Genomic DNA, 57,671 nt, shown 5'->3' on the forward strand with positions numbered 1-57,671 from the left:
GAAACCGGCACAAAAGCCAATCACGTCATCCATCACAGAGCCAAACCGTAACCCGGCCCCATCAGCATTCCAGCCAACTTCTCAGTGATTTTGCAGGAGCAAATCTCGCGATTTCTCCAGAACGAGGAACTTCGTCGCCAGCAGCGCCGCCGCCCTCGTCAGTGACACGGCTTATAGAGGCTACCACAATATCAAGTCAACAGGGGTTTTTAAAAAAATGTCATTTTTCTTCCGAAGGGCCTCCCGCCCCTCCGTTCCCGGACAGAAAATGGGCAGAGATTAACGAAAAGGCAGTGCCCGAGGGCCAAAGCCGCCCTGAATTGCCCGGATTGCGATCGGGGACATCAGAACCTACTGTGACGGCGATTTTTCGCCGACGGGGAGCATGACATGCTGGTATTGAACGAGGAACAGACGCGCGCGGCATTGCCCTTCCCGGAACTGATCGAAGCTATCGGGACAATGTTCCGAAGCAACTGCGTCATGCCGGTGCGCCATCATCACGAGATGGAGGTGCCGGGAGAGGCCCATGCCGTGATGCTTCTGATGCCGGCCTGGGTGCCTGGCGACCACATCGGCGTCAAGATCCTCAACCTGTTCCCGGACAACCATCTGCGTTCGCTTCCGACAATTATCGGAAGCTACCTGCTCTCCTCCGGCAAGACCGGGGAAATGCTGGCAATCGTCGAAGGCGGTGAACTCACTGCACGGCGCACGGCAGCAACCTCGGCGCTCGCGGCGAAATATCTTGCGCGCGCCGACGCGGAAACGATGCTGATGGTCGGAGCGGGCCGTCTTTCGCTCAACCTGATGCAAGCCCATGCGCTTGCCAGGCCGCTCAAACGTTTTCTCATCTGGGGACGCAACAGCGCGAAAGCGGAAGAGGCTGCGAGGGAAGCAAGGGCGGTCGGGCTCAACGCCATGGCGGCCGGCAATCTCGCCGACGCGGCACGCGAGGCGGATATCATCTCCTGCGCGACACTGTCGAGCGAGCCGCTGATCCGCGGCGAATGGCTGAAACCCGGCGCCCATCTCGACCTCGTCGGCGCCTTCAAGCCGGACATGCGGGAGAGCGACGACGAGGCGGTGCGGCGCTCCTCAGTGTTCGTCGATACCCGCGCAGGGGCCATGAAGGAAGGGGGCGATATCGTCCAGCCGCTCGCAAACGGGGTGCTTACGCAAAATGACATCAAGGCCGAGCTGGCGGACCTGGCGCGTGGGCGGTATCCCGGCCGCACCAGCGACGACGAGATCACATTCTTCAAGTCAGTCGGCGCCGCGCTCGAGGACCTTGCCGGCGCGATCCTCGCCTACCGCCATGCCAGCGGACAGGGTTCGCATTGATGGCCATTGCGCATCCGTCAGGCCCGATCACCCGAAGCCTGCCCAAACTGCCCGTCACGGAGGTCCTGGGTGAAATCACCGGTGCGCTGGCCGAAGGAACGCGGGTCGTGCTTTCCGCACCGCCCGGCGCCGGCAAGACCACGCTTGTGCCGCTCGCGCTGCTCGATCAGGAATGGTGTACCGGCAAGATCATCCTGCTCGAACCACGGCGACTGGCGGCCCGTGCGGCCGCTTCGCGCATGGCCTCGCTTCTGGACGAGGCTGTCGGGGACAGGGTCGGTTACCGCATGCGGCTCGACAACCGCGTCTCGGCGAGAACCCGGATCGAAGTGGTGACGGAGGGCGTCTTCGCCCGGATGATCCTCGACGATCCGGAACTCGCCGGCATCTCGGCCGTCATTTTCGACGAATTCCACGAACGCTCGCTGGACGCGGATTTCGGGCTGGCGCTGGCACTCGACGTGCAATCGGCCCTGCGTGACGATCTCAGGATTCTTGTCATGTCGGCGACGCTCGATGTCGAGCGGGTGGCGGGGTTGCTGCACGATCCACCAGTCATCAAGAGCGAAGGCCGGACATTTCCGGTCGACATCCGGCATAGCGACCGGGCATCGAACGAGCGCATCGAGGATGCCGTGACGCGCGCGATCATCGACGCGCATGCAAGCGAGGCGGGCTCCATCCTCGCCTTCCTTCCGGGACAGGCGGAAATCCTGCGCACCGCAGAACGGCTGGAAGGCCGGTCCGGGCAGGAGACGGTGGTGGTGCCGCTTTACGGAAACCTTTCGCAGAAGGAACAGGATCTGGCGATCAGGCCGGCTCAGGCAGGCACCCGCAAGATCGTGCTCGCCACCTCGATCGCCGAGACCTCGATCACCATCGATGGAGTCCGGATCGTCATCGACAGCGGCCTGCAACGGCTGCCGGTGTTCGAACCGTCGACGGGGATCACGCGACTCGAAACGGTGCGGGTGTCCCGCGCCTCCGCTGACCAGCGCGCCGGCCGGGCCGGCCGTACCGAGCCGGGTGTCGCGATCCGGCTCTGGCATCCGGGGCAGACGGCGGCCCTTCCCGCCTTCACGCCGCCGCAGATTCTCGCAAGCGACCTTTCCGGCCTCATGCTCGATCTCGCCCATTGGGGCGTGCAGGACCCGAAGGTGCTCGCCTTCCTCGACCTGCCGCCCGCGCCGGCATTCAACGAGGCAAAGGTGCTGCTCACCCAGCTCGGCGCGCTCGACGTCCAGGGCGGCCTCACGGAAAAAGGCCGGCTGATGCGCGAACTGGCCCTCCCGCCGCGGCTTTCGGCCATGGCCATTTCGGCTTCGCAGGAGGGATTCGGGCGCCAGGCCTGCCTGCTCGCAGTCCTTTTGACCGAACAGGGCCTTGGTGGCGGCGATGTCGATCTCGATGAGCGGCTGCGGCGTTTCCGCAACGAGCGGGGCGAACGCGCGGAATCGGCACGAAAGCTTGCAGACCGGATCGCCTCCAACCTGCCGAAAGTCCGCCAATCGAACGGGATCATACCAGCCGGGCGGCTCCTGCTGCATGCCTATCCGGACCGGATCGCGCTACAGCGCGGCGGCCGCGGGCGTTTCGTCATGGCGAACGGACGCGGCGCCGAACTGCCGGAAACGGAACGGCTGGCGGCAGCGCAGATGCTGGTCGTCGCCGATCTCACCGGCCGTGCGGCGCAGGCCCGCATCCTGGCGGCGGCGGAAATCAGCCGGGCGGACATCGAGGCGGAACTTTCCGGAGCGATCCTGCAGAACGACGAATGTTTCTTCGACCGGACAAGCCGGCAGGTGCGCGCCCGCAAGGTGACCCGTCTCGGCGCCATCGTCTTCGAAGAAAAACCGCTTCCGCGGCCGACGGGCGAACAGGCTGCCCTGGCCCTGGCCGGAGGCGTGCGGGAAATCGGATTGCAGATCCTGCCATTCTCGAAGGATGGCGGGCAATTGCGGGAACGGATCGGCTTCCTGCATCGGTCGATCGGCGAACCCTGGCCGGATGTCGGCGACGAAGCATTGCTGGCCCGGCTGGAGGACTGGTTCGTACCTTTCCAAGGTCATGCATCCGGCATCGACTCCATCGATCCCGGCAGCCTTTCGGAAGGTTTGCGGTCCCTCATTCCGCACGACGCGGCCCAGGACCTCAACAAGCTCGCCCCCACCCATTTCGAAGCGCCGACCGGCCAGCGGCATCCGATCCGTTATGACGGCGAGGAACCGGTGCTGGCTATCCGGGTCCAGGAACTGTACGGCCTAAAAAGGCATCCGGCCATTGCGGGCGGAAAGCTGCCGCTTCTGCTCGAACTGACTTCGCCGGCGCACCGGCCGATCCAGACGACCCGGGACCTGCCGGGCTTCTGGGCCGGATCGTGGAAGGATGTGCGCGCCGAGATGCGGGGACGGTATCCAAGGCATCCCTGGCCGGATGATCCGGCCGAAGCACTTCCCACGACCCGTGCCAAACCGCGAGGGACGTGACAGAATGCCGCCTGCGGCATGAGGCCAGGCCGGTTTATGAAGCCGGCTCCGGTCACTGGCAGATCCGGAAAGGCAAAGGCAGGCGTTGGGCGTGGACAATCCTTCATTACGTTATGCGCAATTCGGTCCATCGAGCCGTCGTATCCGGCTGCAGACCCTGGTTCGGCTGCGCTGGCTGGCGGTCGCGGGCCAGACGATCACCGTCCTGATCGTCGGATTGCTGCTGAAATTTCCGCTTCCGCTGCAGGAGGCGGCGATCCTGGTCGGTGCGCTGGCGGTCGCCAACCTCATGCTGTCGATCTGGTTTCCGCCCACGCACCGGCTCGGACCCAAATCGGCGCTGGCGCTTCTCGGCTTCGACCTGCTGCAGATGGCGGCGCTGCTCTTCATCACCGGCGGACTGGCCAATCCCTTCGCCCCGCTGATCTGCGTACCGGTCATCATCGCCTTCGCATCGCAGCCGCTGCGCCATTCGCTGGCGCTGATCGTTTTCGCGCTGGCCTGCACCACGGTGCTCGCCTTTTCACCCTATGCGGTGCCCTGGTATGAAGGCGAGACATTACGCATCCAGCCGATCATGCAGCTCGGCGTCTGGTGCTCGATCGCCTCGATGATGATGTTCGCGGCCTTTTACGCCTATCGCGTATCGCACGAAGCGACGCTGCTCGCCGATGCGCTTGCCGCGACAGAATTGGTCCTGGAGCGGGAAAAACATCTTTCCCAGCTCGATGGGCTTGCCGCCGCCGCCGCGCATGAACTCGGCACGCCGCTTGCGACGATCAGCGTCGTCGCCAAGGAAATGGAGCGGGAACTCGCCGGCGATGACCGCTTTTGTGAGGATGTCCAGCTCCTCAGAAGCCAGAGCGAGCGCTGCCGCGATATCCTTCGCCGGCTTACCTCGCTCTCCGCCGAAGGCGAGGAGCATATGCGGCGCCTGCCGCTCTCCTCGATGATCGAAGAAGTCGTGGCACCCCACCGGCAGTTCGGGATCGAGATCACGCTGATCGAAAAGAACGACCGCGCGACCGAGCCCGTGGGCAACCGCAACGCGGCCATTCTCTACGGCCTCGGCAACCTGATCGAAAATGCCGTCGACTACGCCGGGAGCAAGGTGGCGGTGACCGTGGAGCACGACGCCGAGCGGGTGGCGATCACCATCGAGGACGATGGCCAGGGTTACGCGCCGGATATTCTTTCCCGGATCGGCGAACCCTATATGACGAAACGGCCGCGGGAAGACGAACGGGCGGGAGGGCTCGGCCTCGGGCTCTTCATCGCCAAGACGCTGCTCGAACGATCCGGGGCCTCGATCCGCTTCGGCAATCGCGACAACGGCGAAGCGGGCGCCCGCATCCATATCGAATGGCCGCGTTCGGTGATGGAGGCCCGGGATGCGAAATGATTTTACGACGGCGGATCGACAGGACATAATGAAATGGAAAGGCGGGCCTTCGCAGAAACCGAAAACCCGCGGAGAAGACGAAGAGATGGAAACACACCTGGAAAAGACCAAGGATCATGTCGACTACGGACTTGGCCCCGACCCTTCGCTGCTGATCGTCGACGATGACGGTCCGTTCCTGCGCCGCCTGGCGCGTGCCATGGAAAGTCGGGGCTTTGCCGTCGACACTGCAGAATCGGTGGCCGAAGGCATTGCCAAGTCGAAGGCACGACCGCCGAAATATGCCGTGGTCGATCTTCGGCTGGGGGACGGCAACGGTCTCGACGTGATCGAAGCTATCCGCCAGAGCCGCGAAGATACGAAGGCGATCGTGCTGACGGGTTACGGCAACATCGCCACTGCCGTGACGGCCGTGAAGCTCGGAGCCCTCGACTATCTCGCCAAGCCGGCGGATGCGGACGACATATTCAATGCGCTCACCCAGCGCCCCGGTGAGAAGGCCGACGTGCCGGAAAATCCCATGTCCGCCGACCGTGTTCGCTGGGAACATATCCAGCGCGTCTATGAGATGTGCGAGCGCAACGTTTCCGAGACGGCACGTCGCCTCAACATGCATCGTCGCACGCTGCAGCGCATCCTCGCCAAACGCGCGCCGAAATAGCTACATCTCCCCGAAGCTCTTGCCGTTCGCCCATTCGGCCAGCATCAGTCGCTGGGCGGCGGTGCGGGAGAAGTTGAGCGTGATCGCCTTGCGGGTCGCGGGCGGCAGCTTGTGTTCCGGCGCGTCGCGCAGCAGATGCCCGCCATAGCCATCGGAAAGGAAAAGGCCGCAGTCCTCCGGGAAGATATCGAGCGGCACGTCGTTGTGAGTGGCGAAGAACAAGCGGTCGCAATAGGCACGATATTCGGGCCATTTGCGGTCGACGCGAAAATCCTCGATCGACGTCTTGATCTCGACGATCCAGATTTCGCCCCTTTCCGAGATCGTCACCAGATCGGCCCGTCTTCCGTTCGCAAGGACGAGTTCCGGCAGAAGCGCGTGGCGCATGTCGTGCAGCAGAATCTGTACACCCTTGCGCACCATCATCGCGCGCGCCGACTGACGTCCATCTATTAACGGATTGTTACTGACGACATTGAGTATAGTCATGAATTCCCGCTGTGGCCGCCGGTAATGTTGCAAAAACGCAATGGCACTTTTCAATCATGCATCAGCGCCCTCTCAGGGCATCGCGGCGGCTTGCCAAGCTGAATGTAATGGAAAATAACAAATCATCAAAGGTGGTCATACACCTGCCCCAATCGATTCGTTCTTCCAAGAGACCTCCATGCGCTTCCGCAATAGCATGCTTGCACTCGGCCTGTTGGCAACCGCTGCCCTGGCCGGCTGCTCCACGACGGCCCCCGGCACCCAGGTGGCCAGCACCAGCTACACCGAACAGATCTTCACCGATTCCTACGGCTCGGTCAAAGATGCCGGCTATACCCTGCCGGCCATCCCGATCAGTCGCGTAGACAAGAGGTTTCATCGGCAGGTCGTCAACTATTCGACGACGGAAAAGCCGGGCACGGTCATCGTCAACACGCGCGAGCGCTTCCTCTATTATATCCTGCCGAACGGCAGGGCCATGCGCTACGGCATCGGCGTCGGCAAGCAGGGGTTTGCCTGGTCCGGCACCGCCTATGTCGCCTGGAAACAGGAATGGCCGACCTGGCACCCGCCAAAGGAAATGGCCCAGCGCCGTCCGGACGTCGCTAAATATGTCGAGGACGGCATGGGTCCGGGTCTCAGCAATCCGCTTGGCGCCCGCGCCATGTATCTCTTCAACGAAAAGGGCCAGGATACCCTCTTCCGCCTGCACGGCACGCCGGAATGGGCTTCCATCGGCACCGCGGCCTCGTCCGGCTGCATTCGCCTGATGAACCAGGACATCATCGACCTTTACAGCCGCGTCCGTCCGGGCCGCCAGACCAAGGTCGTCGTGATCCAGTAATCACACGGAATTCGGCAACAATGCGAAAGGCCGCCGGGAGACATCTCCGGCGGCCTTTTTCATTGGGCAATCGGCTGAACCCGCCCGCCGATCAGCCGGCGAGCCTGGCCTTCAGCTCCAGCCGGCGACGATGCAGGACCGGCTCGGTATAACCGTTCGGCTGTTCGCGCCCCTTCAGCACCAGATCGAGCGCAGCCTGGAAGGCGATGGAATTCTCGAAATCCCCGGCCATCGGCGTGTAGAGAGGATCACCGGCATTCTGCCCGTCGACGACAGCAGCCATACGCTTCATGGTTTCGATGATCTGCTCCCTGCCCACCAGCCTGTGATGGAGCCAGTTCGCCATATGCTGGGCGGAAATCCGCAGCGTCGCGCGGTCTTCCATAAGCGCCACGTTGTTGATGTCCGGCACCTTGGAGCAGCCGACGCCCTGATCGACCCAGCGAACGACGTAACCCAGGATGCCCTGCGCATTGTTGTCGAGCTCGCGCTGGATCTCCTCCGGCGTCCAGTTCGGCCGCTGCGCGACCGGCACGGACAGGATATCGGAGAGCTTTGCGCGAGGGCGGCTTTTCAAGCCTGCCTGCACGGCTGCGACATCGACCTTGTGGTAATGGGTCGCATGCAGCGTGGCCGCCGTCGGCGACGGCACCCAGGCGGTGTTGGCGCCGGCCTTCGGATGAGCGATCTTCTGCTCCAGCATCGCAGCCATCAGGTCCGGCATCGCCCACATGCCCTTGCCGATCTGGGCGTGGCCGGAAAGGCCGCATTCGAGACCGACATCCACGTTCCAGTTCTCGTAGGCGCCGATCCAGGCGGCCTGCTTCATGTCCCCCTTGCGAATCATCGGGCCGGCTTCCATCGACGTGTGGATTTCGTCGCCGGTCCGGTCGAGGAAACCCGTATTGATGAAGACGACACGCTCGCGCGCTTCCCGGATGCACTCCTTGAGATTGATGGTCGTACGGCGCTCCTCGTCCATGATGCCCATCTTCATGGTATTCGCCGGCAGGCCCAGCGCCTGTTCGACGCGCGAGAAAATCTCGCAGGAGAAGGCAACTTCCTCAGGCCCGTGCATCTTCGGCTTCACGACATACATGGAGCCGGCGCGTGAATTCTGCCGGCGGCTGTTCGGGCCGATGTCGTTGATCGCGATCAGCGCCGTCACCATCGCATCCATGATGCCTTCCGGCACTTCGCCGCCATTACTGTCGAGGATGGCCGGATTGGTCATCAGATGGCCGACATTGCGGACCAGCATCAGCGACCGGCGCTTCAGGGCAAAATTCGAACCATCCGGGGCTTTGTAATCCGTATCCGGGTTGAGGCGGCGGATGAAGGTCTTACCGCCCTTGACGACTTCCTCCGTCAGATCGCCTTTCATCAGGCCGAGCCAGTTGCCGTAGACGACGGCCTTGTCCTCGGCATCGACGGCGGCGACGGAATCCTCGCAGTCCATGATCGTGGTGATGGCCGATTCCAGCCAGACATCGGAAATCCTCGCCGGATCGTCCTTGCCGATCGGCGTGGTCGCATCGATCAGGATTTCGATGTGGAGCCTGTTCTTCCTCAGCAGGAGATGAGTGGGGGCTGCGGGTTCACCCAGATAACCGGCGAACTGCGTGGGCTCGGCAAGATTGACGGTTCCGCCGCCCTCGATCGAAACCGCCAGCTTGCCGCCGGTCACGGCGAAAGAGGTCACATTACTCCAGTTCGCGCCGGAAAGAGGCACCGACTGGTCGAGAAAATCACGAACCCAGGCGATAACCCGGGCGCCGCGGACGGGATTGTACCCCTTGCCCTTTTCGGCTCCGTCCGTCTCGGGAACGGCGTCCGTGCCGTAGAGCGCATCATAGAGCGAGCCCCAGCGGGCGTTGGCCGCGTTCAGCGCATAACGGGCGTTCATGACTGGTACGACGAGTTGCGGGCCGGCAATCTCGGCGATCTCCGGATCGACATTTTCCGTTGAAACCTTGAAATCCGGGCCTTCGGGAAGGAGATAGCCGATCTCGCGCAGAAAGGCTTCATAGGCGGCGAGATCGACGGGAGCACCGTTCTTCCGATACCAGTCGTCGAGCTTTTCCTGGAAGGCGTCACGCTTGGCAAGCAATGCGCGGTTCTTCGGCGCAAGATCGTGAACGATCTTCGAAAACTCCGAGAAGAACCGGTCGGCATCGATGCCAGTGCCCGGCAGTGCTTCCTTCACCAGGAAATCGTGAAGTCTCCCGTCGATTGCGAGACCGTTTCTTTCGATACGAGCCATCGGCTCCTCCAATTCAAAATCCGGCAAAGTCTCATTTGTGCTGAAGGAAATTGCAATCGCACAAATTTCAAATGACTTATGCCCTTTCGGAAATAATGGATTGCTTGTGGGAGGGGCGCTCCCAATAGGGCACCGGCCCGTATAATTCTCCGAGATATTCGATGAATGCCCTCACCTTGGAGGGAAGATGCCGCCGGCTCGGATAGACAGCCGAAACCGAAACATTCCTGGAGCCCTCGTATTCGGGCATCACCCTCACCAGGCGCCCTTCTTTCAACTCGCTCCCGATATCCCATGTCGATCGCAGCGCGATGCCAAGGCCCGCGATCACCGCCTCCCGGACAACTTCGCTCGAATTCGTGTTCAGCCTGCCTGCCGGCCGGTAGACCAGCGGACCTCGCGGGCCTTCCAACCGCCAGGGCTCGCCGTTGTGGGCCGTCAGACAATGGTGCTTCGCCAGATCTTCCATCCCCTCCGGAGCGCCGTGTCGCGCAATGTAGGAAGGAGACGCGCACAGGATGCGCCTGACTTGCACGAGCTTGCGTGCGACAAGGCTCGAATCCTTCAGTTCGGATATGCGAATGGCGACATCGTAGCCTTCGGCGATGATGTCCGTAAAATCATCCGATAGCATCAGGTCGATCGACAGATGCGGGTGCGCCTGCATGAAGGCCGTAAGATGAGGGGCGATATGCATCCGCCCGAAGGAGGTCGGAGCGGAGATTCGCAGATTTCCGACGATTTCGGTCGATCTTCCCGAGACGAACTGCTCGGCCTCCTCGATGCCTGTCAGGACATTGGCGATCCGATCGTAAAACCCTTTTCCGGCGTCCGTCATGCCTATCTGGCGCGTGGTGCGCTGAAGGAGACGGGTCCCGAGCTGTTCCTCCAGCCGCTTGATGCGCTTGGAGACGACCGCCGGAGAGATGCCAAGACTTTTCGCGGCGGCCGACATGCTGCCGGTCACCGCCACTTTGACGAAAATCTCCAGATCGCCCAGATTCGTGATCACGCTGATCTGTTCCCAATCGGAATAAATATCTGCCGACTATAGCCATATCCCAAACATGCCTCGGGCGATATCGGCAATAACGGCGCAGCCTGTTTTCAATAGTCCCGCGATCAGAGAGCGGCGATCCCTGGCCGGCCGGTTGCCGTTGCAACGATACGCGCCTCCATCATCTTCCGGGAACCTTCGATCTCCGGCGCATCCACTTCCTCCGAAAGCGTAACGACCGCATCATCCGCGCCAGCGGCCTTTGCCTGCTCCAGCGCCATGGTCTCCGCACGCATCCGGGCTGCAGCCAGGGCTTCGGCCTCGCCCAGGATCGAAAGCCGTTCGCCACCGCCGGACAGGATGAAACGGCCGTCTTCCGGTGACGTGACAATGACGGTGACGCTTGCCCGGATCTGGCCGACGACCGCACCGATCGCATTGGCGACGTCGGCATCCTGCGGAATGACCGGTTCCGCGCCGAGCATATCGGCGACAGCCGGATAATAAACAGGGGCCGAAGCACCGAGCCCGATCAGCGGCCGATCCAGCGAAACGGAGAACCGGACAATGCCCGGCACCTTCCTGAGCGCGCGGTCCATGACCGGCGAGACCGGTGGATCAATGGCCTCCGCGCCATCTTCGGCAAGGCATGAAGCAAGTACGGCCTCACAGGACTGCCGTGTCAGCCGGCTCACGATTTCCTCGGCAAGCGCCTCCGGCGAGGCAGCGATCTCCCGGCCTGCGCCGTCCTTGCGCCGTGCCGCAAGCGCCAATCCAAGCCGGGCCGCCGATGCATCCCATTGGTCCTGCCGTCCGAGCACATGCAGGGCATCGGAAGGGGTGATGCCGGAAAGATGCACCAGACCGCGGGTAATCAGGCGGTCGAGCATGGCCTTCTGGGAGTTCATCGTGAGCAGGTCGCCGAGCGCGACCGGAACAATGCCAATTCGTGCGTAAAGCGCCTGCTCCTGCGGCAACAGGCTTTGCCCCACCTCTTCTAAGACACCGGCACGGACCGCAAAACGGCCATCGTGACGGCCGGCATGGCCGGCGCGAAACTGCCTTTCGAGGATCGAAACCACCGTCCCGCCGTGCATGACAGCCAGGAGGCTGAGCGGCAGCAAGCGCCGCGGCCCGAGTGTGATGCGCGCCTCCAGTCCACGATCGTCGATATGCACTTCGGAATCGCCGCCGAGCCCACAGGTTCGAAGCGCCACGGCCTCCACCATGGTGCGGTGCCCTCCGACCACCGCGCCCTCCGCGGCGAGCTTCGGCCGACCGCCTTCCAGCACGGCCACATCCGTCGTGGTGCCGCCGATATCGGAAACCACCGCCCGGTCCAGCCCGGTCAGAAAACGCGCACCGACGAGGCTTGCCGCCGGACCTGACAAGATCGTCTCGATCGGCCTCAATCGCGCCTCCGCGGCAGAGACCAGGGCGCCATCGCCACGCACGACCATTAGCGACGCCGAGATTTCCCTGTCCGCGAGAAAGCGTTCGCAAGAGCCGATTAGCCGGTCGATGATCGAGACCAGCCGGGCATTCAACAATGTGGTGAGCGCCCGGCGAGGCCCGCCGAGTTTCGAGGAAAGCTCATGGCTGCAGGTGACAGGCAGGTGCGAGAGCTGCCGGATGCGATCCCGCACCCGGATCTCGTGAGCCGGATTCCGGACGGCGAAATAACCGGCCACGGCGAAGGACGAAATCGTTCCCGCGAGCGACGGCAGGGCCTCGTCCAGTGGCGTCAGGTCGAGCGGCGTTTCATTGCCATGGATGTCATGACCGCCGGGCAGGAAGATCACCGGATCGCTGCCCAGGGCTGCGGAAAGTCCTCCGCGGGCGAGATCGTCCGGGCCGAAGCCGACCATGATCAGCGCCGCTCGGCCGCCCTGCCCTTCGACCAGTGCATTGGTGGCAAGCGTGGTCGACAGGGAGACAAGGCCGACCCGGGATTCGGCAAGGGCGCGCTTCGCCAGCACCGCGTCGACGGCGCCCGCGATTCCCACAGCCAGATCGTGCCGCGTCGTCAGCGATTTCGCCTTGGCGACGACACCCTCCCCCTCATGGAACAGGACAGCATCCGTGTAGGTGCCGCCGGTATCGATGCCGAGAAAAAAGGGGAAAGCCACGCCAAGATCCTGAAAATTGCCCTGAAGCGCCGTGCGTCCGAATGGAGGGACAAAGAACGCTCCAGCCTATTGAATCCACACATCGTGCTTTCCGAAAATCGATTCCGGTTTTCGGGCCGATGCTGGCGGCAACCAATAGCGCATGGCGGATGAAGATCAATTCGCCAGCGAAGACACGCCACGTCGCAGGCTGACGCGCATCGGCATGCCGTCACGGGGCTGGGTCGTCAGTTTCTGCACCGGCCAGACTTTCGTTTCCGGAACGGCATCGAAACGGCAGTGGCGCATCAGCACGGCCAATGCGATGACCGCCTCCTGCATCGCAAAGGTTGCCCCTATGCAGATGCGCGGCCCTGCGCCGAAGGGAAGATACTGGAAACGGCCGATGGCGCCGCGATTTTCGGGCAGGAACCGTTCCGGAACGAAGGCCCGCGGTTTTTCCCAGTAAAGCTCGTGGCGATGCAGCGTCCAGGGCATGACAAGCACGGTGACGCCGGCGTCGATCCTGACGGTCTCGCCATTTGGGCTGGTCCATGCGTCGTCGGCAATCGCCGCGCGATTGATGGACGGCGCCGGCGGATAGAGCCTCAGCGCCTCCTCGAAGGCCGCGCGCACCCAGGGCATCAGGTCCAGCCATTCGACCGGCTCGGCGCCGGTTGCCAGAACCCGGTCGATTTCCTCTTCCATGCGCCCCCGCACATGCGGCGATTGAGCGACGCAATAGAGCGTCCAGGCCAGCGCCCGCGCCGTCGTTTCATGGCCCGCGCCGATGAAGGTGAGGATATTGTCCTCGATCTCGTCCATGGTCAGGCCATCGGGGCCTTCAAGCTGCAGCAGCAGCGTGAGGAAATCCTGCGGTGTGTTCTCCGGGTTCTCGGCCATCCGCTGCCGCCTCAAAGCCATCGTATTTGCGACGACTTCGCGAAATTTGCCCAGCACACGCCTGCCGCCGATGCGCGTCAACCTCGGCACCCAGGGCGGGGCACGCATGAGGTCCATGGGATCGACCCTCCCCATGCGATGCAGCAGCCTGTCGACATCGTCGGAGAAACTCTCGCTCGACGTGACGATCTCTCCGGAGAAAAGCGTTTCGGAGAGAATGGCGAAGGTCAGCTCCGTCATGTCCACCGATATGTCGAAAACCTCGCCTTCAGCCGTCACATCCGCATATTTGGCGACATATTCCTCCGTCTTCGCCAGCATCTGTCCCGCAAAGCCCTTGGCGTGTTTCGGCGTGAAGACGGGCGCCATCGCTTTCCGGGACCGTTTCCACACCGGTCCCTCCGCCGTCAGCAGCCCGTCACGCAGGATCGGCCTGAGGATCAACTGGCGAATCTCCGACATCTCGTAGTTGGCCGCATTGTCCACGAGCACATGGCGGATCAGCCCGGGATCGTTGACGATCAGCGTCCGCTCCTTGAAAAACTTCGTTTCGATCCAGGGAAGGGTGAAGGAAGGCTTGCCCCACAGTTCAAGCGGATTGCGCATGACCGTGCGGATGATCTCGAAGCGCGTCGGCGGCACGGTCCGCGGCAGGGGAGCCGGCGGAACGAAGGGTTCGGGGCGCATGTCCATCGACAGCCCTCCTGTGGCGATTTCCCAGGAAAGGAATATCAGCTTTCAGAGAAGGGATTTCAACTCGGCGAGCTTGTCGTTGACGAGCCAGCCGTAATAATTTTCCTCCGGCAGGCCGCCTTTCGCCTTGAGGGCGGCCGCACGCTGGGCCGAACCGCCGGTGTTGTAGAGTGTCGCTGTGATGCCGGGGTTACGGGAAATATCGACGCCCGCAATCGTCTTGTAGTCGTCGATCGCCCGGCGGATATTGGCGGCCATGTAGGCAAGCGACTTGTCCGGGTCCATGATCGCGTCATAGACGTCGGCGGCCTTGTTCTCATCGAGCTTCGGATAGCTGGAGGTTCTCGCCACCATGTCGGACAGCATCAGCGCCGTCAGCGGATTGACCTGACCAAGGCCAAAGGTCTGGCCGGCGTAGAAGGGCTGGAAGAAGACCGCGCTGAACCGGTTGTCCGGAAACGACTTGCCTCCGGCCGTACGCCCCCTGAAACTCCTTTCCCAGACATTCTCGCGGCAGGTCCAGAGCCTGTAGGAATCGGAGCGACCATCACATTCGTTGAATTCCGGCCGCGCCAGAAAATCCCCGATGGTCTCGTCGCCATATCCGAACCGGAAACTGTTGCCCGCATAGGCCGCCGCCTTGACGTAATAGGTCTGCAGCCGGTCGTAGGCATCGACATTGTAGGTATGCTCGCCGACGATGGCTCCGATCATGTGGATCGGATCGATGCCGTAGTCGGCCGCGGTAGCCTTGATCTTGGCAACCAGCTTCCGGTCCGTCTGAAGCAGATCCCGGATCTTCTCATACTTCTCGTCGAACGTCGTCTTGCCTGCACGGGTCCGGCGCACCGAAGCGCCCGGCACCTTTGGCTGTTCCGCATGCCGGTTTCCTTCCGGCACCATGACAAGGCCGCCCGCGGATACCGCGGCGCCTGCGGATGTCGCAACGACAAGGAACAATGCCAGAAGGGTACGTTTCAAGATCTGCGTGTCCAGGAGTTCCTATGCCATCAACGGCAGGGGATGCTTGAAGCCATTCAGCCGACTCGCTTCGGAAGACGGCCATTCCATGAAAACGCGCCTCCCTTACGTGAAGCATAAGCGCCATGTCGAGACGCGGATGTTCAAAATCCCGTCAGATGCTGATAAAGGCAGCCGGACGTTGCCCGGCTGCCACGCCGTCCACCTAGAGAATGTAGCGCGACAGGTCCGTATCGGCGGCCAGGTCGCCCACATGCTTGCGGACATAATCCGCATCGATCATAACGGAGGAACCGCCGCGATCCGGAGCGTTGAACGAGATTTCGTCCAGCACCCGTTCCATCACCGTCTGCAGGCGGCGCGCGCCGATATTCTCCACCGAGGAATTGAGGTGGACCGCCACGTCCGCAAGCGCGTCGATGGCATCCTCGGTGAAGTCGAGCGACAGGTCTTCCGTACCCATCAGCGCCTTGTACTGCCGGATCAGGCTTGCTTCCGTCTCGGTCAGGATGCGGCGGAAGTCCTCCTTGGTCAACGGCTTCAGTTCGACGCGGATCGGCAGCCGGCCCTGAAGTTCCGGCAGAAGATCCGAGGGCTTGGCCACATGGAAGGCGCCGGACGCGATGAAGAGGACGTGGTCCGTCTTCACCGGCCCGTATTTGGTCGAGACCGTCGTACCTTCGACAAGCGGCAGAAGGTCGCGCTGGACGCCCTCGCGGGAGACGCCCGCGCCGAGCCCGCCATCGCGGGCGGCGATCTTGTCGATCTCGTCCAGGAAGACGATACCGTCGTTCTCGACGGCGCGAACCGCCTCGCGCTGGATGACCTCGTTGTCGATCAGCTTGTCGGATTCGTCACGGATGAGTTCGCCGTAGGATTTCGCGACCGTGGTGCGGACCTTCTTGGTGCGGCCGCCCATGGCCTTGCCGAACATTTCCGACAGGTTCAGCACGCCGATATTGGCGCCCGGCATGCCGGGAATTTCGAAGCCCGGCATGCCCGAGCCGGTATCGGCGATCTCGATCTCGATCTCCTTGTCGTCCAGCTCGCCGCTCCGGAGCTTCTTGCGGAAGCTGTCGCGCGTGGCCGGGGACGCGGTCGAGCCCACCAGCGCATCGAGCACACGCTCCTCGGCGCTCATGTGGGCCTTCGCCTGCACTTCGGCGCGCTTCTTTTCCCGGACGAGGCCGATGCCGACCTCGACGAGATCGCGGACAATCTGCTCGACGTCGCGGCCGACATAACCGACCTCGGTGAACTTGGTGGCCTCGACCTTGATGAAGGGAGCGCCGGCGAGCTTGGCGAGGCGGCGGGAAATCTCCGTCTTGCCCACACCCGTCGGGCCGATCATCAGGATGTTCTTGGGCATCACTTCGTCGCGCAGGCTCTCGTCGAGCTGCTGGCGGCGCCAGCGGTTGCGAAGCGCGATCGCAACGGCGCGCTTGGCCTCGTGCTGGCCGATGATGTAGCGGTCGAGCTCCGAGACGATTTCCCTGGGTGAAAAAGTAGTCATTTCAAATCCGTTTCTTCTGGTGCGTCCAGCGCCATGAAATGGGCGGGACCATAGATGGATGTCCTGGTGTCGATGTAACGGAAGCCCGCCTTTTCATAGGCGCGGATCGCGGCAAGGTTTTCCGGATCGGGATCGATGACGATCCTTCTGGCGCCGGAGGCAAAAAGCGCATCCACGAACTGGCGGACGATCGCGCTGCCGTGGCCCCTGCCCACAAGTTCCGGAATGCCGATCGAGATGTCGATGCCGAGCGTCCCCTTCGGCTGATCCTGATAGGGATGCCCCTCCTCAAGATGCGGATCGTAGGATTGCAGATAGGCGATCGGCCTTCCCTGCCATTCCACGATCATCGGCCGGGTTTCCACGCTCGTCATCGCATCTTCGATGCCGGCAAGCTCCTCGCCGGCCTCGCCCCACCATTTCGCGATGTGCGGCTCGGCGAGCCACTGTGCCAGCAGGGGAAAATCCTGGTGGGCGACATCACGGAAATGGTAGCGGGGTTTCTCGTCAACCATCGGCGTCCAGCGTTTCCACGATGATGTTGTGGTTGGTGTAGACGCAGATATCGGCAGCGATATCGAGCGCCTGTTTCGCGATCTCCTCGGCAGACTTGTCCGTGTCCATCATGGCCCGGGCCGCGGCATAGGCGAAATTGCCGCCGGAGCCGATCGCCATCACACCATGCTCCGGCTCCAGCACGTCGCCGTTGCCGGTCACGGCCAGCGTCACCGACTTGTCGGCCACCAGCATCATGGCTTCGAGATTGCGGAGATATTTGTCCGTCCGCCAGTCCTTGGCGAGTTCCACAGCGGCCCGCATGAGCTGGCCGGGATATTGCTCAAGCTTCTTCTCAAGCCGGTCGAGCAGGGTGAAGGCGTCCGCCGTCGCACCGGCGAAACCGGCGATCACCTCGCCCTTGCCGATACGGCGCACCTTGCGCGCATTGCCTTTCATCACGGTCTGGCCGAGGCTTACCTGCCCATCGCCGGCCATGATGACCTTGCCGCCCTTCCGCACAGTGATAATCGTTGTCATTCAGCACCTGTCTGGCCCCGTCCGGAGCATTGGTTGGAGGCATGGAACGGCCTCGTTGAGCCCTATGTAAGAGGGGCTTCGCCGAATGCAATCTTCCGGCAGGCCGCACGGCAAAATGTCCTGCTTTTACTGGATATTTCGCATTGCGCCTGATAAGGAGCCCTGATCAAGAGCCGGTGCCGGCCCTTCAGCATGGAGCAGACCCTTATGGGCGAAACAGCAGTCGCACGCGCGGGAAGCGTTTCCCGCAAGACCAACGAGACCTCCGTTTCCGTTTCCGTCAATCTCGACGGCACCGGCAACGCAAAGATTTCCACGGGCGTCGGCTTCTTCGATCATATGCTCGACCAGCTTTCGCGACATTCGCTGATCGACATGGACATCCAGGTAAAGGGCGACCTCCATATCGACGACCACCATACCGTGGAGGATACGGGGATTGCACTCGGCCAGGCGATTTCCAAGGCCCTCGGCGACCGCCGCGGCATCACCCGCTATGCGTCGCTCGACCTTGCGATGGACGAGACCATGACGAAGGCGGCGATCGATGTTTCGGGCCGTCCCTTCCTCGTCTGGAACGTCTCCTTCAGCGCGCCCAAGATCGGCACGTTCGACACGGAACTGGTACGGGAATTCTTCCAGGCCTTCGCCCAGAACGCCGGCATCACGCTGCATGTGCTGAACCATTACGGCGCAAACAACCATCATATCGCCGAGACCTGCTTCAAATCCGTGGCGCGCGTTCTGCGAACCGCGACAGAAATCGACCCGCGGCAGGCCAATCGCGTTCCTTCGACGAAAGGAATGCTGGTCTGACGCTTCCCAGGAGAAATTCCTTGAGAAGCTATCTCGTTCTGATACCGCCCGGCGGACTTGACAGGGATCACCGTTCGACGCTCGTCCTGCGGGACGGGTTTTCCTGGATCGCGTTCTTCTTCCCGTGGTTCTGGCTTTTCTGGAACCGGCTCTGGATCGCCGGCATCGCGGTCCTGCTCGCGCAGTTCGGCATCGGGTTCCTGATGAACATGCCGGGTCTCGGTCCCGCAGGCTTCCTTGCCGGTTTCGCGCTCAGCCTGCTGATCGCGCTCGAGGGCCGACATTATCGCTCGGAAGCGCTGATCCGTGACGGGTGGACGCTGGAAACCGTGGTTTCCGCACCCGATATTCAGGCGGCCGAAGAAATCTACTTCTCCGGCCTGCCGCAACCCGAACAACAACAATTGCCGGCCTTGGCGGAATGGGCGCAACACGCAAAGCCGCCCGCCACCGGCCGGCCCAAGGGCTGGAATGAGCCGCATCTCGGCCTTTTCGACCATCAAGGAGGACGCTGATGCGCGTCGCAATCATCGACTACGGGTCCGGCAATCTCAGATCCGCGACCAAGGCCTTCGAACGGGCCGCGCGCGAATCCGGCATCGATGCCGAGATCGATCTTACCGACAAAGCCGACGCCGTCGCTACGGCCGACCGGATCGTGCTGCCGGGCGTCGGCGCCTATGCCGACTGCCGGGCCGGCCTCGATGCCGTTCCGGGCATGCATGAGGCGATCATCGATGTCGTGGAAAAAAGGGGACGCCCTTTCCTCGGCATCTGCGTCGGCATGCAGCTCATGTCGTCGCGCGGGCTCGAAAAAACGACCACGGAGGGTTTTGGCTGGATCGAGGGCGATGTCGTCGAGATGACACCGAGCGATCCCGACCTGAAGATTCCGCAGATCGGCTGGAATACGCTCGATCTGGCCCACCCGCATCCGCTGTTCGAAGGCATCCCGACAGGGCCGGACGGTCTGCATGCCTATTTCGTGCACTCCTACCATCTGGCCGCAAAACGCCCCCACGACGTGATCGCAACCACCGATTACGGCGGGCCGGTGACCGCCTTTGTGGGGCGCGACAACATGGCGGGCTCCCAGTTCCATCCGGAAAAGAGCCAGACGCTCGGCCTCGCCCTCATCTCCAATTTCCTGCGCTGGAAGCCCTGAGCTCGCGCAGACCCAAGGACGAAGACACGATGATCCTTTTTCCAGCAATCGACCTGAAGGACGGTCAGTGCGTCCGCCTCAAGCTCGGCGACATGGCTCAGGCGACCGTCTACAACCCCGATCCCGCCGCGCAGGCGAAAGCCTTCGAAGAACAGGGATTCGAATGGCTGCATGTGGTCGACCTCAACGGCGCCTTTGCCGGCGAGAGCGTCAACGGCGCGGCCGTTGACGCCATTCTCAAGGCCACAAAGAACCCGGTGCAGCTCGGCGGCGGCATCCGCACGCTCGACCATATCGAATCCTGGCTTTCGCGCGGGCTCGCCCGTGTCATCCTCGGCACGGTGGCGGTGCGCGACCCGGCGCTCGTCATCGAAGCCTGCCGGAAATTTCCGGGCAAGGTCGCCGTCGGCATCGATGCCAAGGGCGGCAAGGTCGCGGTCGAAGGCTGGGCGGAAGCGTCCGAACTCGGCGTGATCGAGCTTGCGAGGAAGTTCGAGGGAGCGGGCGTCTCCGCGATCATCTATACGGATATCGACCGCGACGGTATCCTGACCGGCATCAACTGGGCATCGACCCTGGAGCTTGCCGATGCGGTTTCGATCCCGGTGATCGCTTCCGGCGGACTGGCTTCGCTCGACGATATCCGCCGCCTGCTGCGGCCCGACGCCGCCCGGCTGGAAGGCGCGATCTCCGGACGCGCGCTCTATGACGGCCGCATCGACCCGAAGGAAGCGCTGGCCTTGATCCGCGCTCGACAAGGACGTCCCGCATGACCCTCAAAGCCCGTATCATCCCCTGCCTCGACGTGAAGGACGGCCGCGTCGTCAAGGGTGTCAATTTCGTCGACCTGATCGATGCCGGCGATCCGGTGGAAGCGGCCAAGGCTTATGACGCCGCCGGCGCCGACGAACTCTGCTTCCTCGACATCACCGCCTCTTCCGACAATCGCGAGACGATCTTCGATGTCGTCGCCCGCACCGCCGAGCACTGCTTCATGCCGCTCACCGTCGGTGGCGGCGTACGCACGATCGCCGATATCCGCAAGCTCCTGCTTGCCGGTGCCGACAAGGTCTCGATCAATTCGGCGGCGGTGAACAATCCGGATTTCGTGGCCGAGGCTGCCGACAAGTTCGGCAACCAGTGCATCGTCGTGTCGATCGATGCGAAACGCAGGCGCACGCAGGCGGTTGGCGGCGACAATATGAGCGCCTGGGAAATCCACACCCATGGAGGCCGCAACGCGACCGGCATCGACGCCGTGGATTTCGCCATCAGGATGGTGGAGCGCGGGGCCGGCGAGCTGCTTGTCACGTCGATGGACCGCGACGGGACAAAGAGCGGCTACGACCTGGAACTGACACGCGCCATAGCCGACAGCGTCCGGGCGCCGGTGATCGCTTCGGGCGGCGTCGGCACGCTGGACGACATGGTCGCCGGCATCAGCCAGGGCCATGCGACTGCCGTCCTCGCCGCATCGATTTTCCACTTCGGGACCTATACGGTCGGCCAAGCGAAGCGCTATATGTCCGAGCACGGCATTGCCGTGCGGCTCGACTGACTGGGAGGAGCAGTGTGAGTGAGTTTTCGCTGAACGATCTCGAGCAGATCGTCGCCGTAAGGGCCAAGGCCTCACCGGAAGAATCCTGGACGGCAAAGCTTGCCGCGGCTGGACAGATCAAGGCAGCCAAGAAGCTCGGTGAGGAGGCCGTCGAAACGGTGATCGCCGCACTTTCACAGGACCGTAAGGACCTGACGTGCGAAAGCGCCGACCTCCTCTATCACCTGATGGTCGTATTGAATATTGCCCGCATCCCGCTACAGGATGTGATGGATGAACTTCAGCGGAGGACCGGCCAGTCCGGCCTTCAGGAAAAGGCGGGCCGGCAGACATCATGAATCTCGTACCTCAACCTGCCGAAATGCCCGACACCGGTGCGGCCGGTGCGGAATACTACTCGCCCTATCATCATTTCACGGCGGAGGAATGGGCAAAGTTCCGTGCAGATACGCCCCTTACCCTCACCGCGGACGAAGTCGCGCGGCTGCGCTCGCTGGACGACCCGATCGATCTCAGCGAGGTACGGCGCATCTATCTTTCGCTGTCGCGCCTGCTTTCCTCGCATGTGGAGGCCTCGCAGCTTCTTTTTCAGCAGAGGAACCGTTTTCTCAGCCTTTCCGACATCGCCAAGACGCCTTTCATCATCGGCATTGCAGGCTCGGTCGCTGTCGGAAAGTCGACGACCGCGCGTATCCTGAAGGAACTGCTGGCGCGGTGGCCGTCCAGCCCCAAGGTCGACCTCATCACCACCGACGGCTTCCTTTATCCGAACGCGGTGCTCCAGCGCGAAAACCTGATGGAGCGCAAGGGCTTTCCGGAGAGCTACGATGTCGGCGCCATCCTGCGTTTTCTTTCCGCCATCAAGGCCGGCGAGCCCAACGTCAAGGCGCCGCGCTATTCGCACCTTACCTATGACGTCCTGCCGAACGAGTTCACGCTGGTCGACCGTCCGGACATCCTGATTTTCGAAGGCATCAACGTGCTGCAGTCGCGGGCGCTGCCGGCCGACGGCAAGATCGTGCCGATCGTCTCGGATTTCTTCGACTTTTCGATCTACATCGATGCCGAGGAAGAGCTCATCCACAACTGGTACGTGGCGCGGTTCATGAAGCTGCGGCAGACCGCTTTCCGCGATCCGACCTCCTATTTCAAGAAATATGCGGCGATCGACGCGGATGCGGCACGGGCGGTCGCGGAAGGCCTTTGGGAGAATATCAACCTGAAGAACCTGCGGCAGAATATCCTGCCGACCAGACCCCGTGCCGATCTTATCCTGCGCAAGGGACGAGACCATCTCGTGGAAACGGTCGCGCTCCGGAAACTGTAGCACACCGATCGCCGGCTATCGGAATGCAACGTCAGCTATTGACCCTGCGAAGCGTCAAATTGATACGGCCGCCGTTCTTCAGCAATGTCGACGTGCCCGGATAGATGCGGTCGACGCCATGGAAGGCCAGTCGTCCCTCCCCGCCCAGCACAACGATATCACCGCTCGAAAGCCGGAAGGAGCCAGTGGGGTCCTTCCGGCTTGTTCCGCCGATGCGAAAGAGGCAGCTGTTTCCGAGTGAAATGGAAAGAACCGGCGCCGCCAGATCGGTCTCATCCCTGTCCTGATGCAGACCCATTTTTGCGTCGTCGGAATAGAAGTTGACAAGGCAGGCTTCCGGTTCCGCTGGATAACCGGCCACCTTCTCCCACAGCTCAAGCAGTTCCCGCGGCATCGCGGGCCAGGGCCTTTTCGTCGCCGGGTGAAAAGACTGATAGCGATATCCCTTTTCCCGGTCCGTCACCCAGCCGAGCGAACCGCAATTGGTCATCCGCACCGACATGGGTTTGCCGGTTTCGGGCATTTCGGGAACATAGAGCGGCGCTTCCGCTACGACGCCGCGGATCAGTTCGACCAGGCGTTCCTGCGCGGCGCGGTCGAGATGGCCCGGCAGGTGCCTTACGCCGTTCGCAAGAGTGACCAATGCAGGCGGCTCCGTTTCTTTCTCAATCGCCGACGGGCCGGCCGCGCATCCGCTTCACTTCGGAACGGCCGGACTTCTCCTTCAGCCTGCGCTCCACCGAACCCTTTGTCGGCTTGGTCGCCTTGCGTGGCGGCGGCGGCGGCTTGGCCGCCTCCAGAATCAATTCCTTCAGGCGTTCGCGCGCCTCTTCGCGATTGCGCTCCTGGCTACGGAAGCGGTTTGCCTCTATCATCAGCACACCCTCCTTCGACACCCGTTTTCCGGCGAGCCTGATGGCGTTCTGCCTGACGCGGTCCGGCAGGGAGGGAGAACCGGTGATGTCGAAGAAAAGCTGGACGGCAGTGGAAACCTTGTTGACGTTCTGGCCACCCGGCCCGCCCGCCAGCACGAACTGTTCCGTCAGTTCCCATCCTGCGATGGTGATGCGGTTATTGATATAGAGCGGGTTGCTGGCCATGGTCGCATGATCGTTTTCTTGAAGAACACCCTGCCGTCCTGAAACCGGTTCCCGTTCTCGGACGACATGCAGAGCAGGCAGCATCCTTCCCACAAAGCCGGCAAAAAGAAAACCACCGGTCGAAAGACCGGTGGCCTGATGTTCCACGTGAATCCGGGGATGCGCCCTTACTCGGCAGCGGCAAGCAAGCCGGGAGCCGCATTGCGGACCTTGCTGTCGACGTGATCCTCGAACTTCTCGAAGTTCGCGATGAACATCGACACGAGCTTTGCGGCCTGCGCATCGTATGCGACGCCATCTGCCCAGGTCGAGCGCGGGTCAAGGATCGACTGATCCACACCTTCGACCGAAACCGGCACTGCGAAACCGAAATTCGGATCGATACGGAATTCGGCGTTCTTGAGGCTGCCGTTCAATGCAGACGTCAGCAGCGTGCGCGTCGCCTTGATCGGCATGCGACGTCCGACGCCATAGGCGCCACCCGTCCAGCCGGTATTGACCAGCCAGCAATCCACGCCATGGCGATCGATCAGATCGCGCAGCAGGTTACCGTATTCAGCCGGATGGCGCGGCATGAAGGGAGCGCCGAAGCAGGTCGAGAAGGTGGCTTCCGGTTCGGTGACGCCCTTTTCCGTGCCGGCGACCTTTGCGGTGTAGCCGGAAAGGAAGTGGTACATCGCCTGTTCCGGCGTCAGCTTGGCGATCGGCGGCATGACGCCGAAAGCATCAGCCGTCAGCATGATGATCGTCTTCGGATGCGGCGCGATCCCGGTAGCCGATGCATTCGGAATGAAATGCAGGGGATAGGCGCTTCGCGTGTTTTCCGTCAGCGAGTTGTCGTCGAAGTCGGGAACGCGGTTCTCGTCGAGAACGACGTTTTCCAGAACGGTGCCGAAACGCCGGGTCGCGGCATATATTTCCGGCTCTGCCTCGGCCGACAGCTTGATAGCCTTCGCATAGCAGCCGCCTTCGAAGTTGAAGATACCGTTCTCGCCCCAGCCGTGTTCGTCGTCGCCGATCAGGGTGCGGCTCGGATCGGCCGAGAGGGTAGTCTTGCCGGTTCCCGAAAGACCGAAGAAGACCGCGGAATCACCCGCCGGACCGACATTTGCCGAGCAGTGCATCGGCATGACGTGCTTGGCCGGCAGCAGATAGTTCAGCACCGTGAAGACGGACTTCTTGTTTTCGCCCGCATAGGACGTGCCGCCGATCAGGACGACGCCCCTCGTCAGATCGCAGGCGATGACGGTTTCCGTACGGCAGCCGTGGCGCGCGGGATCGGCCTTGAAGCTTGGCAGGTTGATGATCGTAAGCTTCTGGGTGAAGGTTTCGAGAGAGGCCCGGCTCGGCCGGATCAGGAGATTGCGGATGAACAGCGCGTGCCAGGCGAGCTCCGTGATGACCCGGGTCGGAAGCGCATTTTCCGGATCGGCGCCGCCGACGAGGTCCTGCACGAACAGGGCTTTGCCTGCGGCATGCGCCAGCATGTCCTGATAGAGTACGTCAAAGCGCTCGGGAGATATCGGCTTGTTGTTGTCCCACCAGATAGCGCCCTCGGTGTTGCCATCGCGGACGATGAACTTGTCCTTGGGGGAACGGCCGGTATGCTGGCCGGTCACTGCCCTCAACGCCCCATCGATGGTCAGATCGGCTTCTTCGCGGCGGATCGCTTCTTCGTAAAGCTCTGTCTCGGAGAAGTTATAATTAACGCGCGACACGTCATGAAAACCAAGGGCCGCTATCCCATTGGCGGGATTGTAAAGTCCGAACTCCTCCATACGCGCTTTCCTTCAATTGCCGTTGAACGTGGCGCGAAACTAGTGACGGATTTTCAAAAGAGCAAGAGGGATTCATAAAATTGCTCAGCAATATCAATAAATTAATCGATTTAAAAAAATTTATTCCTCTTTAAATCGGTTTACGGCTCGTTTTAATTCTCAGTCCGAAAGCGGCCCGACAGGCAGGTCAAATCGTGCGACCGTAAGCCGCCCCTTTATCTTTGCCACAATTTGTTCCACCTTTATACTCAAGAAGCGCATCGGTTTACGCTGCCTGGGCTGGGGTGATTCCAGGAGATGCGCATATATGGTCACGGAGACGGAGAGCATGCAGACAATCGCGCTCGTAGATGACGACCGCAATATCCTGACTTCGGTGTCGATCGCTCTGGAAGCGGAAGGATACAAGGTCGAAACCTATACGGATGGCGCCTCCGCGCTTGACGGGCTCATAGCCCGTCCCCCGCAACTGGCAATCTTCGATATCAAGATGCCGCGTATGGACGGAATGGAACTCTTGCGCCGGCTGCGGCAGAAGTCCGACCTGCCGGTGATCTTCCTCACCTCCAAGGACGAGGAAATCGATGAGCTGTTCGGGCTGAAGATGGGCGCGGACGACTTCATCACCAAGCCCTTCTCGCAGCGGCTTCTGGTGGAGCGGGTGAAGGCGATCCTGCGTCGCGCGGGCAACCGCGATGCGCAAATCGCCGGAGGCGTCAAGACAACGCCCGACCAGCAGGCCGCGCGAACGCTGGAACGCGGCCAGCTTCTGATGGACCAGGAGCGCCATACCTGCACCTGGAAGGGCGAGCCGGTCACCCTGACGGTCACCGAGTTCCTGATCCTGCATTCGCTGGCCCAGCGGCCGGGCGTGGTCAAGAGCCGCGACGCCCTGATGGATGCCGCCTACGACGAGCAGGTCTATGTGGACGATCGCACGATCGACAGCCACATCAAGCGCCTGCGCAAGAAGTTCAAGATGGTTGACACCGACTTCGATATGATCGAGACGCTCTACGGCGTCGGTTACCGATTCCGCGAGGCGGCCTGAGCTAGGACCGCCTTGCGAAAGGTTAACTTGAGGCCACGGCCGGATCAGAGGTAAACTGGTCCGGTGGAAGGACTGCAGTGGCAGATCAGACATTCGATAGCGAAATGGCCGGAACAGAGAAGGCCGAGATTCGTCGTGCGCCACGGCGGTTCTGGTCGCGGCCTTTCACGCTTATCCGCCGGGTTTTCGGTCATGCGGTCTTTTCCAGCCTCACCCGCCGCATCCTGTTCTTCAATATCGCGGCGACCGTCGTTCTCGTTGCCGGCATTCTCTATCTCAACCAGTTCCGCGAGGGGCTGATCGATGCACGCGTCGAAAGCCTGCTGACCCAGGGCGAGATCATTGCCGGCGCCATTTCCGCGTCCGCCTCCGTCGATACCAATTCGATCACCATCGATCCGCAGAAGCTTCTCGAGCTGCAGGCCGGCCAAAGCATCACGCCGGTGCCGAACGACGAGGACCTCGATTTCCCCATCGATCCGGAACGCGTCGCGCCGGTCCTGCGTCGCCTCATATCGCCGACACGCACGCGCGCGCGCATTTTCGATGCGGACGCAAACCTTCTGCTCGATTCCCGGCATCTCTATTCGCGCGGGCAGGTCCTGCGCTTCGACCTGCCCCCGGTGGAAAACGCGTCCCAGACCTGGAGCGAGTGGTTCGCGGGGCTTTTCAACCGGCTTCTGCAGCCCGGCAACCTGCCGGTCTACAAAGAAGCGCCGGGCGGCGACGGTTCGATCTATCCCGAAGTCATGAATGCCCTGACCGGCGTGCGCGGCGCGCTGGTGCGCGTCACCGAGCGCGGGGAGCTCATCGTGTCGGTTGCCGTGCCGATCCAGCGGTTCCGCGCCGTGCTTGGCGTGCTGCTGCTTTCAACCCAGGCCGGCGACATCGACAAGATCGTGCATGCGGAACGGCTGGCGATCATGCGCGTCTTCGGCGTGGCCACGCTCGTCAACATCCTGCTTTCGCTGTTGCTTTCGTCGACGATCGCCAATCCGCTGCGCCGCCTGGCGGCGGCGGCGATCCGCGTGCGGCGCGGCGCCAAGCAGCGCGAAGAGATCCCGGATTTCGCCTATCGCCAGGACGAGATCGGCAATCTCTCGATCGCACTGCGCGAAATGACCAATGCGCTCTACGACCGGATCGACGCGATCGAAAGTTTTGCGGCCGACGTGAGCCACGAGCTCAAGAACCCGCTCACCTCGCTCAGGAGCGCCGTCGAAACCCTGCCGCTCGCCAAGTCGGAGGAATCGAAACAGCGGCTGACCGAGATCATCTTCCACGACGTGCGTCGCCTCGATCGCCTGATCAGCGACATTTCCGATGCCTCGCGGCTCGACGCGGAACTGGCCCGATCCGATTCTGCACCGATCGACATGGAGAGCCTGCTCGGCAACTTGGTCGATATTTCCCGGCAGATCCGCACCGGCCGCAAGCCGGTGGAAATCGACCTCGCGATCGACGGCAAGGGGGGCAACAGGGCCGCCTTCCTCGTCAACGGACACGATCTCCGCCTTGGCCAGATCATCACCAATCTCATCGAGAATGCCCGTTCCTTCGTGCCGGAAAAGGGCGGCCGCATCTCGATCCGGCTGTCGCGCGCCAAGGATCGCGTGACGATAACCGTCGACGACAATGGTCCCGGCATCCAGGCGGAAGATATCGACCGCATATTCGAGCGTTTCTATACCGACCGGCCGGAAGGCGAGAGCTTTGGCCAGAATTCCGGTCTCGGCCTGTCAATCAGCCGGCAGATCGCCGAGGCGCATGGCGGAACACTGCGCGCGGAAAACCTGCACGACCCCAAAACCGGCGCCTCGACGGGCGCCCGTTTCATCCTGTCGCTGCCCGCCGGTGAACATCAATGACACCCGGCGGGGTCAACATCCACGCGACAGCCGCCGTCATCGGCACCCGGGGCATTCTGTTCACCGGACTTTCCGGCAGCGGCAAATCGCTGCTCGCGTTCGCCTGCATCGCTGCCGCAAGACGACAAGGCGCCTTCGCCGCGCTGGTGGCCGACGACCAGGTATTCGTGTCCCGTCACGGAGATCGCCTGCTTGCCAGCCGGCCGGCGGCCATCTCCGGGCTGATCGAATTGCGCGGCAGCGGCATCGCGCGGATCGAAAGCATGGCAGCCGCGTCGCTCGATCTCGCGGTTCAGGTGATATCCCTGCCGGAAAGCGAACGTCTTCCGCCAGAAAGGGAGCACTTTCCCTTGCCCGGGCTTGGGGAGCTTCCGCTTGTTCGAATCTGGCAGGGAACGCCCGATCCTCTGGCCGTTATCGGCGCGTTCGCCCCCGAGTTTCGCGGCGAGACGCCCTTTTGATCCGGTCGACGCCTGATTTTTTGACTTGAACTTCAATTCTACATGGAGAAGATGGCTTCCCACCGCTGGACGGCTTTGTTGCAATGCGATAATGGCCGCGAGTTTCCATAGCAGGGGGCAGTTTTCATGATCGGAATTGTGCTTGTCACCCATGGCAAGCTGGCTGAGGAGTTTCGTCATGCAGTCGAGCATGTCGTCGGACCTCAGAAATTCATCGAAACCGTATCGATCGGCCCCGAAGACGATATGGACCAACGCCGGCAGGATATCGTCGATGCCGTCAGCCGCGCGGACGACGGCCATGGCGTCATCATCCTGACCGACATGTTCGGCGGAACGCCTTCCAACCTCTCCATTTCCGTGATGGACAGCGGCAAGACCGAAGTCATCGCCGGCATGAACCTGCCGATGCTGATCAAGCTCGCCGGGGTACGCAGCGACAACAATATGGACAAGGCGCTCGCGGAAGCCTCCGAAGCGGGCCGCAAATACATCAATGTCGCAAGCCGCGTCCTGAGCGGCAAGTAAGAAACGAGACTGAATGTCCGCGCTCCTCTCCCGCGAATTCCTGATCGTCAACAAGCGCGGTCTCCACGCGCGGGCTTCGGCCAAGTTCGTGCAGATGGTCGAAGGCTTCGACGCCGTGATCACCGTCTCCAGGGACGGGACAACGGTCGGCGGCACGTCCATCATGGGCCTCATGATGCTCGCAGCCAGCCCCGGCTGCACGATCGAAGTATCGGCAACCGGCAACCAGGCGACAGAAGCGCTCGATGCGCTCGAACAGCTCGTCGCCAACAGGTTCGGCGAAGAGGCCTGACCGGAACTCGATCCGGCCCTTCCTGACATAAACATATAAAGACTTCTTTATATCCCGTTGCCTGTTTGCAGGAAGCCTGCTAAACCGCTCGCCAGCTTCCGCCTGTCGCGCAGGCGGTTCCTGTCATGTCCGCCGGCTGCCGTCGGACAGGCGCCACCGAACATGGAGAGCTTTATGAGCACAGATAAGGATTATGTCGTCGCGGATATCAATCTTGCCGCCTACGGCCGCAAGGAGCTCGACATCGCGGAAACCGAAATGCCCGGCCTGATGTCCTGCCGTGCGGAATTCGGCACGTCGAAGCCGCTGAAGGGCGCCCGCATCTCGGGCTCGCTGCACATGACCATCCAGACGGCCGTGCTGATCGAGACGCTCCAGGAACTCGGCGCCGAAATCCGCTGGGCGTCCTGCAACATCTTCTCGACACAGGACCACGCCGCCGCAGCGATCGCCGCCGCCGGCATCCCGGTCTTCGCGGTCAAGGGCGAGTCGCTCACCGAATACTGGGAATACACCGACAAGATCTTCCAGTGGGCCGATGGCGGCCTTTCCAACATGATTCTCGACGATGGCGGCGACGCCACGATGTACATCCTGCTCGGCGCCCGTGCCGAGGCCGGCGAGGACGTGCTTTCCAATCCGGGTTCGGAAGAAGAGGAAATCCTCTTCGCGCAGATCAAGAAGCGCCTCCAGGCCTCTCCGGGCTGGTTCACCAAGCAGCGCGACGCGATCAAGGGCGTCACGGAGGAAACCACCACCGGCGTCCATCGTCTCTACGAACTCTCGAAGAAGGGCCTGCTGCCCTTCCCGGCGATCAACGTCAACGACTCGGTCACCAAGTCGAAGTTCGACAATAAATACGGCTGCAAGGAGTCGCTGGTCGACGGCATCCGCCGCGGCACCGACGTGATGATGGCCGGCAAGGTCGCCGTCGTCTGCGGTTATGGCGACGTGGGCAAGGGCTCGGCCGCTTCGCTCGCCGGCGCCGGCGCGCGCGTCAAGGTTACCGAAGTCGATCCGATCTGCGCCCTGCAGGCGGCCATGGACGGCTTTGAAGTCGTGACCCTCGAGGACGTCATCTCGACGGCCGATATCTTCATCACCACCACCGGCAATAAGGACGTTATCCGCATCGACCACATGCGCGCGATGAAGGACATGGCTATCGTCGGCAACATCGGCCACTTCGACAACGAAATCCAGGTTGCGGCACTCCGGAACCTCAAGTGGACCAACGTCAAGCCGCAGGTCGACATGATCGAGTTCCCCAAGGGCAACCGCATCATCCTGCTGTCCGAAGGCCGCCTGCTGAATCTCGGCAATGCCACCGGCCACCCGTCCTTCGTGATGTCGGCCTCCTTCACCAACCAGACGCTGGCGCAGATCGAGCTCTTCACCAAGCAGGGCCAGTACAAGAACGAGGTCTATATCCTGCCGAAGCATCTCGATGAGAAGGTCGCCCGCCTGCATCTCGCCAAGCTCGGCGTGAAGCTCACGGAACTCTCCGAAGAGCAGGCCGCCTATATCGGTGTTTCGGCACAAGGCCCGTTCAAGGCGGAACACTATCGGTACTAATTGCTAGCCGGTTAATCCACAAGATATAGTAGCCGCAGCCTTGACAAAGGGCTGCGGCTACTTTTTTGGGCGCCTCCCTTCCCGGCGATTCCCTAAGCAAGTATTGTTTTAGGACTTGATTCGCGTCGATCCGCAGTGTGCCGGGACCCCCACGGTTGTCCGGCTCCGGGCAAGGCGCGGAATGGTATGTCTTGTCGATGAGCGGCAATTGGACGGAGACAGACCGGGTATGTCGGTAAAAAAAATGAGCCTGTTCAAGCGGGCCGATCCTTCTTGCGACGGAGCAAGGGCTCCGGCCTCGCGATCCCTTTCCGGTTTTCCGGATGGCGGCGCGATGGCCGCCAGGCTTCGCCGCCTTGCGCGCTTCGGCAGCGCTTTCCTGTCCGGCACCGCCCTTTCCGGGCTGGCGACGGCGGCGCTTGCGCAGCAGTCGGGCAACGAGGCCGTCCGGCTTTTCTCATCCACCGAGGTCATCATTTCCTCGCTGGTGATGGGCGCGCTCGGCGCAGCCCTGCTTTCCGCCATGTGGCTGGTGCGCCAGCGCGGCAACATGGAAGCCGAAACCCAGGAGATGCGCAGCGCGCTTTCCGATGCGCAGCAACGCATTTCGAAATACGAAGCCCTTATTGCGGACAAGAACCGACGCATCGTCATCTGGGAAGGCGGCTCCTCGAAGCCGGAGCTTCTGGGCCAACTTCCGCCCGAAACCGGAGCACCGCAACAGGACCGCGATTTCCTTGCCTTCGGCCGCTGGCTGCGCGGCCTCTCCGCCGGAGAGCTCGAAAAATCGATCGAGCTTTTGCGCAGCGAAGCCCGCTCTTTCGACATGGTGGTGGAAACAAACCGGGACGAGATCCTTGAGGTGCAGGGCAGGGTTTCCGGCGGCAAGGCCTTCGTCCGTTTCATCGCCCTCAACAACCTGCGCGCGGAGCTCGCCGAACTGAAGATCGAGCGCGAACGGCTTGCAGGTTCGATCTCCCTCTTCCATTCGCTGCTCGACGCCATCGAGCAACCGGTCTGGCGCCGCGACCCGCAGGGCAAGCTCACCTGGGTGAACCATGCCTATGGAGACGCCGTCGAAACACCGACGACCGCGCAGGCGATAGAGGAGGAGCGTGAGTTCCTCGGCACCATCGCGCGTGAGAAGATCAAGACGGTTGCGACCTCGACTTCACCGTTCCACGACCGGATTTCAACGGTCGTGCACGGAAACCGGACGATGTTCGACGTCGTCGATGTCGTGACGCCCGGTGGATCGGCCGGCATGGCGATCGACGTGTCGGAAGCGGAAGTCGTGCGCGAAGAGCTGAAACGTACGCTCAAAAGCCATGCGGAGACCCTCGATCACCTGGCGACACCCGTCGCCATTTTCGATAGCGAGCGGCGGCTTCAATTCTACAATCAGGCTTTCGTGCAGCTCTGGGGCTTCACGCTTCCCTTCCTCGATTCACGGCCGGACAATAGCGAGCTGCTCGACAAGCTGCGCAGCGACGGCAAGCTGCCGGAGCAGCTCAACTGGCGGAGCTGGAAGGAGACGGCACTTTCCGTCTACCGCTCGCCCGATACGCAGACCGACCTCTGGCACCTGCCGAACGGCCAGACCCTCCGTGTGATCGCGACCGCGCATCCACAGGGCGGCGCCACCTGGGTTTTCGAAAACCTCACCGAACAGGTGGACCTCGAAACGCGCTACAACACACTGGTCAGGGTACAGGGCGAAACGATCGACCATCTTTCCGAAGGGGTCGCGGTCTTCGGTCCCGATGGCCGCATCCGCCTGTCGAACCCGGCCTTCCGCGCCCTGTGGGGCATCACCGCCGAGGAAGCCAAACCCGGAACTCATATCAAGGCAATCGAAACGGCCTGCACGCCGTCCTACGACAAGCCGGACGGATGGCGCCGCTTCGGCCAGATGCTCACCAATTTCGACGACGAACGGCCATCGCTGCAGGGCACGTTCGAACTCTATTCCGGCCTGATCCTCGACTACGCGGTGACCCCGCTGCCGAACGCCCAGACCATGTTCACGTTTGTCGACATGACGGCGAGCGCGCGGGCCGAGCGGGCGCTGAAGGAAAAGAACGAGGCGCTCCAGAAAGCCGACGAGATCAAGAATGATTTCGTCCAGCATGTTTCCTACGAGCTGCGCTCGCCGCTTACCAATATCATCGGCTTTACCGATCTCCTGAAGACGCCGGGCGTCGGTTCGCTCAACGAACGGCAGTCGGAATATATCGACCATATCTCCACGTCCTCCTCGGTGCTGCTGACGATCGTCAACGACATTCTCGATCTGGCGACGGTCGATGCCGGGATCATGCAGCTTCACTATTCGGAAATGTCGATCGACGACCTGCTCGACGACGTCGCAATGCAGATCGCCGACCGGCTCCATGAAAACGGCGTAACGCTTGCAATCACTGCCCCAGCCGGGCTGGGCGGGATCGTTGCCGACGAGCAGCGGCTGAAGCAGATCCTCATCAAGCTGCTCACCAACGCCACGAATTTTGCTCCGGAAGGCTCGACGATCACGCTCAAATGCTGGCGGCTGGACCACGACGTGTTCTTCTCGGTGACCGACAAGGGACCGGGCATCTCCGAGGAGATGCTGAAAACCGTCTTCGACCGTTTCTCTTCCAATGCGAAGGGCGGCAAGCGCAGCGGCGCCGGCCTGGGGCTTTCGATCGTCGAGAGCTTCGTCCATCTCCACAATGGCGAAGTGACGATCGACAGCAGGCCGGGTGAAGGCACGATCGTTACCTGCCGCATTCCAAGTGCCGCCCCCAGAGCGCATTCCGTCGCTGCCGAATGAACAATGGCGCCGCTCTCATTCTGACCCTTGCCGATGAAGCCGAAACGATCCGTTTCGGCGAGGATCTGGCGCTTGCCTTCAGGAAGGGTGATTGCATTGCCCTTTCCGGCGACCTCGGCGCGGGCAAGTCGACGATCGCCAGGGCGTTTCTGCGCGCGCTCGCCGACGACGATACGCTCGAGGTGCCGAGCCCGACCTTCACGCTGGTGCAAAGCTACGACCTGCGGATTCCCGTTTCCCATTTCGATCTCTATCGCCTCGGTGATCCCTCCGAACTCGACGAACTCGGTTTCGACGAAGCGCTTTCCCATGGGGTCTGCCTCGTTGAATGGCCGGAAATGGCCGAAAGCCTCCTGCCAGAAACCCGGGTGGCCCTGAAGCTGGAGCATGAGGGCGATGGACGCAAGGTGACGATCGAGGGTCCAGAACCCCAGATGAAGCGCCTGCGCCGGGTGCTGGCAATCCGTGAATTCCTCGACAGGCACGGCTATGCGGGAGCACGCCGTCGCTTCCTGACCGGCGATGCCTCCGTCATGCGGGGATACGAGACGATCGGCACGGCCGCCGGCGCCAGGCTCGTCCTGATGGATTGGCCGAAACCGCCGGAAAGCCCGCCCGTACTCGACGGCAAACCCTATCCCAAAGTGGCTCACCTGGCCGAGGACGTTTACCCGTTCGTGGCGATCGCCAACTATCTCCGGGAAATCGGACTGGCGGCGCCGGCGATTCTGCATGCGGACTACGATCAGGGCATATTGCTGATCGAGAACCTCGGCGAGGAAGGCGTCCTCGACGCCGAAGGCAAGCCGATCCCCGAACGGTATCGCGAAAGCGTCGTCTGCCTCGGCTTCCTCCACAGCCACGAGATGCTCCAGGAGCTGCCGGCCGGGAACAACCATATCCATCATGTTCCGGATTTCGATCCGACCGCCATGAAGATGGAGGCACGGCTTCTTCTCGACTGGCATCTCCCTTGGAAGCGGGGCACGCCGGCGACCGATACGGAACGCCAGGAATACCTTGCGATATGGGACGGACTGATCCGCGAACTGGACGGTGCCGAGAAAAACCTCCTGCTACGCGATTTTCACTCGCCGAACATCATCTGGCGTGCGGGGGAATCCGGTATCCGGCGTGTCGGCATCATCGATTTCCAGGATGCCATGATCGGCCCGACCGCCTACGATCTCGCCTCCATCGTGCAGGACGCGCGGACGGATGTTCCAGGGCCGCTTGCCGACCAGCTGATGGTGGATTACGTCACCCTGCGTCGCTCGCTCGGACCTTTCGACGAACAGGCCTTTCAAAAGGCGTGGGCGATCATGGCCGCCCAGCGAAACTGCAAGCTGGCAGGTCTTTGGGTGAGACTCTTGCAGCGCGACGGCAAGCCGGGTTATCTGAAGCATATGCCGCGCACGCTCCGCTACCTTTCGACGGCATTGCGGCACGAGGTACTCTCACCCTTGCGCGATTGGTGCCGGCGGGCTGGAATAGAGATCACCGAATAACACGGTTTGAGATGACCATCAGACAAGCCCCCATCAAGCAGGCGATGGTGCTCGCCGCAGGCCTCGGCACCCGCATGCGCCCGGTGACGGATACGATGCCGAAACCGCTGGTAAGGATCGGCGGCAAGCCGATGATCGACTATGTGCTGGACGCGCTCCGCGAAGCCGGCGTCGAGCGTGCGGTCGTCAACGTGCATCATTTCGCCGATCAGATGGAAACCCATCTAAAATCCTACGACGGCCTTGAAATTCTCATCTCGGACGAACGCGACAGGCTGATGAACAATGGCGGCGGGATCGTCAAAGGACTCAAGCTTCTCGACCGGGAAACCATCTTCGTCATGAATGCCGATCTTTTCTGGATCGGCGAGAAGCCCGGCCGGCCGACAAACCTGCAGCGCTTGGCCGGATTCTTCGATCCCGACCGCATGGACATGGCGATGCTCTGTGTCCGCATCGAGGATACGACCGGTCACAACGGCGTCAACGATTTCTCCATGTCTGCCGACGGCGGGCTGACGCGCTATCGCGACGATCCGTCCAACCCCGTCGTTTATGCCGGTGCGTTTGCCATGCAGCCATCCTTCCTGGAAGACGCGCCGACCGATCCCTTCAACATCAATACCTATTTCGACAGGGCGATCGCCCGCGGCAGGCTTTACGGCATGGTGCTGGACGGGCATTGGCTGACGGTCGGAACCCCGGAAGCCATCGGCGAGGCGGAGGAAACGATCCGGCGATTCCGGACGTTCGCGTGAACATGGCCGGGCAGCATCAGCCACGCGTCTTCACCATCCAAGCCGGCGCTCCGTTCCTGAAAACCGTGGCCGCCGCACTCTGCGATGGCCGGCTTTCCGAAGGCTTCCGTTACGATCCCTCCGATCCGCTGGCACTGGCCGACGTGACGATCTTCGTGCCGACCCGACGCTCCGCCCGCGTGCTGCGTTCCGAATTCGTCGATCTGCTTGGCGGCCGCTCGGCTATTCTTCCGGTCATCCGGCCGCTCGGCGAAACCGATGACGATAGCGGCTATTTCGATCTCGTGGCGCCGGAGGAGATGGATCTGGCGTTGCCGATCGGCGGCACGGCGCGGTTGCTGGAACTCGGGCGTCTGATCCTCGCGTGGCGCAATCAGCTGCCGAAAATCGTGCTCGACGTGCATTCGGAATCACCGCTCATCGCTCCCGCCAGCCCGGCGGATGCCGTCTGGCTTGCCCGGGCGCTTGCGGAACTCATCGATTCAATCGAGACCGAAGAACGGGACTGGGCAGACCTCAAGAAACTCCAGACAGGGGAGCATGCGCTCTGGTGGCAGCTCACCGCCGAATTCCTGTCGATCGCAAGCACCTTCTGGCCGGCGCGGCTGGAAGAACTCAGACGTTCTTCGCCGGCCAAACACCGGGCGGCCATCCTGCGCGGCGAGGCCCGGCGCATTTCGACAAGGGAACACAAGGGACCGGTCATCGTGGCGGGTTCGACCGGCTCCGTCCCGGCGGCGGCCGATCTGATCACGGCCATTTCCCGGCTGCCTGGCGGAACCGTCATCCTTCCCGGCCTCGACCTTTCCATGCCAGCCGACCAGTGGGCGATGATCGGCGAGGAAATCCTTGACGGCAGGCTGGAACCGGCAAGCCGCAGCCATCCGCAATTCGGATTGTCCCGGCTCCTGAAGAAGCTCGGCGTGATACGGGACGAAGTGCCCACCTTGGGCGACGTTCCCCCCGATCTCGCTTTTCGGGCCCGGACGATATCCCAGGCACTGGCGCCGGCCAGGGCCACCGACCATTGGAATGCCTGGCGCGAATCCGTCAATCGGGACCTCCTGCACAGCGCCTTTGCCGATGTCTCGCTGATCGAGGCGGCCAACGAACGCGAAGAGGCCGTGGCGATTGCCATCGCCCTGCGCCTCGCCCTTGAGAAACCGGGCAGAGACGGCGGCGAGGCGCAGGCGGCGCTGATCACGCCAGACCGTGTTCTGGCCCTTCGCGTTACGGCGGAACTTTCCCGGTTCGGAATCGTAGCCGACGATTCAGCCGGTTCGGCGCTTTCCGGAACGTTGCAGGGTACCCTCACCCAGCTTCTCCTCGAAGCGACGCTGAGACCGGGCGATCCGGTGGCGATCGTCGGGCTGCTCAAACATCCGCTCATGAGCCTAGGCCTGCCGGCGGCGGAGCTGCGATCCTCGGTCGAGGCCCTGGAAGTGTTGGCGTTGCGCGGCGGCACCGGCGACATGGACATTTCGGCACTGGAGCCGTTGCTGGAAAAGCAGCTTTCGGAGCAGGCCTCTGACAGGCATCCGCCGCGCTGGCGGCTTTCGCTGCCGGACGATGCCGCGGACAAGGCCCGCGATCTCGCACGACGGCTGGCGAGAGCGATAGAACCGCTCGCTTCTGCCTTCGTGCGGCGCCGGCCCGATGGCCGCGGCCTCACCAGCAAGCTGACGCTCGCCGACTGGGCGGCGAGAACTGGTCGGGCGCTGGAAGCCGTTGCGATCGACGAACGGGAAAATCTGGCCGCCCTCTGGTCCGGCGAAGCCGGCGAAAGACTGGCGGGACTGCTTTCGGAGGTCATCGAAACCGATGGCCAGATGGAGGCGGACGGACCGCAATGGATCGACATCATCATGGCGCTGACGACCGGCGAAGCCGTAAAGCCCCGCTCGCTCAGCCATCCGCGCGCCTTCATCTTCGGCACGCTGGAAGCACGGCTGCAGAGCATGGACACGATGATCCTCGGCGGCCTGAACGAGGGCTCGTGGCCGGGCCAGACAGTCAACAACCCCTTCCTCTCCCGTACGATGAAGACGGACATGGGACTGGAACCGCCCGAACGGCGGATAGGACAGCTCGCCCATGATTTCGAAATGGCCTGCGGCACCGGTCACCTCATCCTCTCCCGTTCGCTTCGCCAGGGCTCGACACCGACCGTCGCCTCCCGCTGGCTGCAAAGACTGCTGGCGCTCGGTGGAAAACAGCTCGGGGACGAGCTCAAGGCGCGCGGCGACCAGTACCGTCATTGGGCCTCGGCGATTGACGCGGGCGAGAACCAGCCCGGCGCCAAACGCCCCGCCCCCAAGCCGCCGGCGGAGCTTCAGCCGAAGAGCTATTCCTTCAGCGAGGTCGGACGCCTGCGCCGTGACCCCTATTCCATCTATGCCCGCCGCATCCTGAAACTCGATCCCCTCGATCCTTTCAATCGCGATCCCGGCGCGGCCGAACGCGGCACGCTCTATCACGCGATCATCGATCGCTACACGCGCGAAGGCCACAAGCCCGGCTCACCTGCGGCAAAGGAGGCGATGCGGCGGATCACCCATGAACTCTTCGATGCCGAACAACTGCCTCCGCATATCGACCGCGTCTGGCGACCCCGTTTCCTGGAAGTCTCTCGTGCCTTTCAGGATTGGGAGGCGGAGCGCGCACCGGATATCCGCAAGACGCTGACCGAGGCCGGTGCCGGCTGGGAACTGGAGCCGGCGGGCATCCGCGTTACCGGCATCGCCGACCGGATCGACATCAGAGGGTCGGGCCTTGCCGATCTCGTGGATTACAAAACGGGGCTAAGCCCTTCCGTCTCCCAGGCGCGCGCGCTGCTCGATCCTCAGCTCGCATTGGAAGCCGCGGCCCTTCAGGCCGGCGCATTTCGCGACGCAGGCGCGCTGCAGCCACAGGACCTGCTCTATATCCGGCTCAGGCCCGGCGACCGCTTCAGGACCGACAGGGTCAACAACGAGGATGCCTCCGCGACTGCCAGGCGCGAGCCGAAATCCGCGCTCGACCTTGCACGGGAATCACTCGAACAGCTCACCCGCTTCGTCATCACGCTCCGCAACGGCCAGGCCGGCTTCGCATCCCGGCTCATCCCTTTCATGCAAGGCGATTTCGGCGGAGAGTACGATCACCTCGCTCGCGTGGCGGAATGGTCGACGGCGGACGAGGAAGGGGAAGCCGAAGCCGATGAATGACGCGCTTCCCGAGAACGACGATCCGATCGCATGGATCGACTGGACGACACATCAGCAATCGCTGGCATCCGACCCTGCGAGTTCCGCCTGGGTTTCAGCCAATGCCGGCTCGGGCAAGACGCATGTTCTGACCCAACGGGTCATCCGCCTCCTGCTCTCCGGCTACCGGCCGGCCTCCATCCTCTGCCTTACCTATACGAAGGCGGCCGCCTCGGAGATGTCCAATCGCGTCTTCCAGCGGCTCTCCGAGTGGACGATACTTTCCGACGACGAACTGAGGAAAAGGATCGCCGGCATCGAAGGTTCCGAACCGGATTCCTTCAAGCTCGCCGAAGCACGGCGGCTCTTCGCCAAGGCATTGGAAACCCCCGGCGGCCTGAAGATCCAGACGATCCACGCTTTCTGCGAGGCGTTGCTGCACCAGTTTCCGCTCGAGGCCAACGTTGCCGGACATTTCTCCGTTCTCGACGACCGTGCGGCATCTTCCCTGCTTGCCGAAGCGAGACGCTCGCTCCTGACGGCGACCTCCGCGGAAGACGATCCGGAACTTGCCGAAGCCTTCGCGCATGTACTCAATCTTGGCGACGAGTTCGGACTTGAAACCCTGCTTTCCGACATCATCGCCAACCGCCCCGCCATCCGCCGTTTCGTCACCCATGCGGAGCGTCATGGCGGCGTCGGCGTCGAACTGAGACGAGCCTTCGGACTTGCTCCCGCCGATACGGAAGAAAGCATCGCGGCAGGCTACTGGCCTCTGCCGAGCCTTTCCGGCCTCGCTCTCGATCTCTATCTCGCGCTCGCCGACCAGAAGGGAAACGCAACCGTCCATGACATCGCATATGGATTGAGGACCGTTGCCAGGGAGCCGGACGTCTTCAAGCGTGTCCAACATCTCGACTCCATCTTCCTGACCGCCAAAGGCACGGCCAAGGCGGATCGAAGTCTGATCGCCAGCGCCATGACGAAGACCGCACCGGAACTTGCGAGCGCCATCGACGCGGCGCGCACGCATGTGGTCGAAAGTCGCGACCGGCTGCGGATCATGCGAATGTTTTCGGCCACGAAGGCGGCCCTGACGCTCGCGCAGCGTCTCAACAACGACTATGAGGACCTGAAGAAGCAGCGCAGCCTGCTCGATTTCGAGGATCTGATCGCCCGTACCGCCGATCTGCTCACCCGTGACGGCGTGGGCGCGTGGGTGCACTACAAACTCGATCAGGGCATCGATCACATTCTTGTCGACGAGGCGCAGGACACTAGCCCGATCCAGTGGACGGTGATCAAATCGCTTGCCGAGGATTTCTATTCCGGGGCGAGCGCCCGGGAAACGCGGCGCACCATCTTCGCGGTCGGCGACGAGAAGCAATCGATCTATTCATTCCAGGGTGCAAGGCCGGAACGTTTCTCCGACGAAAGCAGGGATACCGAAAAAAGGGTGCGTGCAGCCGGCCAGGGCTTCAACCTCGTCAATCTCCGCGTTTCCTTCCGCTCCACGGCGGATGTCCTGTCGGCCGTCGATCAAGTGTTCGCTATCCCGGAGAATGCCCAGGGCTTGAGCGCAGCCCGGGAACCGGTCGTGCATCGTTCCAGCCGCACGGGTCACCCCGGCGCCGTCGACCTTTGGGACATGGTGGTGCCGGAGGTCTCCGAACAGGAAGAGGATTGGACCGCCCCCTTCGATGCGACGCCGGACAAGGCGCCGTCGGCAATCCTCGCGAGCCGCATCGCCAACCGGATCGGCGAGATGACGGCCACGGAAACGATCATCGAAAAAGGTGCCGAACGGCCAATCGAGCCGGGCGATATCCTCGTGCTGGTCAGGAAACGCGACGCCTTCGTCAATGCGCTGACCCGGGCGCTGAAGCGGCGCGACAACATCCCCGTCGCAGGCGCGGATCGTTTGCGTCTCACAAGCCATATCGCCGTGCAGGACCTGCTGGCGCTCGGGCGCTTCCTGCTGCTGCCGCAGGACGATCTTTCGCTGGCGGCGGTGCTCAAAAGTCCGCTCTTCAATCTGTCGGAGGAGGACGTTTTCGAGATCGCCGCGCTTCGGTCAGGCAATGCCAGCGCCTGGGGTGAGCTCAACCGTTTAGCCGACGAACAGCCTCTCCGCTTTCGTGATGCGGCAGACCGGCTGCATCATCTTCTCGCCCTCTCCCGGCAGCTCAGCCCACACGATCTGTTTGCCCGCCTCCTTGGGCAATATGGTGGAAGGCGGAAATTCCTCGGTCGGCTCGGAACGGAAGCGGGCGATATCCTCGACGAGTTCCTGACCTTCGCACTCGATCACGAAACGAACGGCCTGCCCGGCCTGCAGGCCTTCATCTCGACACTTGACCTCGAATCCCCGGAGGTCAAACGGGAACAGGACGGCGGCCGCAACGAGGTCAGGATCATGACCGTGCATGCCTCCAAGGGTCTGGAAGCGCCGGTGGTCTTCCTGGTCGACAGCGGATCGAAGGCCTTCATCTCCTCGCATGTACCCAAATTCAGGCTACTCCGGCTCGGAGAGGACGAGGTGCCGGCCTGGGTTCCGGGGAAAACGATCGGTAACTCGGCTACCGCTGCGGATGACAACCGAATCAGGGCGGCAACGGAAGAAGAATATCGCCGACTGCTTTACGTCGGCATGACGCGTGCCGCCGACCGGCTGATTGTCTGCGGATATCGCGGCAAGATCGACAATGCCGAGACATGGCACCCCATGATCGCCAGGGCACTTGCTGCCGACGAGCATCATTGCAGCCTAGCGCAATTCACCGGACCGGACGGCGGGTGGAGCGGTTTCAGGTGGCGGCTCCCCCCTTCCGTCTCCGGAAGTATTGTGAAAGCGAAGCAGCGGCATGCGGAACCGGACAAGAAGCAGCTTTTGCCCCCCGCCCTCGCGCGCGCATTGCCGGCGCAAAAAATCCTGCCGCGGCCGCTTAGCCCTTCCGGCGCCGGTACGATGATCGACGATGAGGCAGATGACCTGATCGTTACCTCGCCCCTGTTCGGAGAAGAGAGAGGTGCCGGGATCGCCCTGCAGAAAGGTTGGCTCGTCCACCGCATGCTGCAGATGCTGACGGATTTTCCCGAAGCCGAACGGAAGGCCGCCGCACGGCGCTATGCCGAACGCGCCGCACGCTTCTGGTCGGCGGCCGAGCGGGAGAATCTTGTCTCCTCGGTCATGTCCGTCCTGGAGCACGAGGATCTCGGTCCGGTCTTTTCCGAAAGGAGCCAGTCAGAAGTGTCGATCATGGGAACATTGACGCTCGAAGGAAAGGACTATGCCATTTCCGGGCGGATCGACCGGCTCGCGGTCACCGATAGCCATGTCATCATCCTCGACTACAAGACCAATCGCGTGCCGCCGGAGAGAGCTGATGGGGTGCCGCTCGTCCATCGCGCCCAGCTTGCCATCTATCGCGAAATCCTGAAGCCGCTCTATCCGGAAAAGGCCTTCGATTGCGTCCTGGTCTACACCGAAACGGCCGGCGTGATCCCCTTGCCGCCGGATCTGCTGTCACGCTCGCTTGCGGAACTCAAAACAAAGTGAGATGACGGCCATTGAAAACTTTGAGCGCGCGTCTCACATTTGTTTCAACAGAGAATCGTGAAGGAGAGCCCTATGGCTACCGTGAAAGTCGATAACAGCAATTTCCAGGCTGAAGTCCTCAACTCCACCGAACCGGTCGTCGTGGATTTCTGGGCCGAATGGTGTGGCCCGTGCAAGATGATTGCCCCGAGCCTTGAGGAAATCGCGACCGAACTCGCCGGCAAGGTGAAGGTCGCCAAGCTGAATATTGATGAAAATCCGGAACTGGCCGCTCAATATGGCGTGCGCTCGATCCCGACGCTTGCGGTGTTCAAGGGTGGAGAAGTCGCCGACATCAAGGTGGGCGCCGCTCCGAAGACCGCGCTTTCGGCCTGGATTTCCAGCGCCGCCTGATTTTTTCAGCAGCGTAGCATGACCTCATGAAAAAGCCCGGCTGTCTCCCTGCAGCCGGACTTTTGCTTTTCGTCCACAAGACTTCGCCGGATCAGGCTGGCGGCGTGCCGTTATCGGCCAGCGCGTTGCCGGCGAAATAGAGCGAACCGCCGATCAGGATGCGTGGTGGCGAATTGCCGGGAATCTGGCGGCGGGCGATCTCCTGCAGCGCCTCGGCAATCGAGCCCGCCGGTTCGGCGACCAGACCGGCATCAAAAGCCGAATGAGCCAGAACGACCGGGTCCAGCGCAGCCTCGCTGCCGCGAATCCGCACCGTGAAGACATGTTCGGCGATATCGGCAAAGGCGCGGAAATAGCCGACAGGGTCCTTGGTATTGATCATGCCGGCGATGATATAAAGCGGCCGCGGCTGCCGCTCTTCGAAAGCGACCATGGCCTCGGCGATGACTTCCCCGGCGCCGGGATTGTGCCCGCCGTCCACCCAGATTTCGGCACCAAGCGGCGCATATTGCAAAAGCTCGCCTTCCGTCAGCCTTTGAAGACGCGCAGGCCATTCGACGGTCGTCATGGCTTTTTCCATCGTGGCTTCCGTCACGGTGAAACCGGCAGCCTTGACCGCGCGGATCGCCGCCGCCGCGTTGGCATATTGATGGCGTCCCGGGAGCCGGGGCAACGGCAGGTCAGCAAGGCCGAACTCATCCTGATAGATCAGCCGGCCGAACTCCTCGTGAGCAGTGAAATCCTGGCCATAGACGGCCACCGGACAGCCGAGCCGCTCAGCAGTCGACACAAGCACATCGCGCGCAGCCTCGAATTCCTGATGACCGATCACCACCGGCCGGCCGCGTTTCATGATGCCCGCCTTTTCTGCGGCAATCAGCTCGACGCGATCACCGAGATAGGCCTGATGATCGAGCGAAATCGGCATGATGACCGAAACCGCAGGATCGGGGACGACATTGGTGGAATCGAAACGCCCACCCATGCCGACTTCGAGAATAACCGCATCGGCCGGTTTCTCGGAGAAAAGCAGAAAACTGACGGCCGTCAGAATCTCGAAGACGGTGATCTGCTGGCCGGCATTCGCTTCCCCCACACGGCGCAACGCATCGGCGAAATCGGCATCCGAGACGAGTTCGCCGCGGCCGCCCTTTACCCCGATACGGTAGCGTTCATGCCAATTGACCAGATGCGGCGATGTATCGACATGCACCGAATAGCCGCCTGCCTCCAGAAGAGCACGGCAGAAGGCGGTCACCGATCCCTTGCCGTTGGTACCTGCAACATGGATAACCGGCGGCAGTCCGAGATGGGGGTCGCCCAAGACTTTCAGAAGCCGGGAGATGCGATCGAGCGACATGTCAAAACCCTTCGGATGAAGGGTCATCAAACGCTCGATCTCTTTCTCGGCTTCGCTCACCGCGGCATCGCTCATAGTGGTCATCCCGCCGCTCCGGCTTTCAGTGGTCCCAATTCGATCCCTGGAAATCAGGCGCTGATTTTGGCGGGGGCTGCAATTGCCTGTTGGAGCGGCTGTTTCGTCAGCATCTTCAGGAGTTTGGCGAGAGTCGCCGGGATATCGTGGCGCTTCACGACCATATCGACCATGCCATGTTCAAGCAGGTATTCCGAAGTCTGGAAACCTTCCGGCAGCTTCTCGCGCAACGTCTGCTCGATAACGCGTTTTCCCGCAAAGCCGATCTCGGCGCCCGGTTCGGCAATATGGATATCGCCCAGCATGGCGTAGGACGCCGTGACGCCGCCGGTCGTCGGGTTGGTCAGGACGACGACATAGGGCAAGCCTGCTTCCTTCAGCATATCGACCGCAACCGTGGTGCGCGGAAGCTGCATCAGCGAGAGGATGCCTTCCTGCATGCGCGCGCCGCCCGAGGCCGGGAAGATGACCAGCGGGCATTTTTCCGCCAGAGCCCGTTCGCATGCCTTGACGATCGCCTCGCCGGCAGCAAGCCCAAGCGACCCGCCGATGAAGTTGAACTCGTGCACGACGGCGACGAGCTTCAGGTCCTGGACGTAACCGATGCCGGAGAGGATCGTATCCTCCTGTTCGGTCTTGGTGCGGCTGTCCTTCAGGCGATCGGCGTAGCGCTTCGAATCGCGAAATTTCAACGGGTCCTGGGCGACCTTCGGCTGGGGCAGCGATTCGTAGACGCCACCATCAAAAAGATCGGCGAGCCGCGCCTTGGCCGGCATCTTCATGTGGAAGCCGGAGGCCGGAATGACCCACTTGTTCTCCTCCAGGTCCTTGTGAAAGACCATTTCGCCGGTCTCCGGGCACTTGATCCAGAGATTTTCGGGAACGTCCCGGTTGGGACGGCCAAGCATGGAGTTGATGCGCGGCCGGACATAATTGGTGAGCCAGTTCACTTGGGCGTACTCCTGTTGGAATTCGAGCCTAATGTGGGCAGATTATTCGGCCGCAACAAGGCGCGCTGCACGCACGCCGGTCGCAAGCCCGCGCACCAGCGTCGCCACGGAGGCGATCGTGTCGGGTCCGGCTGCGCCATCCCTGGTAAGGCTGCCGGCGATCTGCGCGACGATTGCCGTTCCCACCACGACGCCATCGGCGGCGGCGCCGATCGCCTTCGCGTGATCGGCCGTCTTGACGCCGAAACCGACGCAGACGGGCAGGTTCGTATGACCCTTGATGCGGCCGACGGCACCGGAAATCCGCGAGGGCTCCGGCAAAGCCGAACCCGTGATACCCGTCATCGAGACATAATAGACGAAGCCGGATGTGTTCTTCAGAACCGCGGGCAGGCGCTTGTCATCGGTGGTTGGGGTGGCCAGGCGGATGAAATTGATGCCCTTCTCAAGTGCCGGAATGCACAGCTCGTCATCCATTTCCGGCGGCAGATCGACCACGATCAGCCCGTCGATACCAGCGGTCAGGGCATCTTCCAGGAATCGATCGACGCCATAGACATAAATCGGATTGTAATACCCCATCATGACGATCGGCGTCTCATTATCGCCCTCACGGAATTTCCGCGCGAGCTCCAGCGTCTTGGCAAGCGTCTGCCCACCTTTCAGCGCGCGCTGTCCGGCCATCTGGATCGCCGGACCATCGGCCATCGGATCGGAAAAAGGCATGCCGAGTTCGATGACATCGGCCCCGGAAGCGGGGAGCGCCTTCATGATGCCGAGCGAAGTGTCGAAATCCGGATCGCCGCCCATGAAATAGGTGATCAGGGCGGGGCGGCCCTCGGCCTTGAGAGCCGCAAAACGATTGTCCATACGAGCGGTCATATCAGAGCTCCATGCCAAGGATCTTGCCGACGGTGAAGATATCCTTGTCACCGCGACCGGAAAGGTTCATCACGATGATCTGGTCCTTGCGCATTTTCGGGGCGCGCTTGATGACCTCCGCCAGAGCATGGCTTGGCTCCAGCGCCGGGATGATGCCTTCAAGACGGGTCAGCGTCTGGAAAGCATCGAGCGCTTCCTGGTCCAGGATCGGCACGTATTCAGCGCGACCGATGGAATGCAGCCAGCTATGCTCCGGGCCGATGCCCGGATAATCGAGGCCCGCCGAGATCGAATGACCTTCGAGAATCTGGCCGTCATCGTTCTGCAGGAGATAGGTCCGGTTCCCGTGCAGGACGCCCGGGCTGCCCGCCGTGATGGAAGCGCAGTGTTCGACGCCTTCCAGGCCGTGGCCACCTGCCTCGACGCCGACGATCCGGACGCTCTCGTCATCGAGGAAGGGATGGAATATGCCGATCGCATTCGAACCGCCGCCAACGGCAGCGATGACGAGATCGGGCAGCTTCCCCTCGGCTTCGAGAATCTGCTCACGGGCTTCCTTGCCGATCACCGCCTGGAAATCACGGACCATCTCCGGATACGGATGCGGGCCGGCTGCGGTGCCGATCAGGTAATAGGTATCCTCGACATTGGTAACCCAGTCGCGCAGCGCCTCGTTCATCGCGTCCTTCAGCGTGCCATTGCCGGCGGTCACCGGCCTTACTTCGGCACCCAGAAGCTTCATGCGGAAGACGTTCGGAGCCTGACGCTCGACGTCGGTCGCGCCCATATAGACGATGCAGGGAAAACCGAAGCGGGCGGCAACGGTGGCGGAGGCCACGCCGTGCTGGCCGGCACCGGTTTCCGCAATGATGCGGGTCTTGCCCATGCGCCTGGCCAACAGGATCTGGCCGATGCAGTTGTTGATCTTGTGCGATCCGGTGTGGTTCAGCTCTTCACGCTTGAAATAGATCTTGGCGCCGCCGAGATGCTGGGTCAGGCGTTCCGCATAATAGAGCGGGCTTGGGCGTCCGATGTAGTGAGCACCGAGATCGGCCAGTTCCTTCTGGAAAACCGGCTCGTTCTTCGCCTTCTCCCATTCGCCCTGCAAGTCCAGAATCAGCGGCATCAGCGTTTCGGCGACAAAGCGCCCGCCGAAAATGCCGAAACGGCCGTCCTCATCGGGGCCGGAGCGGAACGAATTGGGTTTTGGCGTCTGATTCACTCTTAACTCCCTCAGGCGTTCTTCCTGCATGCCTCTGCGACGGCATCGAAGAATGCATCGATCATTCCAAGGTCCTTGACGCCCGGCGCGCTTTCCACACCGGACGAAGCATCAATACCGCTTGCCCGCGTCGAAGCGAGCGCAACAGCGACATTGTCCTTGTTCAATCCCCCGGAAAGCATGTAATCCACGCCTTCGTCAAGGGAAGCCATCAGGCTCCAATCGAAGGACACCCCGTTGCCGCCCGGCAGTTCGGAACCGGCAGGCGCCTTGGCATCGAACAGGAAACGGTCGGCTACACCAATATAGGGGTCGACACGATCGAGATCGCCGGCTTCCCGCACCGAAAACACCTTCATGACCGGCAGGCCATAAAGCGCCTTCACATGCAGGATGCGTTCGGGGCTTTCGTTGCCATGAAGCTGCAGGATATCCGGCCGAAGCAGCGAGACGATGTCATCGAGCTCCTCGTCATCCGCATTCACCGTCACGGCGACGATCTTCACGCGGCCCCGGACGCGGTCGGCAAGCTCGCCGGCGGCATCCGGCGCTATATTGCGCGGGCTTTTTGGGAAAAAGATGAAGCCGACATGCGTGGCGCCCCGCGCAACGGCGCGATCGACAGCCTCGGGGGTCTTCAGCCCACAAATCTTGACATCGGGTTTCATGACGTGCGGAGTGGCACGAAATCTTGCCGGAGTCGAGGCAAATCACACCTCTTTGATCAAACTCGAATAGGGGATCACCCAAAATCAATGGCATGAAGCTGCGAGCCGTGCTGCTTCAGCCATTTGCGGGCCTCTTCCATGCGCGGGCAAAGCTCCTTGCAGAGCGCCCAGAACCTCGGCCCATGGTTCATCTCCCTGAGATGCGCCACCTCATGGGCGGCGAGGTAATCAACCACCACGGCCGGCGCCATGACGATGCGCCAGGAAAAGCTCAGGTTTCCATCCCATGAGCAGGAGCCCCAGCGGCTGCGGGTATCCTTCATCGTGATCGAGGCGACGGGTTTGCGGATCGCCGCCGCATGCCGGGCAACCAGGATTTCCAGATCCCTGCGTGCTTCCTTTTTGAAGAAAGCCGAAAGCCGGCGCCCGATATGATCTTCCAGGCCGCTCACCTTCAGCACCGGTTCACCATCGACCATCACCGCTTCGGTGAGGCCGCGCAAGCTTCCGGTATGTTCGATGCGATGCGGAATGCCTCGAAACGGTATGTAGCCGCCATGACGGACGGGGTTCTCGGTGGAGAATTTCGCGAGCTTGGTGAGCAGCCATCCCTGATGGCGATCAAGAAAATCATCGATCTCACGATGCCGCAGGCCCGCCGGCACTGTGAGATTGAGCGCGCGGCCACCCGGCTCTATCCGCAACGTTATGCGCGTCGCACGATGGTTTTCCTTGATCGTCAGCGGCATCGCCCGATCGCCGACGTGAAGGGTGCGCTTGACCGTTTCGAGCGGCCTCGACTTCAATCGGACAGGCTTTTTCAGAAGCGCGAACATTCTTTCCTTTTAGCCGATTCCCTCGCATAAAAAAGCCGGCGCACCATGACGCCGGCTGCATCCTGTTTCACGTGAATCCCGAGTCCGTCAGAGATCCACGACCGGGCTCTGGCCGGAGGAGCGGTTCTTGCGCTCGCGCATGAAGCGGTCGAATTCTTCCTGGTCCTTGGCGCGGCGAAGCTGGCGGACGTAGTTGTCGAATTCCTCACGCATTTCATCGAGTTTGCGGCGTTCTTCCTCAAGGCGCTCAAGCTCGGTCTTGCGCCAGTCGTCGAATGCCACGTTGCCCGTGGAAAAATGCGTGTTGTAGCGACGGCTTGCCCGGCGGCAACCGGCGAACATGCGGTCAGCGCGATCGTTCGCATCGCGCTTGAAGCCGCGGAGCTTCTCTCCGAAGAGGATATAGGCAAGCATGGCCAGGCCCAGAGGCCAGAAGACCACGAAACCGAGCACCATGAGAGCGATGGTGGCCGGCGTCCAATCCGGACGAATCAATGCTGACTGGTTCATAGGTCACACCCGATAGTTTCAGCGGGTGGCCCATATGCCAGCCCGACTGCATCCGATTTGGTGAGCCCATGATCCGCCTTCAAGAAGACGGATCATTAAATCAAAGAAGATGCTGAAATATAAGCCGGAAATCCACGGTAAGGCCGTTTCAGCCAGCCTTCCCACCGTTTATGACGCGCTTGACGGGGGTCTTCCCGGCAGGCGCCCTCGCGTGCTTGCGGATAAACTCGACGATACGCGGTGCAATCTCGCGACGGAAACGCGAACCGTTGAACACACCGTAGTGGCCGACATCCGGTTGCATATAGTGCATGCGCATGTCCGGCGGGATATTAGGGCAGATCGTCTGGGCTGCCTTCGTCTGTCCGAGACCGGAGATGTCGTCGTTCTCACCCTCGATCGTCAGCAGCGCGACGTTGCGGATCGCCTTGGTATCGACAGGCGTCATCCGGTGCATCATCTCGCCTTTCGGCAGAGAATGCCGGATGAAGACGGTATCGACCGTCTGGAGGTAGAATTCCTCCGTCAGGTCCATGACCGCCAGATATTCATCGTAGAAATCCCGGTGCTTCTCGGCCGATTCACCATCGTTCTTGACGAGGTGCTCGAAGAACTCCTTGTGCGCCATCAGGTGACGATCGAGGTTCATCGACATGAAACCCGACAACTGGAGGAAGCCCGGGTAGACGCGCCGCATGAAGCCCGGCTGCGGCCAGGGCACGTTCATTATGACATTGTCCCGGAACCATTCGAGCGGATGTTCTTCCGCGAGCTTGTTGACCGCTGTCGGGTTGATGCGGGTGTCGATCGGTCCGCCCATGAGCGTCATCGATGCAGGCATCATCGAATCCCTTTGGGATTCCATCACCGCAGCGGCGGCCAGTACCGGCACCGACGGCTGGCAGACGCCGATCACATGCGTGCCGGGACCGATGACGTGCAGCATCTCGACGATATAGTCGATGTAATCATCAAGGTCGAAACGACCCTCGACGATCGGCACCATGCGGGCATCGATCCAGTCCGTGATATAGACATCCGCATGCGGCAGGAGCGCCTCGACAGTGCCGCGCAGAAGCGTGGCGTAGTGGCCGGACATCGGCGCGACAACCAGGATCTTCTGATCTTCCGCCCTGCCTGCCGGCAAGTCGCGCCGGAAATGCAGGAGGTTGCAGAAGGGTTTTGCCCAGACGATCTCTTCCGTTACCGGAACGGCTCGCCCGTCGACGGCGGTCCCGCCGAGCCCGAAGGCGGGCTTGCCATACCTGCGGGTCACGCGCTCGAAAACTTCGAGACTGGCGGAAACCGCCCGCCCGGCCGTGGTCTGAGACAGCGGATTGAGCGGATTGTCATAAAAGAAACGCATGGCATCGGCCGCGGCGCGGAACGGCGCCATGGCGGCATGGTTCATCTCGTAAAGCTGGTAGAACATGGATGTGCCACCTCTCGTGACTTCCGACAGCGCGTTCGACAGGTGTGTCGAACCGAGCGGTTCAGCAGTGGGGTCGGGATAAACTAGCAGTTTTTTATTGCGGCGCAACATCAGGAAGGGCTACCGGTGGGATTTTGCCAATCGACAGGGCAATATTGCGGATCATCCGCGGATGGTTCACTCGCGGTCCAGAATGGCAGACAAGGCTTAAAGTTCCGTCCTCCAAGACTGGTAAAGGACTCGTGTCTGCCAAAAACACGAGTCCTTCGATCACTTAAACGTCAGCGACAAACGTCTGCTTCTGGGTGCCCAGGCCATCGATCCCGAGTTCGACGACCTCGCCCGCCTTGAGGAAGCGCGGCGGTTTCATGCCAAGGCCGACACCGGGCGGCGTGCCGGTGGAAATGATGTCGCCCGGGTGCAGCGACATGAACTGGCTCAGATAAGAGACGAGATAACGAACGCCGTAAACCATCGTCCGGGTCGAGCCGTTCTGCATGGTTTCGCCGTTGACTTTCAGCCACATGCCGAGATTCTGCGGGTCTGCGACCTCATCCTTGGTGACGAGCCAGGGGCCGATCGGCCCGAAAGTATCGCAGGACTTGCCCTTGGTCCACTGGCCGGAACGTTCCGCCTGGAAGGCCCGCTCGGACACGTCGTTCGTCAGGCAATAACCGGCGACATAATCAAGAGCATCTGCTTCGGAAACGTATTTCGCGGTCTTGCCGATGACCACGCCGAGTTCGACTTCCCAATCGGTCTTCACGGAGCCACGCGGAATGACAACATCGTCGTTCGGACCGACAATGGCCGACGTCGCCTTCATGAAGATGATCGGTTCGGGCGGAACGGTCGCGCCAGTTTCGGCGGCATGGTCGGAATAGTTGAGGCCGATGCAGATGAACTTGCCCGTGCCCGCAACACAGGCACCGATGCGGGCCGGCTGCAGTTCCGGCAGGCTTTCGGGATCGATGGAAGCGATCTTCGCAAGACCATCAGGCGAAATCGCAGCGCCAGCGATATCCGTCACATGACCGGAGAGATCGCGAATCTTGCCCTTGCTGTCGAGAATCGCCGGCTTTTCCTGGCCCGGCGCACCAACGCGCATCAGTTTCAACAGATGTCCTCCAACTTTGGTCGGACAGGTTTATGAAACATGTGTGATGGCTTGTCACCCCTGTTTCGCAACAGCAAACGACCCGTTGCCAAGCATGCCGTTCGACCTATTCTCTTTCCTCTGTCCAATCCGGACGTCGTAACTTCAGAGGAAACCATGACCAGCAGCAATACCCGCGCATCGGAATTTCCGGTCGATACCTTTTTTCTGGACCGCTGGTCGCCACGCGCCTTCACCGACGAGACGATCACCCGGGAGACCGTACTGACGATCCTCGATGCCGCCCATTGGGCTCCTTCCTCCGGCAACAACCAGCCCTGGCGCTTCGTCTACGGCCTGCGCGGCACGCCTTTCTTTCCGGTTCTCGTCGATATCCTCTCACCCGGAAACCAGCGCTGGGCGAAGAATGCGGCGGCACTGATCATCATGATCTCCAAGACCTATCGCGTCGCCAGCGACGGGGAGCGGCGACTTGCCTATACCCATTCCTTCGATACGGGTGCCGCCTGGTTCTCGATCGCGGCCCAGGCGATGAAGCTCCGTTATCACGCCCATGGCATGGAAGGCCTCGACCGTGACAAGGCGGTCGAAGTGCTCGGCATTCCAGAGGGCTATCGGGTGGAGGCGGCAGCGGCGATCGGCCGGATCGCCGACAGGAGCACATTGCCGGAGGACCTGCGCGAACGGGAATTCCCCAGCAAGCGTAAGCCGGTCTCGGAAATCGCCTTCGAAGGGAAATTCACCGGGGAGCCATGAACGCGGAGACACAATCCGCAGGCCATCCGATGTGTTTCACGTGAATCCGCTTATCCACAGAAAAGATTCACGTGAAACATTTTTAGCTTCGCCGGTCAGATGTCGAGATTGGCGACGCTTAGCGCATTTTCCTGAATGAAGTCGCGCCGCGGCTCGACCTCGTCACCCATGAGGCGGGAGAAAAGACCGTCGGCGTCAGTCGCGTCGTTAACCTTGACCTGCAGCAGCGAACGGACATTCGGGTCGAGCGTCGTTTCCCACAGCTGCTCGGCATTCATCTCGCCAAGGCCCTTGTAGCGCTGCATCGAGAGACCCTTGCGGCCGGCGGCGAAGATGGAGTCGAGAAGAGCACGCGGGCCGGAAATCTCCTGCTCGCCGTCCTTGCGGGCAAGAACCGGCGGCGTACGATAGATTTCCTGCAGCCGGACCGTCATCTGGTCGATATGCCGCGCATCGGCCGAGCCGATCAGCGCCATGTCGAGCGCCGCGACCTCCTTGACACCGCGCACCATGCGCTCGAAGCGCAGACCACCCTCGCCGGTCACATGGCCGGACCAGCCACGTTCGGTTTCCTCAGCGATCATGTCGAGCCGACGGGCGACTTCGTCCGCCGTCTGCTGGGCGCGTTCGCGATTGTCCGTGAGTTCCGGGTTGAGCGCGCCGGCGATCGCCGCCTGTTCGATGATCGACCGATTGTAACGGGAATGCAGACCATCGACCAGAGAACGAAGGCGCAATGCATCCTGGATGACTTCGCGCAGGTCCTGGCCGGCGCGGACTTCGCCGGAACCAAGCCTGAGCGTCGCTTCCTCCAGGCCCATGCTGATCAGGTATTCCTCCAGCGCCTTCTCGTCCTTCAGGTACTGGATCGACTTGCCGCGCGTCACCTTGTAGAGCGGCGGCTGCGCGATGTAGATGTGGCCGCGTTCGATCAGGTCCGGCATCTGGCGGAAGAAGAAGGTCAGCAGCAGCGTGCGGATGTGGGCGCCGTCGACGTCGGCGTCGGTCATGATGATGATCTTGTGATAGCGCAGCTTGTCGGCATTGAACTCGTCCTTGCCGATCGACGTGCCCAGCGCGGTGATCAGCGTGCCGATTTCCTGGCTCGACAGCATCTTGTCGAAACGGGCGCGCTCGACGTTCAGGATCTTGCCGCGCAGCGGCAGAATCGCCTGGTTCTCGCGCGAGCGTCCCTGCTTGGCGGAGCCGCCAGCGGAATCGCCCTCGACCAGGAAAAGCTCGGACTTAGCCGGATCGCGCTCGGAGCAATCGGCAAGCTTGCCGGGCAGCGAAGCTATATCGAGCACGCCCTTGCGCCGCGTCAGCTCCCGCGCCTTGCGCGCCGCTTCACGGGCGACAGCGGCCTCGACCACCTTGCCCACGAGAATCTTGGCTTCCGTCGGATGTTCTTCGAACCAGGTGCTCAGCGCCTCGTTCACAAGGCTTTCGACCACGGGGCGGACTTCCGAGGAAACAAGCTTGTCCTTGGTCTGCGACGAGAATTTCGGGTCCGGCACCTTGACCGACAGGACAGCCGTCAGGCCCTCGCGGCAATCTTCGCCCTGCAGCGTGACCTTTTCCTTCTTGGTGATGCCGGAGCTATCCGCATAGGACGTCACCTGGCGCGTCAGGGCACCCCGGAAACCAGCCATATGCGTGCCGCCGTCACGCTGCGGAATGTTGTTGGTGAAGCAGAGCACGTTCTCGTGGTAACTGTCATTCCACCACATGGCCACCTCGACGGTGATGCCGTCCTTTTCACCCTTGATGGCAACGGGTTTGTCGACAAGCGGCTTCTTGGAACGGTCGAGATAACGGACGAAGGCCTCAAGGCCCCCGTCATAGATCATCTCTTCCTCCTTGATATCCGGCTTACGCTTGTCCGTGAGCCGGATTCTGACGCCCGAATTAAGGAAGGCCAGTTCACGCAGGCGATGTTCCAGCGTGCCGTAGTCGTACTCGGTCATTGTGAAGGTTTGCGGGCTGGCAAGAAAGGTGACCTCGGTGCCCGAACGGCCCTCGTAGTCTTCGACGACCTTCAGCGGCGCATCGGCCACACCATGGGTGAAGGAAATCTCGTGGACCTTGCCGCTGCGCCGGATACGCAGCTTCAACCAAACGGAAAGAGCATTGACGACCGAAACGCCCACGCCATGCAGACCCCCGGAAACCTTGTAGGAATTCTGGTCGAATTTGCCGCCCGCATGGAGCTGCGTCATGATGACCTCGGCGGCCGAGACGCCCTCTCCACTATGAATGGCGGTCGGGATGCCGCGGCCATTGTCCGTTACCGTCACGGAGCCATCCGGATTGAGCGTCACGGTCACCAGATCCGCATGGCCCGCCAGTGCCTCGTCGATCGCGTTGTCCACGACCTCATAGACCATATGATGAAGGCCGGAACCGTCGTCGGTGTCGCCGATATACATGCCGGGACGCTTGCGAACGGCATCGAGGCCTTTCAGAACCTTGATCGAATCGGCACCATATTCGGCACTCGCGTCATTCGCGCTGACGGGTGTATCGGTCATCAAGTATCTTCCAATTCGTTTGAGAGCGGCGAGCGAATCACCAACTGTTCCACCCACGAAATATAGGAAAATCGGGGCGGTTTCTAAAGGTTTGGCGGCGCGAAAGCCGTGGATGCACCCCTAAATCAGCCGCTGGAACGGGCTTTTTTCAGGCGCTGGTCGAATTCTTCTATCATGTCCGGCGGCAGAGTGCGAATCTGTTGCGCCAGACGGTTGGCAAAGGCTGTGTAGGAGGCCGGCAGACCTGTGGTATCCAGCACGACCCTGGGATGAGAAGCCTCGGCGATGCGAAAAAGCTCTTCCGCCTCGTCCCAGATGACGTTGAAGTAACCGGCGATCCGCTGCAGAAGCTCGAAGGTCGGACGGCCGCGGCGTCCATGCTCCAGCGCCGAGAGATAAGCGGGCGTAACACCGATCGCCTCGGCCAGCGTGCGCTGGGTCACACCCTTGCGCCGACGTAGTTCGCGCATGGCATCGCCGAAGGGCGTCATTCCCAATCTCCTCCCGTGCGACTGCGGGCAAGCCGCACATACATGGCGCCCTCGCCGCCATGATGACGCGCCGCCCACTCGTAGGACGAAATCAGGAAGCGGAACTCCGCCTTCGAAAACCAGAGCGGCACGGCACGGCGCAGCGCTCCCTCGCTACCCATGGAACTCCCTTTTCCGGTGATGACAAGGACATGGCGAAGGCCGCGCTCGTGAGCCTTCAGCAGGAAATCCAGCAAAAGGTCATGGGCCTCGCCCTGGAAGAGGCCATGGAGATCGAGCCGCGCTTCGATCGCAAGACGCCCTTTAGCCAGCTTCTTCTTCACCGGCTTTTCCAGGGGATGATGCATCCCGCCTGCCCGCTTCTGCTTCGCAGCGGCGATTTCGCTGCCCTGCGTTCCGGAGGCTGGTGCTGGCTTCGGCTTGGCGGCTTCTTCCGCGACGAGCCTCGCCGCCTCTTCCTCCTCGAATTCAAGGATTTCCTTCATGCGGCCCGGCAGCGCCCGGGTGGATTTGGCCACCTTGCCCCAGAGTATCCGCTCTTCCGGATCGAGTTTCCGCCCGCCTCTCATCCGCCATACCTGACAGAAGCCGCATTGGGAATCAGGATATGGAAATCCGCATCATGACGCACCGTGCCCGCCAGTTCACCCGCCTCGAAACCGGAGCCGGTAAATATATCGCCACGGGCAGGCCCGATGATCGCCGATCCCGTATCGAGGGCCAGCATCAGCCGCCCGAAGGGCCTTCCGCCATCCAGATGGGTGAGGCTCTCGGACCGGATGAAGAAGGGGAAACCGAACGTATGGACCTGCCTGTCGACCGCAAGCGAACGGCCGGCAATCAGCGGCACTTTCGCGGCGGCCACCGGCCCCAGTGACGGATCGGAAACGTCAGCCTCCCGGAAAAATATATAGGAGCGATTATGCCAGAGCACCTCATCGACCTTAGCCGGATTCCGAGCGAGCCAGGCCCGGATGCTCTGCATGGAGATCCTTGCCGGATCGATCTCGCCGCGGTCGATCAGAAGCCTGCCAACGGGGGAAAAAGGATGTCCGGCCTTGGCGGCATAGGTGATGCGCCTGATCTGTCCATCGGGATACCTCAGCCGCGCTGTGCCTTGCACATGGGCAAAGAAGACATCGACTTTCGATCTGGCCCAGGCGATTTCGAGACTACGGCCTTCCAGGAAACCGCGATCGATCTCGCCGCGATCCGGGTAGGGCACAATACCTTCCGGCGTCCTCCGGCCGAACATGTAGCCGGAATCCATACCTGTCGGGCGACTCATCTCATCAAGGTCGACCAGATCATCCGGGCGGTAATAAAAAGGATGCGCCCAGGTTTCATCCCGGATTTCGGAGACTTCCACTTCCGGCTCGTAAAAGGCC

50 protein-coding genes (1 of these 50 running past the window's edge) are annotated in these 57,671 nt (G+C 61.9%); 25 read left to right on the top strand and 25 right to left on the bottom strand.

What is annotated here, in order from left to right:
- The first annotated feature begins 390 nt into the window (after window positions 1-390).
- The 4 genes from lhpI to ACFFP0_RS31045 all read left to right on the top strand — a co-directional run bounded on the left by lhpI (window position 391) and on the right by ACFFP0_RS31045 (window position 5,893).
- A complete protein-coding gene (gene lhpI, locus ACFFP0_RS31030) occupies window positions 391-1,344 on the top strand; it encodes a bifunctional Delta(1)-pyrroline-2-carboxylate/Delta(1)-piperideine-2-carboxylate reductase (RefSeq protein ID WP_377266092.1) in 954 nt (317 codons plus the stop codon).
- Window positions 1,344-3,830, top strand: coding sequence for an ATP-dependent helicase HrpB (gene hrpB / locus ACFFP0_RS31035; protein ID WP_377266093.1), 2,487 nt, complete (start codon window positions 1,344-1,346; stop codon window positions 3,828-3,830). Before lhpI ends, hrpB begins: the two co-directional genes overlap by 1 nt.
- Before the next feature lie 91 nt (window positions 3,831-3,921).
- Window positions 3,922-5,232 (top strand): ActS/PrrB/RegB family redox-sensitive histidine kinase, encoded by a 1,311-nt coding sequence (locus ACFFP0_RS31040; RefSeq protein WP_377266094.1) that lies wholly within the window; start codon window positions 3,922-3,924, stop codon window positions 5,230-5,232.
- 85 nt (window positions 5,233-5,317) lie between these two features.
- Window positions 5,318-5,893 (top strand): ActR/PrrA/RegA family redox response regulator transcription factor, encoded by a 576-nt coding sequence (locus ACFFP0_RS31045; RefSeq protein ID WP_377266095.1) that lies wholly within the window; start codon window positions 5,318-5,320, stop codon window positions 5,891-5,893.
- On the opposite strand, the gene ACFFP0_RS31050 is transcribed toward ACFFP0_RS31045, so the two are convergent.
- Window positions 5,894-6,382 (bottom strand): MmcB family DNA repair protein, encoded by a 489-nt coding sequence (locus ACFFP0_RS31050; RefSeq protein ID WP_377266096.1) that lies wholly within the window; start codon window positions 6,380-6,382, stop codon window positions 5,894-5,896.
- A 178-nt stretch (window positions 6,383-6,560) separates the two neighbouring features.
- Here ACFFP0_RS31050 and ACFFP0_RS31055 point away from each other — a divergent pair, with 178 nt between their 5' ends.
- Window positions 6,561-7,226, top strand: coding sequence for a L,D-transpeptidase (locus ACFFP0_RS31055; RefSeq protein WP_377266097.1), 666 nt, complete (start codon window positions 6,561-6,563; stop codon window positions 7,224-7,226).
- A gap of 91 nt (window positions 7,227-7,317) precedes the next feature.
- On the opposite strand, the gene ACFFP0_RS31060 is transcribed toward ACFFP0_RS31055, so the two are convergent.
- The 8 genes from ACFFP0_RS31060 to hslV form a co-directional block, all read right to left on the bottom strand.
- Complete coding sequence (locus tag ACFFP0_RS31060; RefSeq protein WP_377266098.1) at window positions 7,318-9,489, bottom strand: malate synthase G; 2,172 nt, start codon at window positions 9,487-9,489, stop codon at window positions 7,318-7,320.
- A 76-nt stretch (window positions 9,490-9,565) separates the two neighbouring features.
- Window positions 9,566-10,498 carry a LysR family transcriptional regulator gene (locus tag ACFFP0_RS31065; protein ID WP_377266282.1) on the bottom strand — a complete coding sequence of 311 codons (933 nt, stop codon included), beginning with the start codon at window positions 10,496-10,498 and terminating at the stop codon, window positions 9,566-9,568.
- A 113-nt stretch (window positions 10,499-10,611) separates the two neighbouring features.
- Window positions 10,612-12,615 (bottom strand): hydantoinase/oxoprolinase N-terminal domain-containing protein, encoded by a 2,004-nt coding sequence (locus ACFFP0_RS31070; RefSeq protein ID WP_377266099.1) that lies wholly within the window; start codon window positions 12,613-12,615, stop codon window positions 10,612-10,614.
- Between the two features lie 156 nt (window positions 12,616-12,771).
- The gene (locus tag ACFFP0_RS31075; RefSeq protein ID WP_377266100.1) at window positions 12,772-14,190 is read right to left on the bottom strand and encodes a cytochrome P450; all 1,419 of its coding nucleotides are present in this window, start codon (window positions 14,188-14,190) and stop codon (window positions 12,772-12,774) included.
- Between the two features lie 45 nt (window positions 14,191-14,235).
- A complete protein-coding gene (locus ACFFP0_RS31080) occupies window positions 14,236-15,150 on the bottom strand; it encodes a DUF1402 family protein (RefSeq protein WP_377266283.1) in 915 nt (304 codons plus the stop codon).
- A 226-nt stretch (window positions 15,151-15,376) separates the two neighbouring features.
- The gene (gene hslU, locus ACFFP0_RS31085) at window positions 15,377-16,684 is read right to left on the bottom strand and encodes an ATP-dependent protease ATPase subunit HslU (protein ID WP_377266101.1); all 1,308 of its coding nucleotides are present in this window, start codon (window positions 16,682-16,684) and stop codon (window positions 15,377-15,379) included.
- Complete coding sequence (locus ACFFP0_RS31090) at window positions 16,681-17,199, bottom strand: GNAT family N-acetyltransferase (RefSeq protein WP_377266102.1); 519 nt, start codon at window positions 17,197-17,199, stop codon at window positions 16,681-16,683. The genes hslU and ACFFP0_RS31090 overlap by 4 nt, the downstream gene beginning before the upstream one ends.
- A complete protein-coding gene (gene hslV, locus ACFFP0_RS31095; RefSeq protein ID WP_377266103.1) occupies window positions 17,192-17,719 on the bottom strand; it encodes an ATP-dependent protease subunit HslV in 528 nt (175 codons plus the stop codon). The genes ACFFP0_RS31090 and hslV overlap by 8 nt, the downstream gene beginning before the upstream one ends.
- A 207-nt stretch (window positions 17,720-17,926) precedes the next feature.
- Here hslV and hisB point away from each other — a divergent pair, with 207 nt between their 5' ends.
- From hisB to coaA, 7 genes are read left to right on the top strand one after another with little or no spacing between them, the layout of a single operon-like run.
- Window positions 17,927-18,535 (top strand): imidazoleglycerol-phosphate dehydratase HisB, encoded by a 609-nt coding sequence (gene hisB / locus ACFFP0_RS31100; protein WP_377266104.1) that lies wholly within the window; start codon window positions 17,927-17,929, stop codon window positions 18,533-18,535.
- Between the two features lie 20 nt (window positions 18,536-18,555).
- On the top strand, window positions 18,556-19,050 hold the full coding sequence (locus tag ACFFP0_RS31105; RefSeq protein WP_377266105.1) for a DUF2628 domain-containing protein: 495 nt from the start codon (window positions 18,556-18,558) through the stop codon (window positions 19,048-19,050).
- Window positions 19,050-19,700: an imidazole glycerol phosphate synthase subunit HisH gene (hisH, locus tag ACFFP0_RS31110; protein WP_377266106.1), complete on the top strand. Its 651-nt coding sequence runs from the start codon at window positions 19,050-19,052 to the stop codon at window positions 19,698-19,700. Before ACFFP0_RS31105 ends, hisH begins: the two co-directional genes overlap by 1 nt.
- Window positions 19,701-19,729: 29 nt before the next feature.
- A complete protein-coding gene (gene hisA / locus ACFFP0_RS31115; RefSeq protein WP_377266107.1) occupies window positions 19,730-20,473 on the top strand; it encodes a 1-(5-phosphoribosyl)-5-[(5-phosphoribosylamino)methylideneamino]imidazole-4-carboxamide isomerase in 744 nt (247 codons plus the stop codon).
- Window positions 20,470-21,258, top strand: a complete 789-nt coding sequence (hisF, locus tag ACFFP0_RS31120; RefSeq protein WP_377266108.1) for an imidazole glycerol phosphate synthase subunit HisF — start codon at window positions 20,470-20,472, stop codon at window positions 21,256-21,258. The genes hisA and hisF overlap by 4 nt, the downstream gene beginning before the upstream one ends.
- Window positions 21,259-21,272: 14 nt before the next feature.
- Complete coding sequence (locus ACFFP0_RS31125) at window positions 21,273-21,596, top strand: phosphoribosyl-ATP diphosphatase (protein ID WP_377266109.1); 324 nt, start codon at window positions 21,273-21,275, stop codon at window positions 21,594-21,596.
- Window positions 21,593-22,585, top strand: a complete 993-nt coding sequence (coaA, locus tag ACFFP0_RS31130; RefSeq protein ID WP_377266110.1) for a type I pantothenate kinase — start codon at window positions 21,593-21,595, stop codon at window positions 22,583-22,585. Before ACFFP0_RS31125 ends, coaA begins: the two co-directional genes overlap by 4 nt.
- A gap of 31 nt (window positions 22,586-22,616) precedes the next feature.
- Here the strand turns inward: coaA and ACFFP0_RS31135 are convergent, their stop codons facing one another.
- The 3 genes from ACFFP0_RS31135 to ACFFP0_RS31145 form a co-directional block, all read right to left on the bottom strand.
- A complete protein-coding gene (locus tag ACFFP0_RS31135; RefSeq protein ID WP_377266111.1) occupies window positions 22,617-23,228 on the bottom strand; it encodes an alpha-ketoglutarate-dependent dioxygenase AlkB family protein in 612 nt (203 codons plus the stop codon).
- 22 nt (window positions 23,229-23,250) lie between these two features.
- Window positions 23,251-23,685, bottom strand: coding sequence for an alternative ribosome rescue aminoacyl-tRNA hydrolase ArfB (gene arfB, locus ACFFP0_RS31140; RefSeq protein ID WP_377266112.1), 435 nt, complete (start codon window positions 23,683-23,685; stop codon window positions 23,251-23,253).
- 167 nt (window positions 23,686-23,852) lie between these two features.
- Entirely contained in the window at window positions 23,853-25,463 is a 1,611-nt protein-coding gene (locus ACFFP0_RS31145; RefSeq protein WP_377266113.1) for a phosphoenolpyruvate carboxykinase, read from the bottom strand.
- A 328-nt stretch (window positions 25,464-25,791) separates the two neighbouring features.
- On the opposite strand from ACFFP0_RS31145, the gene ACFFP0_RS31150 reads away from it, so the two are divergent.
- The 12 genes from ACFFP0_RS31150 (at window position 25,792) to trxA (ending at window position 43,453) form a co-directional block, all read left to right on the top strand.
- Window positions 25,792-26,514 (top strand): response regulator transcription factor, encoded by a 723-nt coding sequence (locus ACFFP0_RS31150; RefSeq protein ID WP_377266114.1) that lies wholly within the window; start codon window positions 25,792-25,794, stop codon window positions 26,512-26,514.
- A 104-nt stretch (window positions 26,515-26,618) separates the two neighbouring features.
- A complete protein-coding gene (locus tag ACFFP0_RS31155) occupies window positions 26,619-28,382 on the top strand; it encodes a sensor histidine kinase (RefSeq protein ID WP_377266284.1) in 1,764 nt (587 codons plus the stop codon).
- Window positions 28,379-28,843: an HPr kinase/phosphorylase gene (locus tag ACFFP0_RS31160; protein WP_377266115.1), complete on the top strand. Its 465-nt coding sequence runs from the start codon at window positions 28,379-28,381 to the stop codon at window positions 28,841-28,843. Before ACFFP0_RS31155 ends, ACFFP0_RS31160 begins: the two co-directional genes overlap by 4 nt.
- A 126-nt stretch (window positions 28,844-28,969) precedes the next feature.
- Window positions 28,970-29,371 carry a PTS sugar transporter subunit IIA gene (locus tag ACFFP0_RS31165; protein ID WP_377266116.1) on the top strand — a complete coding sequence of 134 codons (402 nt, stop codon included), beginning with the start codon at window positions 28,970-28,972 and terminating at the stop codon, window positions 29,369-29,371.
- A gap of 13 nt (window positions 29,372-29,384) precedes the next feature.
- Window positions 29,385-29,663 (top strand): HPr family phosphocarrier protein, encoded by a 279-nt coding sequence (locus ACFFP0_RS31170; protein ID WP_377266117.1) that lies wholly within the window; start codon window positions 29,385-29,387, stop codon window positions 29,661-29,663.
- Between the two features lie 174 nt (window positions 29,664-29,837).
- Window positions 29,838-31,238 (top strand): adenosylhomocysteinase, encoded by a 1,401-nt coding sequence (gene ahcY, locus ACFFP0_RS31175; protein ID WP_377266118.1) that lies wholly within the window; start codon window positions 29,838-29,840, stop codon window positions 31,236-31,238.
- 229 nt (window positions 31,239-31,467) lie between these two features.
- Entirely contained in the window at window positions 31,468-34,050 is a 2,583-nt protein-coding gene (locus ACFFP0_RS31180) for an ATP-binding protein (RefSeq protein ID WP_377266119.1), read from the top strand.
- The gene (gene tsaE, locus ACFFP0_RS31185) at window positions 34,047-35,558 is read left to right on the top strand and encodes a tRNA (adenosine(37)-N6)-threonylcarbamoyltransferase complex ATPase subunit type 1 TsaE (RefSeq protein WP_377266120.1); all 1,512 of its coding nucleotides are present in this window, start codon (window positions 34,047-34,049) and stop codon (window positions 35,556-35,558) included. Before ACFFP0_RS31180 ends, tsaE begins: the two co-directional genes overlap by 4 nt.
- An 11-nt stretch (window positions 35,559-35,569) precedes the next feature.
- The gene (locus tag ACFFP0_RS31190) at window positions 35,570-36,316 is read left to right on the top strand and encodes a nucleotidyltransferase family protein (RefSeq protein WP_377266121.1); all 747 of its coding nucleotides are present in this window, start codon (window positions 35,570-35,572) and stop codon (window positions 36,314-36,316) included.
- Between the two features lie 2 nt (window positions 36,317-36,318).
- Window positions 36,319-39,522, top strand: a complete 3,204-nt coding sequence (gene addB / locus ACFFP0_RS31195; RefSeq protein WP_377266285.1) for a double-strand break repair protein AddB — start codon at window positions 36,319-36,321, stop codon at window positions 39,520-39,522.
- Window positions 39,515-43,060: a double-strand break repair helicase AddA gene (gene addA / locus ACFFP0_RS31200; protein WP_377266122.1), complete on the top strand. Its 3,546-nt coding sequence runs from the start codon at window positions 39,515-39,517 to the stop codon at window positions 43,058-43,060. Before addB ends, addA begins: the two co-directional genes overlap by 8 nt.
- 72 nt (window positions 43,061-43,132) lie before the next feature.
- Window positions 43,133-43,453, top strand: coding sequence for a thioredoxin (gene trxA, locus ACFFP0_RS31205; RefSeq protein ID WP_377266123.1), 321 nt, complete (start codon window positions 43,133-43,135; stop codon window positions 43,451-43,453).
- Window positions 43,454-43,544: 91 nt separating this feature from the next.
- On the opposite strand, the gene ACFFP0_RS31210 is transcribed toward trxA, so the two are convergent.
- The 9 genes from ACFFP0_RS31210 to ACFFP0_RS31250 all read right to left on the bottom strand — a co-directional run bounded on the left by ACFFP0_RS31210 (window position 43,545) and on the right by ACFFP0_RS31250 (window position 52,505).
- Window positions 43,545-44,897 carry a bifunctional folylpolyglutamate synthase/dihydrofolate synthase gene (locus ACFFP0_RS31210; RefSeq protein ID WP_377266124.1) on the bottom strand — a complete coding sequence of 451 codons (1,353 nt, stop codon included), beginning with the start codon at window positions 44,895-44,897 and terminating at the stop codon, window positions 43,545-43,547.
- A 44-nt stretch (window positions 44,898-44,941) separates the two neighbouring features.
- The gene (gene accD, locus ACFFP0_RS31215) at window positions 44,942-45,838 is read right to left on the bottom strand and encodes an acetyl-CoA carboxylase, carboxyltransferase subunit beta (RefSeq protein WP_377266125.1); all 897 of its coding nucleotides are present in this window, start codon (window positions 45,836-45,838) and stop codon (window positions 44,942-44,944) included.
- A 42-nt stretch (window positions 45,839-45,880) separates the two neighbouring features.
- Window positions 45,881-46,720: a tryptophan synthase subunit alpha gene (gene trpA, locus ACFFP0_RS31220; protein ID WP_377266126.1), complete on the bottom strand. Its 840-nt coding sequence runs from the start codon at window positions 46,718-46,720 to the stop codon at window positions 45,881-45,883.
- A gap of 1 nt (window position 46,721) precedes the next feature.
- Window positions 46,722-47,942, bottom strand: coding sequence for a tryptophan synthase subunit beta (gene trpB / locus ACFFP0_RS31225; RefSeq protein ID WP_377266127.1), 1,221 nt, complete (start codon window positions 47,940-47,942; stop codon window positions 46,722-46,724).
- An 11-nt stretch (window positions 47,943-47,953) separates the two neighbouring features.
- Window positions 47,954-48,610 carry a phosphoribosylanthranilate isomerase gene (locus ACFFP0_RS31230; protein WP_377266128.1) on the bottom strand — a complete coding sequence of 219 codons (657 nt, stop codon included), beginning with the start codon at window positions 48,608-48,610 and terminating at the stop codon, window positions 47,954-47,956.
- A gap of 74 nt (window positions 48,611-48,684) precedes the next feature.
- A complete protein-coding gene (locus ACFFP0_RS31235; RefSeq protein WP_377266129.1) occupies window positions 48,685-49,446 on the bottom strand; it encodes a M48 family metallopeptidase in 762 nt (253 codons plus the stop codon).
- 87 nt (window positions 49,447-49,533) lie between these two features.
- Window positions 49,534-49,956, bottom strand: a complete 423-nt coding sequence (locus ACFFP0_RS31240; RefSeq protein ID WP_377266130.1) for a DUF2852 domain-containing protein — start codon at window positions 49,954-49,956, stop codon at window positions 49,534-49,536.
- 148 nt (window positions 49,957-50,104) lie between these two features.
- The gene (locus ACFFP0_RS31245) at window positions 50,105-51,388 is read right to left on the bottom strand and encodes a polyhydroxyalkanoate depolymerase (RefSeq protein ID WP_377266131.1); all 1,284 of its coding nucleotides are present in this window, start codon (window positions 51,386-51,388) and stop codon (window positions 50,105-50,107) included.
- 274 nt (window positions 51,389-51,662) lie between these two features.
- Window positions 51,663-52,505, bottom strand: coding sequence for a fumarylacetoacetate hydrolase family protein (locus ACFFP0_RS31250; RefSeq protein ID WP_377266132.1), 843 nt, complete (start codon window positions 52,503-52,505; stop codon window positions 51,663-51,665).
- Window positions 52,506-52,661: 156 nt separating this feature from the next.
- Here ACFFP0_RS31250 and ACFFP0_RS31255 point away from each other — a divergent pair, with 156 nt between their 5' ends.
- Window positions 52,662-53,261, top strand: a complete 600-nt coding sequence (locus ACFFP0_RS31255) for a nitroreductase family protein (RefSeq protein ID WP_377266133.1) — start codon at window positions 52,662-52,664, stop codon at window positions 53,259-53,261.
- A gap of 95 nt (window positions 53,262-53,356) precedes the next feature.
- Here ACFFP0_RS31255 and gyrB read toward each other — a convergent pair whose 3' ends face one another.
- The 4 genes from gyrB to mltA form a co-directional block, all read right to left on the bottom strand.
- Window positions 53,357-55,792, bottom strand: coding sequence for a DNA topoisomerase (ATP-hydrolyzing) subunit B (gene gyrB, locus ACFFP0_RS31260; protein WP_377266134.1), 2,436 nt, complete (start codon window positions 55,790-55,792; stop codon window positions 53,357-53,359).
- Between the two features lie 125 nt (window positions 55,793-55,917).
- Window positions 55,918-56,283, bottom strand: a complete 366-nt coding sequence (locus ACFFP0_RS31265; RefSeq protein WP_377266135.1) for a helix-turn-helix domain-containing protein — start codon at window positions 56,281-56,283, stop codon at window positions 55,918-55,920.
- Window positions 56,280-56,852 carry a Smr/MutS family protein gene (locus tag ACFFP0_RS31270; protein WP_377266136.1) on the bottom strand — a complete coding sequence of 191 codons (573 nt, stop codon included), beginning with the start codon at window positions 56,850-56,852 and terminating at the stop codon, window positions 56,280-56,282. Before ACFFP0_RS31270 ends, ACFFP0_RS31265 begins: the two co-directional genes overlap by 4 nt.
- Window positions 56,849-57,671, bottom strand: partial view of a murein transglycosylase A gene (gene mltA / locus ACFFP0_RS31275; protein WP_377266137.1) — the 3' portion only. It continues 296 nt past the right edge of the window; only the last 823 of its 1,119 coding nucleotides appear in the window; the start codon falls outside the window, past its right edge — the gene reads right to left on this strand; its stop codon occupies window positions 56,849-56,851. Before mltA ends, ACFFP0_RS31270 begins: the two co-directional genes overlap by 4 nt.

Source organism: Neorhizobium puerariae, from assembly GCF_042429745.1.
Taxonomy (GTDB): domain Bacteria; phylum Pseudomonadota; class Alphaproteobacteria; order Rhizobiales; family Rhizobiaceae; genus Neorhizobium; species Neorhizobium puerariae.

What these genes read in the sequence shown, in the direction of transcription:
- lhpI (WP_377266092.1), top strand. Translation starts at nt 391, where the DNA reads ATGCTGGTATTGAACGAGGAACAGACGCGCGCGGCATTGCCCTTCCCG.
- hrpB (WP_377266093.1), top strand. Translation starts at nt 1,344, where the DNA reads ATGGCCATTGCGCATCCGTCAGGCCCGATCACCCGAAGCCTGCCCAAA.
- ACFFP0_RS31045 (WP_377266095.1), top strand. Translation starts at nt 5,318, where the DNA reads ATGGAAACACACCTGGAAAAGACCAAGGATCATGTCGACTACGGACTT.
- ACFFP0_RS31050 (WP_377266096.1), bottom strand. Translation starts at nt 6,382, where the DNA reads ATGACTATACTCAATGTCGTCAGTAACAATCCGTTAATAGATGGACGT.
- ACFFP0_RS31055 (WP_377266097.1), top strand. Translation starts at nt 6,561, where the DNA reads ATGCGCTTCCGCAATAGCATGCTTGCACTCGGCCTGTTGGCAACCGCT.
- ACFFP0_RS31060 (WP_377266098.1), bottom strand. Translation starts at nt 9,489, where the DNA reads ATGGCTCGTATCGAAAGAAACGGTCTCGCAATCGACGGGAGACTTCAC.
- ACFFP0_RS31075 (WP_377266100.1), bottom strand. Translation starts at nt 14,190, where the DNA reads ATGGACATGCGCCCCGAACCCTTCGTTCCGCCGGCTCCCCTGCCGCGG.
- hslU (WP_377266101.1), bottom strand. Translation starts at nt 16,684, where the DNA reads ATGACTACTTTTTCACCCAGGGAAATCGTCTCGGAGCTCGACCGCTAC.
- ACFFP0_RS31090 (WP_377266102.1), bottom strand. Translation starts at nt 17,199, where the DNA reads ATGGTTGACGAGAAACCCCGCTACCATTTCCGTGATGTCGCCCACCAG.
- hslV (WP_377266103.1), bottom strand. Translation starts at nt 17,719, where the DNA reads ATGACAACGATTATCACTGTGCGGAAGGGCGGCAAGGTCATCATGGCC.
- hisB (WP_377266104.1), top strand. Translation starts at nt 17,927, where the DNA reads ATGGGCGAAACAGCAGTCGCACGCGCGGGAAGCGTTTCCCGCAAGACC.
- hisH (WP_377266106.1), top strand. Translation starts at nt 19,050, where the DNA reads ATGCGCGTCGCAATCATCGACTACGGGTCCGGCAATCTCAGATCCGCG.
- hisA (WP_377266107.1), top strand. Translation starts at nt 19,730, where the DNA reads ATGATCCTTTTTCCAGCAATCGACCTGAAGGACGGTCAGTGCGTCCGC.
- hisF (WP_377266108.1), top strand. Translation starts at nt 20,470, where the DNA reads ATGACCCTCAAAGCCCGTATCATCCCCTGCCTCGACGTGAAGGACGGC.
- coaA (WP_377266110.1), top strand. Translation starts at nt 21,593, where the DNA reads ATGAATCTCGTACCTCAACCTGCCGAAATGCCCGACACCGGTGCGGCC.
- arfB (WP_377266112.1), bottom strand. Translation starts at nt 23,685, where the DNA reads ATGGCCAGCAACCCGCTCTATATCAATAACCGCATCACCATCGCAGGA.
- ACFFP0_RS31145 (WP_377266113.1), bottom strand. Translation starts at nt 25,463, where the DNA reads ATGGAGGAGTTCGGACTTTACAATCCCGCCAATGGGATAGCGGCCCTT.
- ACFFP0_RS31150 (WP_377266114.1), top strand. Translation starts at nt 25,792, where the DNA reads ATGCAGACAATCGCGCTCGTAGATGACGACCGCAATATCCTGACTTCG.
- ACFFP0_RS31155 (WP_377266284.1), top strand. Translation starts at nt 26,619, where the DNA reads ATGGCCGGAACAGAGAAGGCCGAGATTCGTCGTGCGCCACGGCGGTTC.
- ACFFP0_RS31160 (WP_377266115.1), top strand. Translation starts at nt 28,379, where the DNA reads ATGACACCCGGCGGGGTCAACATCCACGCGACAGCCGCCGTCATCGGC.
- ACFFP0_RS31165 (WP_377266116.1), top strand. Translation starts at nt 28,970, where the DNA reads ATGATCGGAATTGTGCTTGTCACCCATGGCAAGCTGGCTGAGGAGTTT.
- ACFFP0_RS31170 (WP_377266117.1), top strand. Translation starts at nt 29,385, where the DNA reads ATGTCCGCGCTCCTCTCCCGCGAATTCCTGATCGTCAACAAGCGCGGT.
- ahcY (WP_377266118.1), top strand. Translation starts at nt 29,838, where the DNA reads ATGAGCACAGATAAGGATTATGTCGTCGCGGATATCAATCTTGCCGCC.
- ACFFP0_RS31180 (WP_377266119.1), top strand. Translation starts at nt 31,468, where the DNA reads ATGTCGGTAAAAAAAATGAGCCTGTTCAAGCGGGCCGATCCTTCTTGC.
- tsaE (WP_377266120.1), top strand. Translation starts at nt 34,047, where the DNA reads ATGAACAATGGCGCCGCTCTCATTCTGACCCTTGCCGATGAAGCCGAA.
- ACFFP0_RS31190 (WP_377266121.1), top strand. Translation starts at nt 35,570, where the DNA reads ATGACCATCAGACAAGCCCCCATCAAGCAGGCGATGGTGCTCGCCGCA.
- addB (WP_377266285.1), top strand. Translation starts at nt 36,319, where the DNA reads ATGGCCGGGCAGCATCAGCCACGCGTCTTCACCATCCAAGCCGGCGCT.
- addA (WP_377266122.1), top strand. Translation starts at nt 39,515, where the DNA reads ATGAATGACGCGCTTCCCGAGAACGACGATCCGATCGCATGGATCGAC.
- trxA (WP_377266123.1), top strand. Translation starts at nt 43,133, where the DNA reads ATGGCTACCGTGAAAGTCGATAACAGCAATTTCCAGGCTGAAGTCCTC.
- ACFFP0_RS31210 (WP_377266124.1), bottom strand. Translation starts at nt 44,897, where the DNA reads ATGACCACTATGAGCGATGCCGCGGTGAGCGAAGCCGAGAAAGAGATC.
- trpA (WP_377266126.1), bottom strand. Translation starts at nt 46,720, where the DNA reads ATGACCGCTCGTATGGACAATCGTTTTGCGGCTCTCAAGGCCGAGGGC.
- ACFFP0_RS31230 (WP_377266128.1), bottom strand. Translation starts at nt 48,610, where the DNA reads ATGAAACCCGATGTCAAGATTTGTGGGCTGAAGACCCCCGAGGCTGTC.
- ACFFP0_RS31235 (WP_377266129.1), bottom strand. Translation starts at nt 49,446, where the DNA reads ATGTTCGCGCTTCTGAAAAAGCCTGTCCGATTGAAGTCGAGGCCGCTC.
- ACFFP0_RS31240 (WP_377266130.1), bottom strand. Translation starts at nt 49,956, where the DNA reads ATGAACCAGTCAGCATTGATTCGTCCGGATTGGACGCCGGCCACCATC.
- ACFFP0_RS31245 (WP_377266131.1), bottom strand. Translation starts at nt 51,388, where the DNA reads ATGTTCTACCAGCTTTACGAGATGAACCATGCCGCCATGGCGCCGTTC.
- ACFFP0_RS31255 (WP_377266133.1), top strand. Translation starts at nt 52,662, where the DNA reads ATGACCAGCAGCAATACCCGCGCATCGGAATTTCCGGTCGATACCTTT.
- gyrB (WP_377266134.1), bottom strand. Translation starts at nt 55,792, where the DNA reads ATGACCGATACACCCGTCAGCGCGAATGACGCGAGTGCCGAATATGGT.
- ACFFP0_RS31265 (WP_377266135.1), bottom strand. Translation starts at nt 56,283, where the DNA reads ATGACGCCCTTCGGCGATGCCATGCGCGAACTACGTCGGCGCAAGGGT.
- ACFFP0_RS31270 (WP_377266136.1), bottom strand. Translation starts at nt 56,852, where the DNA reads ATGAGAGGCGGGCGGAAACTCGATCCGGAAGAGCGGATACTCTGGGGC.